This window comes from Streptomyces sp. Root1304 (genome assembly GCF_001426405.1).
Lineage (GTDB): Bacteria > Actinomycetota > Actinomycetes > Streptomycetales > Streptomycetaceae > Streptomyces.
This window is the reverse complement of sequence record NZ_LMEP01000025.1, coordinates 454,344-512,014: the sequence shown is the minus strand read 5'-3', so window position 1 is coordinate 512,014 and position 57,671 is coordinate 454,344. Positions and strand designations below refer to the sequence as shown.

The following is a 57,671-nucleotide window of genomic DNA, read 5'->3' as shown; positions in this document are numbered from 1 at the left end:
GAGCGGGCGTCCAGCGCCGAAACGGCCTCGTCGAGCACCAGGACCCGGGAGCGCGGATGAGGACCCGGGCGATCGCGGGCCGCTGGCGCCCGAGGGCCGGGGGCCGCGCTCCCCCACTACGGTGTCTACGCCGTCCGGCAGCGCGTCGACGAACTCGGCTGCGCTGTCGTCGCGCAGGGCGCGCCGCAGCGTTGCCTCGTCGACGCGCTCCATTCCGTAGGTGACGTTCTCGCGGACACTTCCCTCGAAGAGGACGGACTCCTGGGGGACGACGGAGACGAATCCGCGGAAGCTCCGCAGGTCCAGCTCCGCCATGTCCCGGTCGTCGAGGAGGACCCGGCCGGAGACTGCGCTACACGTCTGTTGGGGCGAAGGACGCGTCACCGCAGCCCGGCCCGCGGTCGGGCTTGCCACGCGTCGCTCCCACAAAGACCTGCCGCCCCTAGCGTGACCTGGCGGTAGGGTCGGGAGTGTCGAGGGTTCAGGATGGAGCTGGGGTGGCAGTGAAGCGGCCGACGATGGCGGACATCGCCCGTCGGGCGGGTGTGTCGAAGGTGGCGGTCTCGTACGCGCTCAACGACCAGCCCGGAGTCTCGGAGGCCACCCGTGCCTCGATCAAGAGCATCGCCGAGGAGCTGGGCTGGCGCCCGAACAGTGCCGCCAGGGCGCTGACCGGGGGGCGGGCGCAAGCGGTCGGCCTGGTGGTCCGGCGGCCGGCGCGGACGCTCGGGGTGGAGCCGTTCTTCATGGAGTTCATCAGCGGCGTGGAGACGGTGCTCGCCGAGCACGCGTACGCGCTGATGCTCCAGATGGTGACCGACCAGGAGCAGGAGATCGAGGTCTGCCGGCGCTGGTGGGGCGAGCGGCGGGTCGACGGCGTCTTCCTCATGGACCTGCAGACCGACGACGAACGGCTCGGCGCCGTGCGGGAGATCGGGCTGCCCGCGGTGGCCATCGGACCGCCGGACGTCGCCGGGGAGCTGCCGGCCATCTGGTCGGACGACGGCGAGAGCGTGTACGAGATCGTGCGGTACCTGACGGCGCTGGGGCACCGGCGGATCGCGCGGGTGGCGGGCCCGGCCGAACTCGCGCACACGGCGGTCCGCGACGCGGCGCTCGCGGAGGTCTGCCGGGAGGCCGGCATTCCGGCGGCGGCGGTGGTGTACACCGACTACACCGGGGACGAAGGCGCGCGGGCCGCGCGGGCCCTGCTGATCGCGCCCGAGCGGCCGACGGCGATCGTCTTCGACAACGACATCATGGCCGTGGCCGCACTGTCGGTGGCGCAGGAGCTGGGCCTGTCGATCCCCGCCGACGTGTCGATCGTGGCCTGGGACGAGTCTCCGCTGACGCAGGTGGTGCGCCCCATGCTGTCGGCGGTCACCCGCGACATCCCTGCGTACGGAGCCCATTCCGCGACCGCGCTGCTCGCCCTGATCGGCGGGGAGGACGTCGGCAGCGTCCGCGACGGCTACGCGCACTTCGTCCCCCGGGGCAGCACCGCTCCCCCACCGCCGGAGCCGGCCCCGCGCTGACGGGCACGGCCCTGAGGAGCCAGTGCGGGGCCGAACCGTCCCCCCGTACGGCCCGGCCTCGAGTCGCGCCGCTCCCCTTACTTCGTGGCTCCCTGGGCGAAGCCGTTGTAGATCCACCGCTGGAGGAGCAGGAAGACGATCAGCGTCGGGGCGATGACGAGGATCGCGCCGGCGGAGATGGCCTCCCAGTGAGCCCCGAAGGGGCCCTTGAAACGGAAGAGGGCGGTGGAGATGGTCCCCAGGTCCTCGGAGTGCATGTAGAGGAAGGGGATGTAGAAGTCGTTGTAGGTGGTGATCCCCTTGATGATGACGACGGTGGCGATGGCAGGCTTGAGCAGCGGGAAGATGATCTTCCGGTAGATGGTGAAGGCGTTGGCGCCGTCGAGCCGGGCGGCCTCGTCGAGCGAGACGGGGATGCCCCGGATGAACTGCAGGAAGATGTAGACCGAGACGATGTCGGTGCCCATGTAGAGGAGGATCGGGGCCCACCGGGTGTCGATCAGGCCGAAGCTGTTGATCACCTGGAAGGTCGCGACCTGGGTGGTGACGCTGGGCACGAGGGTGGCGATCAGGAAGCCGGCCATCACGAGCTTCTTGCCGCGGAAGTCGAAGCGGTCGACGGCGTACGCGGTCATCGACCCGATGACCACCGTGCCGCCGATGGAGAAGACGAGGATGAACGCGGTGTTCCCGAAGGCCGTGAGCATCTTGCCGTCGTTGAACGCCGTGACGTAGTTGTCGAGGTTCAGCCAGTTCCCCGGCAGGGACAGTGCGCTGCCCTCGCCCACCTCCTCCGAGGTCTTCAGCGAGGTCAGGAAGACGACCGCCAGCGGAAGCAGCACGACCACCGAGGCCACGATCAGCGACAGGTAGGTCAGGACGCCGCCGACGTGCAGGCGCCGGCGGGCGGAGCGAGCCGGACGGGCCGGGGCTGCGGCGGTGAGGTCGGGGGAGGTCATACGAGGTCCACCTTGTCGTCGGGCACGAGCCGGCGCTGGATCCAGGTGATCAGCAGGATGATCAGGAGCAGCACCACGGCCGCGGCCGAGGCCAGGCCGGTCTTGTTGAACTGGAAGGCGAGTTTGATCGTCTGGATGACGAAGGTCTGGGTGCCGGTGGCACCGCCGGTCATGATGTAGGGGATCTCGAAGACCGACAGCGAGCCGGAGATCGCCAGGATGGCGCTCAGGCTGATCACGGGCTTGATGCTGGGCGCGATGATGTGCCGGAACTGCTTCCACTTCCCGGCCCCGTCCAGCTCCGCCGCCTCATACAGCTCCCCCGGAATGGACTGGATCGCGCCGAGGAAGAGAACGAAGTTCAGTCCGGTGAAGCGCCAGACCGAGACACCGGCGAGGGAGATGTTGGCCGAGGTCGGGTCGCCGAGCCAGGGATGGTCGGTGGTCACGCCGAGCCAGCCGAGGACCGAGTCGAGGGTGCCGCCGTCCTGGAAGAAGTACAGGAAGACGAAGCCGATGGCGACGCCGTTGATCAGGTAGGGGAAGAAGAGGATCCCCTTGAAGAAGTTCCGGAACCGCAGGTTGAAGCTCAGGATCACCGCGAAGTACAGCGCGACCACGATCTGGACCACGGACGCCGCGAGGTAGTAGCCGCTGACGAAGAAGACCCGGAAGAGCTCGGGCCGGGTGAAGATCTGGACGTAGTTGTCGAACCCCACGTTCTCCCGGTCCGGGCTCACGCCGTCCCAGTCGGTGAAGCTGTACGAGATCATGCTCGCGACAGGGACGTACGTGAACGTGATCAGCAGCGCCAGCGGAGCCGCCAGGAAAAGCCAGGGCGTGATCCGCCGGAGCGGCGAGTCACGCCACGATCTTGTCCGTCCGGCGGCGGGCCCGCGCCGGCGGCCCGCAGGGCGGCGTCGGCCACTCCTTGTGTCGGCTTTGTCCGTGCTGGATCGCCCTGTCATGGCGGCGCTCTCTGGTGCGGTGTCGGTGGTCTGGGTCATGTCGGCCTTTCGTGTCCGCAGCTGCGGGAGGTCCAGGGGCCCCGGCCGGTGTCGTACGGCCGGGGCCCGCTCCGCCGGTGTCAGCTACCGACGGTCTTCGCCGCCTCGTCCCACCTCTTGTTCAGGTCGGCGAAGAAGTCCTCGAGGCTGCCCTTCGCGGCGCCGCGGGCCGTGTCGATCAGCTTCTGGCGGTAGTCCTGCTTGTTGAGGCCGATCTCCGAGGCGTCGTCGATGTCGTTGACGGCCGCGGTCTTCGCCTCGGAGCGCTCGAAGAACCTGACATCGTTGTCAACGAACTCCTTGAGCGTGGCGGGCATGGGAGCGGACTTGACCGCGGAGACCACGCCCTCCTTCTCCGCGAAGCCGGACTTCTCGGTGAACCAGTCGACCCAGGCGCGCGCGGCCGTCTTGTTCTCCGAGTAGACGCTCACGGCCTGCTGGTAGTCGGAGACCAGGGCCGCGCAGTGCTTGCCGTCCTTCTGGACCGGGAAGGGCATGAAGCCGATGTCCTCCGCCGAGCCGCCGGCCTGCCTGGCCGCGTCCTGCATCTGCGTGATCGACCAGGAGCCCAGCATCATCGTGGCGATCTTGCCCTCGCCGAGGAGCGCCTTGGACGTCTCCCAGTTGGTGGTCGTCGGGTCCTTCTCCGACAGCCCCTGCTTCACGATGTCGTACAGGAGGCTGTCGGTGGTGTTCAGTTCGCTTCCGGCCTTCCAGGGTGAGACCGGTCCGGCGAGGGCGTTGCTCGCCTGGGCGTCGCAGCCGGCGACGCCCAGGTTGCTGGTCCACTGGACCAGCGGCCAGCCGTCCTTGAAGTTGGTGTAGTACGGGGTCGCGCCCGTCTTCTCCTTGATCGCCTTCAGGCCGGCCAGGAACTCCTCCGGGGTCTTCGGCCACGCGGTGACGCCCGCCTGCTTCCAGAGCTTCTTGTTGTAGACGAAGCCGTTGGCCGTACCGAACTGCGCGATGCCGTAGACCTTGCCGTCCACCTCGGTCTTGTCGCCGAAGCGGTACTTCGACAGCTCCTGGGCCGTCCCGAGGGGAGCGAAGAACTTCGGGTAGTCGTTCTTGGCCACCGCGGCGGGGATGAAGAGCACGTCACCGTAGGTCTTGGTATTCATGCGGATCTTCACCTCGCCCTCGTAGTCGGTGATGCCGTCGAAGGTGACCTTCACCTTCGGGTAGACCTTGTTGAACTCGGCCGCGTACTGCTTCAGGACCCCGTTCTGCACAAGGTCGGTCCGCTGTGTGAGGACCTTGATCTCGCCGGAGACCTCCTTCGGGTCCGAGGGCGGAGCGGCCACCTCGCCGGTGGCGCCGCCGCCTCCGCCGCCGCATGCAGACAGCGCAAGCATCATGGCGGCCAGCACAGCACCCGAGAGCGCGGTCGTCTTCTTGTTCCCCATGGCCCAACTCCTTCAAAGTCACGGCTCAGGTCATCGGTGGGATGACGGCACTATGTCAGCCAGTCGTGAACCGGTAAAGTGTTGATTTCCAGCGTGATGCCCAATCGTTACCAGGGCCAGCCGATCAGCAAGGGCCGATGAATCCGCGCGCCCGATGCGCTACGCGCGATGCAGGTCGCGCTTCACCGGTTCATGGACAGTTAAGTAAATGAACGGCTAACTTGTCGGCCCGTACACGCATCCCGCCCACTGCCAGGCGATTGGAGCCGCACACCATGAAGGACGTCACCCAGCTGCACGAGGGGTGGAGCCTGCGCCACGAGGACACACTGCTCCCCGCGCAGGTGCCCGGCTGTGTCCACACCGATCTGCTCACCGCCGGGGTGGTACCGGACCCGTTCATCGGCCTGAACGAGACGGAGATCGCCTGGGTGGGGCGCCGGGCGTGGTCGTACGTGACGGAGCTGGCCGCCCACGCCGGGGGGCACGAGCGGAGCGAGTTGGTCTTCGAGGGACTCGACACCGCCGCCGAGGTCCTCCTCGGCGGCGAGTCCCTCGGCTCGACCCGGAACATGCACCGCGTCCACCGCTTCGACGTCACGGGCCGGACCGGAGTCCTGGAGGTACGGTTCGACTCGGCGTACGACGAGGCCGAGCGGGTCCGCGCGCTGACCGGGGACCGGCCCAACGTCTATCCCGAGCCCTTCCAGTACATCCGCAAGATGGCCTGCTCCTTCGGCTGGGACTGGGGACCCACCGTCGTCACCGCCGGCATGTGGCGGCCGGTGCGGATCGAGCACTGGTCGACCGCCCGGCTCGCCGAGGTCCGTCCCCTGGTCACCGTGGACGACACGACCGGCCGAGTCGAGCTGCGGGTCCGGACCGCGCGCACCGAGAGCGGGACGGACCGTCCTCTCACCCTGCGTGCCATGGTGGCGGGCGCGACCGCCGAGACCGTCTTCACGGAGGAAGAGGGCGTCCTGCGTCTGGAGGTGCCCGAGCCGGAGCTGTGGTGGCCGCGCGGCTACGGCTCCCAGCCGCTGTACAAGCTCGACGTGGAGCTCCTGGACGAGGACGGGGCGCCGCTGGACTCCTGGTCGCGCCGGATCGGCTTCCGCACGGTGACCGTCGACCGGTCCGCGGACCTGCACGGCACCGGCTTCACCTTCGTCGTCAACGGCGTGCGGATCTTCGCGCGCGGGGTCAACTGGATCCCCGACGACGTCCTGCCGTCCCGGGTCACGCCCGAGCGGTACCGCACCCGCCTCACGCAGGCCGCCGACGCCAACATCGACCTCGTCCGCATCTGGGGCGGCGGCATCTACGAGGACGACGCCTTCTACGACGTCTGCGACGAGCTCGGGCTCATGGTCTGGCAGGACTTCCTCTTCGCCTGCGCCGCCTACCCCGAGGAGCAGCCTCTGCGCGGGGAGGTGGAGGCCGAGGCGCGTGACAACGTTGTCCGCCTGATGCCTCACGCCAGCCTGGTCCTGTGGAACGGCAACAACGAGAACCTGTGGGGCTTCCGCGACTGGGACTGGGAGGTGCCGCTCGCCGGCGACTCCTGGGGCGAGGGCTACTACCTCGGGATCCTGCCCCGGGTCGTCGCCGAGCTCGACCCCACCCGCCCCTACGCGGCCGGCAGCCCCTGGTCCGGGTCCTGGGACCACCACCCCAACGACCCCCGGCACGGCACCCACCACTCGTGGGAGGTGTGGAACCGGCAGGACTACGCCGAGTACCGGGCCGACGTCCCGCGTTTCTGCGCCGAGTTCGGCTGGCAGGCGCCGCCCGCGATCAGCACCCTGCGCCGGGCCCTGCCCGGCGAGGACCTGGCCCCGGACTCCCCCGGCATGCTGCACCACCAGAAGGCCGAGGACGGCAACGGGAAGCTGAACCGCGGCATCGAGCGCCACTTCGGGCTCCCTGAGGGCGACTTCGACCGCTGGCACTACCTCGCACAGGTCGTGCAGGCCCGTGCGGTCGCCGCCGGCATCGAGCATTGGCGCTCCCACTGGCCGGTCTGCGCGGGCACGGTGGTGTGGCAGCTCAACGACTGCTGGCCGGTGAGCTCCTGGGCCGCGATCGACGGCGACGGGCGCCTCAAGCCGCTCCACCACGAGCTGCGCCGGGTCTACGCCGACCGGCTGCTCAGCCTCGTACCCGCAGAGGGCGGCCCCGTGCTCGCCCTCGACAACCAGTCCGGCACCACCTGGCGCACCGCGGTCACCCTGCGCCGCCTCGACGCGGACGGCACGGTCCTGAAGGAGGCCGTGCTGGAGGTGGAGGCCACGGCGCGGACGGTGGTGCGGCTGGACGTCCCGGGCGCGCTGCTCCCGGACGCGGACTCTGCGAAGGAGCTGCTGGTCGCCGACGCCGACGGCCTGCGGGCCGTCCACCTCCCGGTGTACGAGAAGGAGTTCGCCTACCCCGCGCCCGCGTACGACGTCCTGGTCGAACCGGCCGGCGCCGGCAACTCGGTCGTGACCGTCACCGCCCGCACCCTCGTCCGGGACCTCCTGCTCCAGGCGGACCGCCTCGCTCCGCAGGCGAGCGCCGATCACGGACTGGTCACCCTGCTGCCCGGTGAGGAGGTCCGGATCACGGTGCGCGGATGGGAGGGCGACGACCCGGAGGCCGTACGGGCCGCCCTGTTCAGTGTGGGAGCGGTGTGAGCGCCCCAGCTCCTCGCGCCCCCGGCCCGCGCGTCACGATCAACGACGTCGCCGCGCGGGCCGGGGTGTCCAAAGGCGCGGTCTCGCTCGCCTTCAACAACCGTCCGGGGGTGTCCCCGGCGACCCGGGAGCGCATCTTCACGGCAGCCGAGGAGCTCGGCTGGAGCCCCCACCAGGCCGCGCGCAACCTCTCCGGCCGCCGGGCGGGCATCGTGGGCCTGGCGATCTGCCGGCCCGCCCGGCTCCTCGGCCTCGAACCCTTCTACATGGAGTTCATCTCCGGCATCGAGGACGTCCTCGCCGAGCGCTCCTGCTCCCTCCTCCTCCGGCTCGTCCGCGACCTGGACGAGGAGACCGCCCTCTACCAGGAGTGGTGGCGCAGCCGGACGGTCGGGGGGGCGATCCTCGTCGACTTCCACCAGGACGACCCGCGCATCCCGCCGCTGCGGGCGCTCGGCATGCCCGTGGTGGCCGTCGGGCACCCTGCCCTGACCGGCGGCTTCCCGTCCGTCTGGACGGACGACGCCTCGGCGGCGGCGGAGGCCGTGCGGTACCTGGCGGCCCTCGGCCACCGGCGGATCGCCCGGGTCGGCGGCCCCTCCGGTCTCGGGCACAGCGGCATCCGCGCCGCGGCCTTCGAGGCGACCATGGCCGAACTGGGCCTGGACGGGCGGCGGCAGATGGCCACCGGCTTCGTCGGGGAGGAGGGCGCGCGGGCCACCCGCAGCCTGCTGATGTCCCCGGACCGGCCGACGGCGATCGTGTACGACAACGACATCATGGCCGTCGCCGGGTCGGGGGTGGCCGCGGAGATGGGCCTCTCGGTCCCCGACGACGTGTCGCTGCTGGCGTGGGACGACTCGCAGCTGTGCCGGCTGACCCACCCGCCGCTGTCCGCGATGAGCCACGACGTCCACCACTTCGGCGAGGAAGTCGCCCGGACCCTGTTCGGCGTGATCGAGGGAACCCGCACGGGCTCCTTCCAGGTACCCACCCCGTCCCTGACACCGAGAGGGTCGACAGGCCCACCTCGACGTACGTAGCTGGTCAGGCACGACGTTGAGGGGCTTGCCCGTACGGGCAAGCCCCTCAACGTCGTGCGTCCCCCTCAGGAGGCGACGGAAGCGGACGAGGAGCGGGTTCCGGGCAGGGACGTGCCTCGGAACCCGCTCCTCTCGCACCCGGTGCGGCCGGTGCGGTACGGGGTCAGCCCTTGGCGCAGGGAACGCCGTCGAGGCTGAAGGAGGCGGGCACAGCACCAGGACCGGCGACGTTGACGCCGAAGCTGACGGCCCCGCCGGCCGGGACGGACGCGGTCCAGGACTCGCTGGTGGCGCGGACCCGCCGGCCGGTCTGGGTGACGGAGGCGTTCCAGGCGGAGTTCAGCGTGGTCCCGGCGGGGAGCTCGAAGTCCAGCTTCCAGCCTTTGAGGGGCTGTTCGCCGGTGTTGCGGACGGTGATGTCGGCGTTGAAGCCGGTGCCCCAGTCGTCGAGCCGGTAGGCGATGGAGCAGCCGCGCCGGTAGACGCCGGCCTCCTTCGAGGTCTGGCGGATGCCGTCGGGGCCGTGGAAGAGCCGCTCGCCCCAAGAGGTGAGCCGGTCGGCGTCGAAGCCGGTGGCGAGGTCGAGGTATTCGACGCCGCCACCGTTGCCGCTCCAGGACCAGCCGAGGTATCCGAGGTCGAGCCGGCGGGCGGTGGCCATGATGGCGTCCTCGTCGGGGTCGCCGTCGGAGTGGGCGTGGCCGAACTCGCCCACGACGATCGGCAGTCCGCGGTCGACGAAGCTGCCGAGGTAGTCCTCGACCTCGGCGGCGGTGTCGTAGACGCCGTACATGTGGATCGAGAAGACGGTGTTGCGGTCGGGATCGGAGGCGAAGACGGCGGGGGCGTTCTCGCGCATGGTGCCCGACCAGTCCTGGCCCCAGTTGGGGGCGTCGACCATCAGGGTGTGGTCGAAGCCGGCCGCGCGCAGCCGGCCGATGGCGTCTTTGGTGTCCTGCGTCCAGGCGGTGTAGCCGGCGTTGCCGTAGGGCTCGTTGCCGAGGTTGACGATGACGTACTCCTCCTGTCCCTTGAGGGCGTCCGCCACCTCCAGCCAGTAGTCGACCGCCTCGGAGAGGGAGGCAGCGCCGCCCTGCTCGCCGTAGCCGGTGGTGTCGTGCGCCTCCAGGACGCAGACGAGCCGGTTGGCCTTGCACCGGGAGACGACGGCCGCCACGTCGGCGGCGTCGTTCCTCGTCCAGCGGGTGCCGGTGGAGAGCACCACCCGCACCGAGTTGGCCCCGAGCGCCTTGATGTCGGCGAGGGACTGCCCGGTGCGGTCCGTGTACCAGGTGTGGGCGTGGTTGACGCCGCGCAGGACGAAGTCCCTGCCGGTGGCGTCGACGAGCCTTCCGTCCACGACGCGGAAGCCGTCGGAGCGCTCGGCGGCCTGGGCGGCGACCGGGACCGAGGTGATCGTGGCGGCGAGGGCGAGCAGCGTCGCTGCGGAGAGGGCTCGCGTCCTGTTCATGGGGTGCTCCCAACTCGGTGCCGCGCCCCGGGAGGAGAGCGGGCGCGGCGGTGCCTGACAGAGAGATAGCGGCCGGTCGGGGCCGGTGGTCCCGGGCGGGCCCCACGGGTGGCGGGCGGACCGCCTCCGGGCCCCACTGCCCGGATATTGCTGCGGCTCGATTCCGGGCAGTGGGGATTAACCGCAGGCACGGTTCGGTTCGTCGCCTTCGTCGATCGGCGAGTTCTCCTGCCGGTTCCTGGCGGCCGAGTTGAGGCTAGAGGCCGTGATGGCCGATAACAATAGCCTGAACATAACCGGTTAAGTTTAGTGGCGGTTTCGCTGACCTCCCCCATCGTTCACCCGAGGTGTTCCGCAGTGCCCGTCGTGGCGCGGAAGGCCGTGCCGGTACCTTGCAGGCCGGCCTCGGCGCCCGCGGGCACGTACACGGCCTGTCCGGGGCCGATGTCGAGGCTCCCCCCGGGCGAGGAGACGGTCGCACGCCCGGTGACGCAGAGGAGGATCTGCGGGGCGTCCAGCGCCACGCGCCGCCGCGGTCCGCCGGCGCGGAGGACGTACCGCGACAGGCGGAAGTCGTCCACCGGCGCCGGGTACGCCTCCTCACCCTCCTCCTCCCGGGGAGTCAGGACACGGGCCGGGGGCGCGTCGAAGCGGACGACGCGGGTCAGTTCCTCCGCGTCGACGTGCTTGGAGGTCAGTCCGCACCGCAGGACGTTGTCGGAGCTCGCCATGATCTCCACGCCGAGCCCGGAGAGGTACGCGTGCGGGACCCCGGCACCGAGGAACAGCGCCTCCCCCGGGTCCAGTTCGACGTAGCGGAGCATCAGCGCGGACAGCAGCCCGGAGTCGCCCGGATACGCCCGCGCGATGCGGTCGTAGGCGGCGACGTGAGCCTCGTCCGAGCCCGCCGCCGCCACCGCCAGTGCTCGGGCGGCGGCATCGAGCAGGTCCGCCGGGGGGCGGAGGAAGGCCCGGAAGACCTCGGAGAGGGCCTGGGCCTCGGGGACGATCCGCAGGGTCTCGGCGTAGGGCCGGAGCGCCGGCACCTTCAGGGAGTCGAGCAGGGCGGCGGTGTCCGCGGGGTTCCGGAAGCCGCACAGTCCGCGGAACGGGGTGAGGGCGACGATCATCTCGGGCTTGTGCTGGTCGTCGCGGTAGTTGCGGTGCGCCGCGTCCAGGGGTACGCCGAGCGCGTCCTCCCGGGCGAATCCGGCCTGGGCCTGGGCGAGATCCGGGTGCACCTGCACGGAGAGCGGCGCGTCGGCGGCCAGGAGCTTGACCAGGAAGGGGAGGCGGGGCCCGAACCGGCGCATGGTGACCGCTCCGAGTTCACCCTCCGGATCCTCGGCGACCACCCGGTCCAGGGGCATCAGGGTGCCGTTCCTGGACACCCGGGAGGGCGCCGCCGGATGGGCGCCCATCCACAGTTCGGCCTGGGGAGCTCCGGTGGGCGGCACGCCCATGAGGTCCGGCAGCAGGGTGCGGGAGCCCCAGTCGTAGGGCTGGACGGTGTTGCGGAGGAGATCCATGGTCATTTCCTGGAGTGCGTACGGTGAGGTGAAAGGGCGAGGACGCCACGACGCCCCGAAGGACGCCCGGTGCCGGTGTACGCGGGCGCGAAGAGGGGGCCCGCCCGCATGCGGCGCAGGCCGGACGTCAGGGTGCCGTCCGCCCCCTCGTGCTCCCTCCGGCGCGGGACAGCCCGGAGGCGGCGACGCCGGTGGCGGCCGCGCCGATCAGTCCGGCGTCGAGAGCCAGCCCGGCGGACACGACCCGGAGATCACGGGTGAAGTCGAGGACGGCATACGACTTCAGGTGGTGCCGCAGCGGCGCGAACAGCACCTCGCCCGCCTGGGAGACCCCGCCTCCGACGACGACCAGGTCGAGTTCGACGAGCGCGGCCGTGGCCGCGATGGCGGCGGCCAGGGCGCGGCCGGCCCGGTCGAAGGCGGCGAGCGCCTTCGCATCGCCGGCACGAGCGGAGGCGGCCACCTCGCGGGCCGTGACGGGAAGGCCCGCCGGGGGTGTCCAGCCCGATTCCAGTGCGTGGGCCGCGATCGCCGTGCCGCTGGCGTAGCGCTCGACACATCCCCGGGCGCCGCAGGGGCACACGGGACCGTTCTGGTCGACGGTGATGTGTCCGATGTGGCCGGCGTTCCCGGTCGTCCCCGCATGCACGGAACCTCCCAGGACCAGGCCACCGCCGACGCCGGTCGAGACGACCATGCACAGAACGTTCGCCGCGTCCTTCGCCGCCCCGATCCAGTGTTCCGCCGCCGCCATGGCGACCGCGTCGCCGACGAGCACCGGCTCGATGCCCGCCGGGACGGCGGGATGGCTCCGCACCCGCTCCACCAGGGGGAAGGAGCGCCAGGCCGGAATGTTGACCGGGCTCACCGTGCCCGCGAAGGTGTCCACGGGCCCCGCGCTCCCGATCCCCAGACAGGACAGCGAAGCCCACTCGGGACGGGCGGCCAGCTCGTCCACGACCGAGGTCACCGCGGCCATCATCGCCTCCGCGGACCCACGCGCGGGCGTCGGCCGCTGCGCCCGCGCCACCACGCGCCCCCCGGCGTCGACCAGCGCCCCGGCGATCTTCGTACCACCGATGTCCAGCGCTCCGTACACCATCCGCCCAACCTCTCCAGAACCTTCCGAACTGTGCGGGGCACCACTCTGCCGACGGATGACAACGTTGTCCAGAGAGGAACGGATCCGGTTAAGTCATATGACCGGCCTGAGACCTGAGGCGGACGCACCGGACCCGATTCTCTCCACCGCACAACGCCTGCACCGGCTTCACCAGCGCGGGAGGGCGGGGTCCGGGCGATGGGGCGCCGTCCGCCGGTCGGCCACGGCGGTTCGGGTCGACACCGCCGGGCCGGGCAACCCGGATCCAGGCCCACATCGTCTTCCCGACTTCAGGGCGATGGCAGCCCGCGGCAACCGCGAAGGCGCGGACGATTCCGAGTCCGCGCCGCCGTTCGGCACCGGTACATGCCCCGAACGCCGTCGCAGGCACTGGGGGGAGAGGCGCACGTCCGCACGGCAACGTACACGCGTTCGCCCCGCATCAGGAGCTGCGGGCACAACGCCTCAGCCTTCCCCGCCGCCATCCGGTTGGATCGCTCCGGCCGGGGCGGGGCGGCGCGAGACGGTCTTCGGCCACCCCGCCGAGCCCGCCACGACGAAGCCCTCGCCACCCCCGCGCGCACCGGGAGGCCGTCGCCGCTGCACTGCACCGGGATGAGCAGCTCGGCGCGAGCGATGCCGCGCCGCCGGCCCGATGATGTCAGCGTTGCTGTTCCTCGCGATGGCGGCGAGCATGGACCGCCGTCCACGGGCGTGACTGACGCGTGCCTGCGTCGCGGCGCTGATCAGGCGGTTTCCGTCAAGGAGCCGTGGGCGGCGATCAGGATCTCCTCCGAAAGCGGGGAGCCCTTGGTGGCCCGGGACAGCACCAGCGCACCGAACAGGGTGCAGAGACGGACGATGCCGTCCTGGTCGTCACCGTTGAGGAAGTCGGCGAAGTCGGCCACCCCTTCGGTGTAGACACGGCGGGCCGCATGACCCCCGCCTTCGCGGGCGATGTCCGTGGCCATCGCGGCGACCGGGCAGCCGTCCGCCGGGTCGTCGCGGTGCTCGACGGAGAGGTAGGCGTCGATCAGGGCCCGCTGAGCGGTATCCCGCTGCCCGTCGTACTGCTCAAGCCCGGCCGCATGGCGCCGGGTGAGCTCGTCGAAGGCGTGGGCGATGGCCTCGTCGACGAGCGCCTCCTTGGAGGCGAACTGCTTGTAGAAGGCGCCGTGGGTCAGGCCGGCCGCCTTCATGAGGTCGGCGACGCTGACCTGGGTGCCCTGCTCCCGGAACAGCCGGGAGGCGGTGTCCACCACCCGCCTGCGGTTCTCCTGCGCCTGCGCCTGCGATACGCGGCCCATGATCACCCTCCCGTTTGGATGTCGTCTGGCATCTATCGTATCCCCATGTTTAGATTGGATTCGTAATCTAAGCGTGGGGCGTGCGACTCGACGGCGCCCGCCGAAGACCAGGAGCAGGCATGGAACTGAAGAACGCGGTCGCGGTCGTCACCGGCGCCAACCGGGGCCTCGGGCGGCACCTGGCCGCCCAGCTCGTGGAACGCGGCGCGAAGGTGTACGCGGCGGCCCGCCGCCCCGAGACGGTCGACGTGCCAGGCGCCGTCCCGCTGCGCCTCGACGTGACGGACGAGGCGTCGATACGGGAGGCCGCCCGCATCGCGTCGGACGCGACCCTGCTGATCAACAACGCGGGCATCTCCACCGGCGCGACGCTGATCGGAGGCGACACCGATGAGGTGCGCCGGGAGATGGAGACCAACTTCTTCGGCCCGCTCGCCGCGACCCGGGCATTCGCCCCCGTCATCGAGGGCAACGGCGGCGGCGCCGTACTCAACGTCCTGTCCGTCCTGTCCTGGCTGCACCCGGCGGGACTCGGCTCCTACGCCGCCTCCAAGGCCGCCGCCTGGGCGCTGACCGGCGCGACCCGAGAGGAGCTGGCGCCCCGGGGCATCGCCGTCTCGGCGCTGCACGTCGGCTACATGGACACCGACATGGCCGCCGGTGTCCCCACCGACCAGAAGGTCGCCGCCGCCGACGTCGCGGCCCAGGCCCTGCACGGCATCGAGGCCGGCCTGCCCGAGATCCTCGCCGACGAGACCAGCCGGTACATCAAGCAGGCCCTGGCCACCGCGCCCCAGCCGAACGCAGGCTGACACTCACCCCGCCTTCCCGCCTTCAAGTAAGGACCTCTCATGCGTTACACGACCTTCGGACACCGGACCGGACTGCGCGTGTCCGAGTACGCGCTGGGCACCGCGAACTTCGGCACCGGCTGGGGCGCGGGCGCCGAGCCGGACGAGGCACGCCGGATCTTCAACCGGTTCGCCGAGGCGGGCGGCACCTTCCTCGACAGCGCGGACGGTTACCAGTTCGGCGAGTCGGAGGAGCTGACCGGAAAGCTGATCGCCGCCGACCGCGACCATTTCGTCCTGGCCACCAAGTTCGCCCTCGGCGCCGCTCCGCAGCCGGACATCTCCAGGACGGGCAACAGCCGCAAGAACATGGTCGCCTCGGTGGAGGCCAGCCTGAAGCGCCTGGGCACCGACTACATCGACCTGCTGTGGGTGCACTTCCCCGACGAGCTCACTCCGATGGAGGAAATCCTGCGCGGGCTCGACGACCTGGTGAGCGCCGGCAAGATCCACCACGCCGCGCTGTCCAACTTCCCCGCCTGGCGCGTCTCACGCGCAGTGACCCTCGCGGACCTGAAGAGCTGGGCGCCGATCGTGGGCATCCAGCACGAGTACAGCCTCGTCGAGCGCACCGCCGACCGCGAACTGCTGCCCATGGCCGAGAGCCTCGGACTCGGCGCCGCCCTGTGGTCCCCGCTCGGCGGCGGACTTCTCACCGGCAAATACCGCACCTCCGCCGAGGGGCGCCTGAGCGACCTGGGCATGGTCATCCACACCGAGAGCACCGACCAGAAGACCGCCGTCGTCGACACGGTCCTGGCCATCGCCCAGGAGACCGGCGTGACGCCCGCCCAGGTGGCGATGGCCTGGGTGCGCGAGCGCGCCGCCCGGTCCGTGGCCACGCTCGTCCCGATCATCGGCCCGCGCACCCTTGCCCAGCTCGACAACTACCTCGGCGCCCTCGACGTCCAGCTGACCGACGCGCAGTACACCCGCCTGGCCGAAGTCAGCGCGGTGCCGCTCGGCGCGCCCCACGAGGGAATCGCCGCCTCCTTGAACCACCTCCAGGGAGGCGCCGCCGACCGGATCACTGCCCCGGTCGTTCCGGTGGCCTGATCGCCGGACGCGGCCGAGGACACGATGCGCCCGCGCCGCACTCGGAAAGACGACACAAACTAGTTCGTACTGGGAGAAGTCCGGGACGAACGGAAACCCCGCCCTCCCATGGAGGGAGGGGGAGAAGTCCGGGACGAACGGAAACCCCGCCCTCCCATGGAGGGAGACGGAACGGAGACGACGATGAAGGCATTCCTGATCGACAAGTACGGGGGCCCGGCCGAAGTGCACGCAGCCGAAATGCCCGACCCGCAGGTGGGCGCCGACGACGTCCTGGTCAAGATCCACGCGGCGGGCGTCAACCCGCTGGACCTCAGGATCCGCAACGGGGACTTCAAGGCGTTCCTACCTTACCGTCTCCCCCTCGTCCTGGGCAACGACCTCGCCGGAGAGGTCCTGCAGGTCGGGTCCTCCGTCACCCGCTTCGCGGTGGGCGACGAGGTCTACGCCCGGCCCGACAAGGACCGCATCGGCACCTTCGCCGAACGCCTCGCTGTCCACCAGGACGACCTGGCCCCCAAACCGGCCGCCCTCACGATGACCGAGGCCGCCTCACTCCCTCTGGTCGCCCTGACCGCATGGCAGGCGCTGGCCGAGCGGGCACGCGTGCGACCGGGCCAGAAGGTCCTCATTCACGCGGGCGCAGGCGGCCTCGGCTCCATCGCCGTCCAGCTCGCCAAGGCTCTCGGCGCGTACGTGGCCACCACCGCGAGCGCCGCCACGGCCGACCTGGTCAAGGAGTTCGGCGCGGACGAGGTCATCGACTACCGCACCCAGGACTTCGAGACCCTCCTCGACGGATACGACCTCGTCCTGGACAGCCTCGGCGGCGAGAACCTCGCCAAATCCCTGCGGGTCCTCAAGCCCGGCGGAATGGCCATCAGTGTCGCGGGCCCGCCCGACGCCGCCTTCGCCCGCGACCTCGATCTGAATCCGTTCCTCCGCCTGGCCATGACCGCGCTCAGCTTCAAGACCCGGCGCCAGGCCGAGCGCCTGGGCGTGACCTACTCGTTCCTGTTCATGAAGGCCAGCGGCGACCAGCTGCGCGAACTCACCCCTCTCGTCGACACCGGGAAGATCCGCCCCGTCGTCGACACCGTCTTCCCGTTCGACGACACCCTCCACGCCATGGAGTACGTCGAGAAGGGACGCGCCAAGGCCGGCAAAGTCGTCGTCGCGATGGCATGACGGCGGAACCGAGCCGACGCACCGGTCACCCCCGGCGACGAGAGGTCCCGTTCACCCCACTCCCCCACGAACACCATCCGAGGACCCGGTCATGAGCGCAGCGCGCAGTTCCCCCGCCCCGGCCCCGACGTCGTACGCGAACACACCGACCCGTTCCGTCTCCGTGCGCGGCGTGGAATTCGTCTACCGGCAGCTCGGCCCGGACGACGGCGTGCCGCTGATCCTCCTCAACCACCTGGCCGCGGTCCTGGACAACTGGGACCCCCGCGTCGTCGACGGGCTCGCCGCCCGGCGCCGCGTGATCACCTACGACAACCGCGGCGTCGGCGCGTCCGGCGGCTCCACGCCCGACACCATCGAGGCGATGGCCCGCGACACCGTGCTGTTCATCAAGGCCCTCGGGTACGACCAGGTCGACCTGCTCGGTCTGTCCATGGGCGGCTTCGTCGCCCAGGTCATCGCGGTGCAGGAACCCCGGCTCGTACGCAAGGTCGTCCTCGCGGGCACAGGTCCCGCCGGAGGCCCCGGCATCGACAAGGTCACCCGGCTCACCATCAAGGACACCCTCAGAGCCGTCCTGACCCGCAAGGACCCGAAGCAGTACCTCTTCTTCCCCGACACCGCCGTCGGTCGCCGTGCGGCCCACGCCTTCCTCGACCGGCTGAAGGAACGTACGGACGGCCGCGACAAAGCCATCTCGATCTCCTCGTTCCGCGCCCAGCTGAAGGCCATCCACCGCTGGGGCCTCCAGGCGCCGGCCGATCTGTCGCGCATCCGCCAACCGGTCCTGGTGGTCAACGGCGAGAGCGACCGGATGGTCCCGAGCGAGAACACACTCGACCTCGCGGCCCGGCTGCCCCGGAGCGAACTCGAACCCCTCTACCCCGGCGCCGGACACGGCGGGATCTTCCAGTACCACGACACGTTCGTCCCGCGGGCGCTCGCATTCCTGGCAGCCTAGCCAGGCGTCAGGCAGGTCCAGGGCCAGAGTGCTCGCCGTACTCGGCCACTAGGTCGGCGGCATGGTTGCCGACCTGATAACCGAACCAGCGGCACTGGTCCCGGAGCCGGGCGCCGGGCGAGTCGTCCGCCGTCACGTGTGCCGGGGCGGCGCGTCGCCTCACAGCGGGGCGAATGGCGCTCGCCGCGGCACTAGCGGGTCGCGGAGGCCGCGATGGCCGCCTTGTACCAGTGATAGGACGCCTTGGGGGTGCGCGTACCGGTCGGGAAATCGACGTGCACCAGGCCGAAGCGCCTGCTGTGACCGAACGCCCACTCGAAGTTGTCCAGGAGTGACCACGCGGTGTAGCCGCGCAGGTCGACGCCGTCCGCGATGGCTGCGGAGACCGCTCGGAGGTGGCTCTCCAGGTAGGCGATCCGGTCGGCGTCGTACACGGTGCCGTCCGCGGCGGCGGCGTCGTGCTCGGCGGAGCCGTTCTCCGTGATGTGGATCGGCGGAAGGAGGGCGCCGTAGCGATCGCGGAGGGACACGAGGAGGTCCCTCAGGGCGTCGGGGACGACGGCCCAGCCCATGGCGGTGTGGCGGACGCCAGGATGGGCCACCCCTTCGAAACGATTGTCCATCGCGGTGCGCAGGGCCGGATCGGGTTCGCGCCAGGGCGCCGCGCGGACGGTGGACGGCGTGTAGTAGTTGAGGCCGAGGAAGTCCATCGGAGCGGAGACGAGCGCGAGGTCGCCCTCGCGGCGGAAGTCCTGGCGCTCGATCAGTTCTCCGAAGGTGTCCGTCTCACCGGGTGCGTAACGTCCCGTCAGCAGCGGGTCGGTCCACATCAGGTTGCGCTGGGTCTCGGCACGCAGGGAGGCCGCGGCGTCGGCGGGGTCCGGCGTGGCCGGGCGGACCCGGTCGAGGTTGAGGGAGATGCCCGCTTCCCGGACCCCGGCGGCGCGCAGGGCTCCCATGGCCAGGCCGTGGCCGACCAGGAGGTGGTGGGCCGCGGCGAGCGCGGACGTCCCCTCGCACGCCCCCGGAGCGTGCTCGCCGTTCGCGTATCCCAGGAAGGCACTGCACCAGGGCTCGTTCAGGGTGATCCACCGGGGTACGCGGTCCCCGAGCTTCCCCGCGACCAGGGCCGTGTACTCCGCGAAGCGCTCGGCCGTGTCCCGGGACCGCCAGCCTCCCCTGTCCTCCAGGGGCTGAGGGAGGTCCCAGTGGTAGAGGGTGACGACCGGCTTGATGCCGGCCTCCAGCAGGTCGTCGACCAGGCGGGCGTAGAAGTCGAGCCCCCGGGCGTTCACCGGTCCCGAGCCCGACGGCTGGACGCGCGGCCAGGCAACGGAGAAGCGGTAGGCGGACACCCCGAGGTCCGCGAGGAGGGCCACGTCCTCCCGGTACCGGTGGTAGTGATCGCAGGCCGTCTCGCCGCTGCTGCCGTCCGACACGGCCCCGGCGCGCCGGGAGAAGGTGTCCCAGATCGACGGCTCCCGCCCGTCCTCCTGCGTGGCGCCCTCGATCTGGTAGGCCGACGTGGCGGCGCCGAACTCGAAGCCGGACGGGAAGACCGGGAAGTCGCTCACGGAAACGGAGACCTCTCGTGCGGGGTGGGGACAACAGGCCCGAGCATGAAGGAATCCAGTTGCTCGATCCAGGGGTTGCAGGTTCAGGAGGATCGGTTTTACTAAACCCCGGCTTAACCGGGAAGGCTTTGCTGGACAACGTTGTCAAGCGCTGGGCAGAGTGACCTCCGCAGCCACTGTCGGGCTGTAACGGAAGGACGGAACGTGAGGGTGTACGGAGCACTGAGCACTCGACACCGTTCCGCCCCTCCCGTTGCACGACGCCGACCGCGCCCCGCTCCCGGCGCGGTCACCCCGTTCCGAGGAGAACCCCTTCCCATGCCGTACACCGACCTGCCCCTCGACCACCCGGCCGCCCGGGACGAACCCCCGGTCGAGCCGGACGGCTTCGACGTCTTCTGGTCCGAGACCCTGCGGACGGCCCGCGAGGCCGGCCGCGCTCCGGAGGTCCGTCCCGTGCGGGACTCCCCCCTGACCACCCTCGACACCTACGACGTACGGTTCTCCGGCTGGGGCGGCCACCCGGTCGCCGCCTGGCTCGTCCTCCCCTCGCAGGCCGAGGAACCGCTGCCGACGGTGATCACCTACCTCGGATACAGCGAGGGACGGGGCCTGATGACCGACCACCTCCTGTACGCCTCCGCCGGCTACGCCCAACTCGTCGTCGACAGCCGCGGCCAGGGCCACGACACCCCGGATCCCCACCCGGACGCGGGCCCCCACTGGGTGTACGGCTACATGACCCGCGGGATCGAGGACCCACACGCCCACTACTACCGCCGCCTCGTCACCGACTGCGTCCTCGCCGTCGACGCCGCGCGCTCCATCCCGCACGTGGACCCGGACCGGATCGTCGTCCAGGGGGCCAGCCAGGGCGGTGGCCTCGCCCTCGCCGTGGCCGGTCTGGCCGGCGATGGCATCGCCGGCGCCCTCCCCGACGTGCCGTTCCTGTGCCACATCCGACGGGGCGCCGAGACCGCGACCGAGGGGCCTTACACGGAAATCGTCGACTACCTGCGCCGCCACGCCCCGCATACGGCCGAGCAGGCGTTCGGAACCCTCGCCCACTTCGACGGCGTGCACTTCGCGCGGCGGGCGGCGGCCCCCGCCCTGTTCAGCGCCGGACTGATGGATCCCATCTGCCCGCCGTCCACCGTGCTGGCCGCCTACCGGAGCTACACGGGTGAGAAGGACATCAGGGAATGGCCCTTCGCCGACCACGCGGGCGGAAGGAGCGCGACGGCCGTCGAGCACCTGCGCTGGCTGCGCCTGCGGGGACTCGCCCCCACGGAGCGCTGAGGAACCGAGCCGCCACCGACTCCCCCGAAGGCCCGGCGACATCGGGCCGCGCACTCGTCTCCTGTGACGCGCAGTCGAGCATCGGAATGATGTCGGTGCCGTAGGCGTCGACGGTGGCCCTGCGGTGTCGTGCATGGCGTAGACGGCGGACCGGCCGACGGCGAGGTCCTTGAGCGGGGGCAGCTTCTCGATGGGGCCTCGGCCGACACGGTCGCCGGCCTGCCGAGGAAGGAAGGCTTCGGTCCGCAGGCCAACGCCAAGGCCGTCGAAGGTGCTCAGCGCCCCGACAGGGACGCCCGGTTCCGCTACCCCGACGAGCAGGCACGAGACCGCAGGAACTCCGGTGACCCGGTGATCAGCATGGACGGCAAGGAGAAGGAACTGATCGGCGACTACAAAAACGCCGCGCCCGAATGGCAGCCCGCAGGACAGCCTGTGAGGGGCAGGACACACGACTTCCCCGGCCGGGCCGAGAAGCCGATTCCGTACGGAATCCATGACACGACAGCGAACACCGGATGGGTCAGCATCGGCATCGATCACGACACCGCGGCGTTCGCCGTCGCCTTGATCCGGCGCTGGTGGCAGGCCAGCCGCACGGGTCTCACCGTTCGGGCCGGACTCGACAGCGGTGAGTACCCCACCGACATCCGCATCAGCGACGACGAGATCGCCGCCCTGCCCATCACCCGCCATCGCTTCCACGGCGACTGGAACCGGCACTCTCCACCCCCAGCGCCCGACGGACGCGGCGACCACCGAGAGCACACCGGACGAGGCCCTGACGGACCGACCGACTCGCCTCACGCGGCGTTCGTGCCAGGACCCGGAACCGACCGGGACGCCCCTCGGCAGCTCAACGAACTCATCGACGTGTCGACTCCGGCGACGGAAGTTCGACGCGAGCAAGTGCTCCGCTTACGGGAAGACGTCGCCAGGTTCCTCGACCCTGACAAAACCAAGATCAAACCGCCGTGTTGATTCTCCACAAGCCCTGAGCCCGACAACCTTTCCGTCCCCAGCGGCAACGACACCTCGCCCCCCTCCACGGAATGGCCAGTACATATGACTTCGAACCACCGCACGGCCCGTCATCGCCGGCCCCGGAAGGCCCTGGCCATCGGCCTGCCGGTGGCGCTGGCCGCCGCCGGAGTCCTGGCCTACGGGTCCGTGTTCGGTCTGGGACCGGGCGAGAAGGGCAAGGCCGCCGCGGCCGAGGTGCCCGCCTGGGCGACCGCCGCCGCCGACGGGTTCGCCTCGGTGAACGCCCTCGGGCAGAACGGTACGTACGGCGGCCGGAACGGCAGGACCGTCACCGTCACGTCGCTCGCCGACCTCGAGAAGTACGCGACCGCCGCCGAGCCGTACGTCATCGTCGTCGCCGACACGATCGACGTGGTCCCCGCCGGCAAGGAGATCAAGGTCTCCTCGGACAAGACGATCATCGGCTCCGGGACACGGGGGCACATCGTCGGCGGCGGGTTCTTCCTGGGCCAGGGCGTGCACAACGTGATCATCCGAAACCTGACGATCCGTGACTCGTACCAGGGCGTGTGGAACGACAAGGAACACGACTTCGACGCCATCCAGATGGACGGCGCCCACCACGTGTGGATCGATCACAACGACCTGCGGCACACCGCCGACGGCCTGATCGACGTCCGCAAGGACAGCACGTACGTGACGGTGTCCTGGAACAGGCTGAGCAACTCCAACAAGGCCTTCGGCATCGGGTGGACCCCGAACCTGGCCACCGACATCACCGTCCACCACAACTGGATCCGCGAGACCGAGCAGCGCAACCCGTCCACGGACAACGCCGCCCACGCGCACCTCTACAACAACCTCATGGAGGACGTCCCGGGTACGTCCATCACTTCCTCCTACGGCAACTACGCGCGCGGCAGGACACGGATGCTGCTGGAGAACTCCGTGTTCCAGGGCATGAACAACCCCGTGATCAAAGACGCCACCGCGATCCTCGTACAGCGCGGCAACGTCTTCTCGGGCACGAGCGGCCGCAACGAGCGCGGCGGCGGTACGGCCTTCGACCCGAGGACGTACTACGGCTACACGCTGGACGCGGTCGGCGACGTGCCGGCACGGGTGAAGGCGGAAGCCGGTCCGAGGACTTCCCTGGGCAGGGCCATCACCGCTGCCGCAGTCGCCAGGACCCTGACCGTCGCCAAGGACGGCACCGGCCAGTACCGGACGGTCCAGGCCGCCTTGAACGCCGTGCCCGTCGGCAACACCAGCCGTGTGGTCATCTCCGTGAAGCCGGGTACGTACCGCGAGACGGTGGACATACCGGCGAACAAGCCGCACGTCACCGTCCAGGGATCGGGCACGAGCCGCAAGGGCACGGTCATCGTGTACGGGAACGCGGCCGGCATGCGCAAGCCGGACGGTTCAGGCACGTACGGCACTCCCGGGAGCGCCACGGTCGCCGTCCGCTCGGACGACTCCCGCCTCCGCAACCTCACCGTCGCCAACGACTTCGACGAGGCCGCGAACCAGCATCTCAAGGACCACCAGGCGGTCGCCCTGCTCACCACGGGCGACAAGATCGTGCTCGACAGCCTCATCGTCACCGGCGACCAGGACACCCTGGAGCTGGAGACGGCGGCGAAGGACAAGCCCGGCCGCGTCTACGTGACGAACTCCTACATCGCCGGCAACGTCGACTTCGTCTTCGGCCGGGCCACCGCCGTGATCGACCGGTCGGTCATCACCCTCAAGAAGCGCTGGAACGGCACGTCGGCCGGCTACGTCACCGCCCCGAGCACCCCATCGGGCCGCAAGGGCATCCTCATCAACCACTCCACGATCAACGGTGACGTGGCGGTGGGCTCCTTCCACCTCGGCCGCAACTGGCACCCCGGCGGCGACAGCACCGCGGACCCCCAGGTCACCGTCCGCAATTCCGAGCTCAGCGCGGCGATCAAGCGCGCGCCCTGGACCGACATGGGCGGTTTCTCCTGGAAGGAGGACCGCTTCGCCGAGTACATGAACACCGGCCCGGGGGCCGGGCCGGAGAGCACCGAACGTCCCCACCTGATCGCCGCCCGGGCAGCGTCGCAGGAGGTCTCGGACTGGCTGGGCGACTGGACCCCGTGAGGGGGTGACAACTCCCGGAAGGAATGGGCGCATTGACCCGCGGGGTCGTCGACGCGGGTGAGGGGTGTCGCCCCGGTCGCCGTGGGCGCCGGCCGTACGACGTGCTCGGCGCCCGGCCCGACAGGTCGCCTCGCGGCGGCGAGGTCTTGCGATGGCCGGGAGCGGGGTCCGCGAGCGCGGAATCCACGGCCGGGCGATCCGTGCCCGAGGACCGACGGGCCAGCGGGGATGTCGCCGCGTCATCGTGAGCCCTCGCCTACAGCAGCGTGCCCGCTTCGTTTCGGGTTTCACCGCTTCCGATCGGGCGCGCCAAGGGTCACAGCCCGTCCGGCCTGCACGTCGCATGTGGGCGGCGGCCCGTCGGGGACGATCAGTCGTCGAGGGCGTCCATGACCTTGCCGAGGTCGACGAACTTGAAGTCGGTCGAGTCCCGGTCGCCGTCGCCGGGGGCGTCGTGCCCGTCCTGGACGACGAGGAGGCCGTTGGGGTACTTGGAGCCGAGCGGGGCGTTGAGGACGGCGGCGCCGTCGCACTCCTCGGAGCCGTCGAGGGTGTCGTTCGCGGCGGCGACCCGGAAGCCGCCCTCGTACTCGTTGGCGTCCTCCAGCTCACGGTCGTAGGCGGCGAAGGTGTTGTCGCCCTGGCTGGAGGCGAGGATGTAGCCGTCGCCGTCGGACTCGGTGAGCAGCGTCAGGCCCTCGACGTCGGCGGAGATCTTCGTGCCGCCGAAGCCGGGGTCGGCGCCCGGCGTGCACTCCTCGGTCTCCTCGTCGTAGACGCCGGGGACGCCGTACTCGCGGACCTTGTCGATCAGCTTCGGGGTGCCGGTGAGGTCGGCGCGCAGCCGCCAGACGCCGATGTCCTCCTGGCCGGCGTAGAGCATGCCGTTGGCCGGGTCGACGACCATGCCCTCGACCTGCGGCAGTTCGCCGGGCTCGGCGCACGGGGACCACGAGGTGCCGTCGGGCAGCCGGAAGGAGGAGGGCAGGTCGAGGCTGCGGACCTTGCGGTAGGTGACCTTGCCGTCCGCGGCCGGCAGTAGTTCCAGGAGGGCGATGCTGGTGCGCTCGCGGCGGCTGACCAGGGCGTAGGACTTCCCCGTCGTACGGTCCGTCCAGGTCGCCAGGCCGTAGGCGGTCCGCTGGTCGTTGATCTCGGCCTGGTCCTGCGAGAAGACGGGCGGTGCGGCGGGATCGGTGACATCGGTCAGCGGACCGCCGGTGCGGTCGCGGTCGATGCGGTAGAAACGCAGCCGGTCGTTGCCCCGGTCGCTGGTGACGGCCAGATCGGCCTTCCCCGAGGAGAGCCGCAGCCCGTGGACGAGGTCCACGTTGTTGAACCGGCCCGGGGCGTCGTCCTCGCCCGCGGCGGGAGGCGCGGCTATCGACTGCACCGGTCGCGCGTCCAGGTCGTAGACCCGCAGACCGCCCTCCTTGGCGGTGGCGACGACGAGGCTGCGGCCGGGGGCCGCGGCGTTGCGCCAGATGGCCGGGTCGTCCGCGTCGGCGTTGCCGCCCTCGTCGTCGTCGTGCAGCACCGGCGTCTCCGCACGGGGCGTCACGACCGGCAGGGTGTCGGCGTACGCGCGATGCCGGGCCTCGGCGGGCACGGCCAGTGCCGCCGCCGCGAAAGCCGTGGTCACGGTCAGGACGGCCGATCGGACGATGGTGGAGCGATTCACACAAGTCTCCTCTGCAGGGGGGTGGTGGGACTCGCGAGAGCCTGGTTCCGGAGAGTGTCGCCAGGGCAGCCGCCGCACGACGGGTAACTCCGGACTCCGGTGTACTTCCGATGAACGGGCATCCGCCGCGCCGTCGCACGCGCCCGTGGCCCGGAAGATGTGCGCGCGGATCGCGTGGCCTGTGCCGGGCAGGCTCCTGGCGGCCGTGCCCACCGCCCTTCCCGTGGACACCGCCGCCGCGGTCCGCCTCGATCAGCAGGGCTTCATCACGGAGCTTCTTCCAACCTCGCGTTGCTGCGAGGCGAAGGACGAGGACGGCCCTCACGACGTCGGTGATTCGGTTGGTGCTACAGCGGAGCTTCCGGGGGCGCCACCCCTTGGGGGTGACCATGGCCTGCTCGCCGAGACAGCCAATCTCGGCGTGGATGGTGGTGTGGCGGCGCTTGCACCGCTTGAGGCACAGGCCCCGAAACGGTACGCGGACGGGTCCGCCGGCGCCTTGATACGCCTTGTCCGCCCCACATCTGAGTCCGGTTTCGATGAGGGCTTCGACGATCCCGTGCTGCCCGGCGGCGGTCAGGTCGTGAGTCGAGCCGGGCAGAGCCGACGAGGCCCGGAGCAGCCGTCCGCACGGATCGGTGAGGACCTGCACGTTCATGCCGTGGCGCTTGCGCTTCCCGGAGTAATAGGGGTGTCGGCGGCGATGCGGTCGATCGGCGGCAGGGTGCCGTCGAGGATGACGAACGCCTTCTCCCAGATCGTCCGCATCGCCTCGGTCAGGGACGGGGCGATGGAGGACAGGGCCTCGACGGCTTCACGTATGCAGCGGAATAGGGTCTCCCCTGCTCGAACGGAGTTGAGAGCTTGGGGAAGGTCGCGATCCCGACGCCGAACCCGGCGGCGAGCTGGGCGTAGGTGTCACCGCACCGCAGGTGGGCCAGGGCGAGGAGGGCCTGTCGCGAGGAGGGAAGGCGCCGCCAACGCGTCCCGATCTCCCGACGCCTGGCCTTCAGCCGTCCGCTCAGGAACCGCAGGGTGCGATCGGACAGATCGACCGAGGACGGGTAGACAAGCACGCAAAGCTCCTGGTGGGGCACGGTGGATCTTGGTCGTGACACCCGTCTGCCAGGAGCTTCGTCGTTGGGCAGGCCCGTCCAACCCACGGTCATCACCGCCGGCTTGGAAAGAGCTCATCGTTCGATCAAGGTCACGGTGGACCGGTACGGCCACCTCACGCAGGACGGCCAGGAGCGCTGCCGTCAGGTCGTCGAGACGGCCGTCGGGCCGCACATGCTCACACCAGGCCGAGCGCCTGCAGTGCGCGGTGCTGACTTGGTGCTGACCTGACCGGCCAGAAGATGTAGCAGACACCGCCCGTCCCGCTTCTGACCTTGCCGTTCGCGTCGTAACGCTTGGTCCGCAGCCAGATGTTCTCCCACTCGCGGCGGCGGTAGACGTGGCGGACCGCCTCGTTGTTCGGGGAGGCCGGGTCGTTGGCGACGATGTCGCCTTCCGGGGTGAAGCCGATGACGGTCATCAGGTGGCCCGAGGTGCCGTAGCCCGCTCCCGTCAGTTCGCCCTTCAGGAACGACTGGGACGTTATGGCCGGGATTCCGGCCGCGATCAGGGTCTCCAGTTCGGTCAGCGAGCGCAGTCGGGTGACCACGGCGTTCATGCCGGGGTACGTGGCCGCGTAGGCGGCGTTGAAGGGCCAGTTGCCGCAGCCCTGGTACTGGTGGTCGTAGGTGAAGCGGGCCGCGTGGCAGACCTGGGGGTCGGCGAAGTCCGGGTTGACCCAGGACAGCGCCTCGGCCGAGGGCCGGCGCCCCCAGTACTCGACGATCATCTGCGAGGAGGTCGGGCTGCACCAGGCCTCGCCGCCGTTGTCGTACTCCGGGTACTGCCCGACGTGGGTGTTCTGGGAGTAGCGCGGGACGGTCAGTTCGCGGGCGACGCCCGGCGCGGAGGCCGGGACCGTGAAGCGGTCCGGGACGTCCGAGGCCATCGCGCCCAGCCGCCACACCGTGGGCGTGAGACCGCTCCCCGGCGTGCGGTACAGCGTGAGGCGCAGCCGGTACGAGGTCAGCCGCAGCCCGCTCGCCGCGTCGTCGATCGCGAAGGTGTCCGTCCACACCGTGCTCCGGCCGTCGGTCTGGTCGTCGACCGACGTGCGCCGGATGTCGGCGTCACCGGCGGCCCAACGGCCCAGGACGTACCAGGGGGTCGCGGTGCCGTCGCCGTAGCCGCCGGACATCTCGACCTGGAGCCAGGTGCCGGGCGGGGTGTGGGCGTTCCAGGAGGCGATCACCTCGGTCGCGGGCACCGCCGGGGTGTGCGTCGGCGAGGTCCAGCTCGCGTACTCCCAGGTGCCGGTGCGGCCGGTGTGCGGGTCCGTGTAGTCGGTGCGGCCGGCGGCGGTGGCGATGACCAGGCCGGGGCGGCGGCCGGCGACCGCCTTCGTGCCGGCCGCGCTGCCGCACCGCCAGTCCGTGTACGAGGACCAGAACCGGTTGTCGACGAGTCCCGGGGCGGCGGGCCCCCGCCCCTCCCCCTCGTCCGCCGAGCGGTCCGGGGCGGGAGCGGGGGGACAGTCGGAGGCGCACGGGGCGGCAGGGGCCGCTGTCGCCGGTGCGGCGGTCGCGGCCGTTCCCGCGGCGGCCGCGAGGGCGGCGGTGAGGACGGTTCTGCGCGGGGTGGAGCTGGTCATGGGCGTGACCCCCAGTCGAGAACGGTGGGCGTGCGGGCGTGCGTCGGGCCCGCGGACGGACCCTGGCGTGCTGCGGTACGGAGGTGCGGACTCCGGCGTACGACCGGGCCCGCGACGTACGACGGGCCCGCGCACACACGCGCCCCCGCACCGTCCAGGCCCGCGCGCGCCCCACTATCGCCGTTCCCTCCGGCCCTCCGCCAGCACTTCGCCCCGCGTCGCCGCACCAATATTGGTCTCGACCACTGGCGCCGGCACCTCGTTGACCTGCGGCGGTCCCCCGCTCCCCTACCCTGGGCCCATGAACGACCTCGACCGCGCCGCGCACGCGCTGCTCCGGCTCCCGCCCTCCTGCGGCCCGGTCCGGCTCGTCGCGGTCGACGGCCACGCCGGCTCCGGCAAGTCCACCCTCGCCGCCCGGCTCGCGGCCGCCCTCGGCGGCGCCCCCGTGCTCCACCTCGACGACCTCGCCACGCACGAGGAGCTGTTCGCGTGGACCGGCAGGCTGCGCGAGCAGGTCCTGGAACCGCTCGCGAGCGGCGCGACCGCCGCCTACCGCCCGTACGACTGGCGGCTCCGGCGCTTCGGGGAGCCGAGGGCACTGCCGCCGGCCCCCGTGGTGCTCGTCGAGGGCGTCGGCGCCGGGCGGCGGGAGGTACGGCCGTTCCTGTCGTGGCTGCTGTGGATGGAGCGAGGACCGGAGGAGTCCTGGGCGCGGGGGCGGCACCGGGACGGTCCGGAGCAGGCCGCGTTCTGGGACGGATGGACGGTGGCGGAGACTCGCCATTTCGCCGAGGACCCCTCGCGGCCCTTCGCGCAGACCCTGGTACGCGAGTGTCAGAAGGGTTACGACTGGCTACCCGGGCCCGCTGTGACAGCGGTCGCGGACCAGATCATCACCCACCGTGACGGCTTCATGTCCGTGAACTGAGGGGCCCCTCGTCCGCTTGCGCAAGTGCCCCAACTTCGCTTGACCCAGGGGTCGTACTGGTCTTACGTTCTGAATGTGCGGCTTTTCGGAGTCGCCGCAGACGCGAAGCCCCCGGTTGTTCCCCCGTGATCGGGGGCTTCGTTCTGCCCCCGAAGACCTTCACCGGGGCCTTTCACGACCCCTTCGCGCCCCCTTCCGAGCCTTCACGCTTACCCAGGGTCACCGCTTCCGGATCATGCGCTTCTCCTTAAGCGCGCGCCCCCTGCGCAGGTACGATGCCCCCAGGTGCGGTCAAATCCCGTCCATGCGAAGACGGTTGTGGGGGACCCGATGGACATCGGCACGCAGGGCGCGCAGGCCCCCGCCGAACTCGCCTGGCTGCGCGGAGTCGACGCCTACACGATGGGCGCCTATCCGCAGGCGGAGGACGAGTTCCGGACGGCGGTACGGATCGACCCCGGAATGGCGGACGCCTGGCTCGGGCTGCACGCGCTCAGGGTCGACACCACGACCGCGCTGCTGCGCATGTACCGCAACCGCGACCGCTTCGGCGAACAGCGCTCCCGGTACCGGCGCACCCTCAACTCCTGGTACTGGCTGGGCTGGTGGGTCCAGCCCGTGCTGGAGAGCCCGCGCGACCTGCTCCTCGCGCACGCCTCCCACTGGCTCGACGGCCGCCACGTACCGGAGCTCGACCGGGCCCTCGCGGGGCTCCCGCCGGTCGACACCGACCCCCAGGTGCGCTTCCTGCACGCCTGCCGCGCCTATCTCGTCAAGGACTGGGACCAGCTCGTCCGGCACACCGAGACCCTCGTCGACGATCCGCTGCTCGGCATCGAGGCCGGGCTCTTCGGCGGCATGGCCCGGGTCCGCCTGGAGATGTACGGGCAGGCCGAGCCGCTGCTCTCGGCCTCGCTGATGCGGTGCCGCAGCGAGCAGCCCCAGCGCAAGGAGCTGCGCTACTGGCTGGCCCGCGCCCACGAGGGCACCGGGCGCAGCGCCGCGGCCCTGCCCCTCTACCGGGCCGTGCACCGGATCGACCCGACGTTCATGGACACGGCCGCTCGGCTCGCGGCCATCGCCGAGTACGACGGGTTCGAGGGCTACGACGGCATGGACGACCCGACCGGACTCGCGACGGTCGCCCTCGGCACCCTCGGCGGGGGGCTCGGCCAGGACGCGGTGGACACCGCGCCGGGCACCGAGGCCGACACCGGCGGCCCGCTCGGCGACGGCCTGCGGCTCGCACCCGAACCCGTACCGCCGGTGGTCGCCCCGCCGCCGGAGACCGTACGGCAGAAGGCCCCGCTGCCGTCCCAGCCGGCGCCCCCGCGCTTCCCCGCGGGGCCCACCGATCCGGTGCTGCTCGCGGAGGCGCTCGCCGAGCTGGAGGGCATGGTCGGCCTGGAGCCGGTGAAGCGCCAGGTCAAAGCGCTGTCGGCGCAGCTGGAGATGGCCCGGCTGCGGGCCGGGCAGGGTCTTCCGGTCCAGCCGCCCAAACGCCACTTCGTCTTCTCCGGCCCCTCGGGCACCGGGAAGACCACCGTCGCCCGCATCCTCGGCCGGGTGTTCTACGCCCTTGGCCTGCTCGGCGGCGATCACCTCGTGGAGGCCCAACGGGCCGACATGGTCGGCGAGTTCCTCGGGCAGACCGCGGTCAAGGCCAATGAGCTGATCGACTCGGCGGTCGGCGGGGTGCTCTTCGTGGACGAGGCGTACGCGCTCTCCAACACCGGTTACAGCAAGGGCGACGCCTATGGCGACGAGGCCCTCCAAGTACTCCTCAAGCGGGCCGAGGACAACCGCGACCACCTCGTGGTCATCCTCGCCGGGTACCCCGAGGGCATGGACCGGCTGCTCAGCACCAACCCCGGGCTGTCCTCCCGCTTCACCACCCGGGTCGACTTCCCCTCGTACCGGCCGCTGGAACTGACCGCCATCGGCGAGGTGCTCGCCGCGGCCGACGGCGACTGCTGGGACGAGGAGGCGCGCGAGGAGCTGCGCTCGATCAGCGTTCACGTCGTCGAGCAGGGCTGGATCGACGAGCTGGGCAACGGCCGCTTCCTGCGCACCCTGTACGAGAAGTCCTGCGCCTACCGCGATCTGCGGCTCTCCGGCTACCCGGACACCCCGACCAGGGAGGACCTCGCGACCCTCCGGCTCGCCGACCTCATGCAGGCGTACGGCGAGGTCCTGTCGGGCCGCGGCCCGGTCGACCGCGGCCCGCAGCAGGAGCCTCCTGGGTACTAGGGCCTGCGCCCTCGTAGCGGAGCTACTTGGGCGTTTCGGCCGTGCGCCGAGCGTGCGTGCCGGGCGGGCCGGACCCGACGGGAATTGTCAGACAGGCCCTAGGGGGTGTCCTGCTGACCGCCTTCGTCCCCTGGGGTGCACGCCGGGCCGACTGGTCCGGCAACGTCGGGAACCTGGCTGACTCGCTCGCGCCATGGCCCGCCCTCATCAGCCAGATGAAGCAGGTACTCGACATGCCGCAGCACGAACTCGACCACAACCTTGCGGGCCACTGCCCGCCTGGGGCAGGGCCCGGAAGCCCAGGACGTGGCAGTAGAAGTCCGTGCTGCGTGCCGGGTCGGACACGAACAGGACGGCGTGGTTCTGGCGGTGGATCGGCATGGTCGGTACCAGTTCCGTTCAGAAGCGGGGTGCCTCGGGAAGCAGTATCCAGCGCTGCTCGCGCGGGCCCGCATCGGGTGCCCACCCACCGGGACGACCCGGCCGGCGCCGCCCGGTTGTCCGCGATCATTCCCGGAATTGTCCGCGATCCGTAACGGGCGGATCCTCCGGGCCCGAAGTCTCGTCCTGCTTATCGGTCGCGAGGTGACCGAGGAACTGCGCAACTGCGCGGAAATGGGGCGGACATGGCACGGCACAGCGGTGGGCGGGGCTGGTACGGCAAGGTCGTCGGGGCGGCGCTCGGGGTGACGCTGCTGACCACGGGTGCGTCGATCTGGACGGCGCAGGCCGGAGTGCTGGGCGGTTCCGCGCCCGAGAAGGCCGCACCCGCGGCTCCGAAGGCGGTCTCCGCGACCATCGCGCACGCGTCGGAGGCGGGGGAACGCGGCATCAACCTCACCATCGACGACGGCCCCGACCCCGTGTGGACCCCGCAAGTCCTCGACCTGCTGCGCGAGTACGAGGTGAAGGCCACGTTCTGCATGGTGGGCACGCAGGCGCAGGCACATCCGGAGCTCGTGAAGCAGGTCGTCGCGGCCGGGCACCGGCTGTGTGACCACTCGGTGTCGCACAACACCGCGATGGACAAGGCGTCCCAGGAGTACCAGAAGAAGCAGATCCTCGACGCCGAGCGCATGATCACCGAGGCGTCCGGCGGCGTACACCCCATGTACTACCGGGCCCCCGGCGGCGCGTTCACGCCGTACAGCCGCAAGCTCGCCGCGTCGCGGGGCATGCGCCCGCTCGGCTGGAACGTGGACACCAAGGACTTCGAGCGTCCGGGCACGGAGGCGATCGTCGCCACGGTCGAGCGGGAACTGCCCAGCGGTCCCACCGTCCTGTTCCACGACGCGGGCGGCGACCGCGCCCAGACCGTCGAGGCCCTGCGCCGCCTCCTCCCCCGACTGAAGGAGCAGGGCTACACGTTCGGCTTCCCCGTCCGCTGAACCCGCTGAACCCGCTGAATCCTGCGCAGCACCTCCGCCGGACAGCGGGTTTCCCGGCTCTCCCGGCGGAGCTCGCGCAGGAAGTCCCCCCTCACGTCGGCGACCGGCGCGTGCCGGAGAAGGGCTGCCGCGAGGGCCTGTCGTCACAGTCCCGTCTGCCCCACGACGCCTGGCACGCGCTCTCGCCGCACCGGGCGAAAGCCCGAGTACGGTCCAGCACGAGGGCTTCCACCCGGCACACCGAGAGCACGCACCAGACGCCGTGAGGCCGCCCTCCGGATACGACCTAGGACGCCAGTTGCCCCGCCGTCGGCCGGGTGAGGCCCACCGGTGTCGTCGGCATCCGGTGGGCGGGGTCGCGGACCTCGCCCACCAGCGTCTCCAGCACGTCCTCCAGGGCGACCAGGCCGAGCACCCGGCCCGAGCCGTCCGCGACCTGCGCCAGATGGGTGGCGGCCCGGCGCATCACGGTGAGGGCGTCGTCGAGCGGCAGTTCGGCGTGGACCGTCGCCATCGGCCGCCACAGCCGCGGGGGCACCGCCCGCTCCCGCTCCTCCAGGTCGAGGACGTCCTTCACGTGCACGAAGCCCATGAAGGTGGTGCCCGCGTCGGCGCGGACCGGGAAGCGCGAGTAGCCGGTGCGCACGGTCAGCTCCTCGATCTCGCGCGGGGTGACCGTCGGCGGGACCGTGACCAGGGAGGCGGGGGCGATGAGGACGTCCGTGACCGGGCGGGTGCCCAGTTCGAGGGCGTCCTCGAGCCGCTCCTGCTCGGCCGGGTCGAGCAGTCCGGCCTGGCCCGCGTCCTCGACGAGCCGGCCGAGCTGGGCGCTGGTGAAGACCGCCTCCACCTCGTCCTTCGGCTCGACCTTGAAGGCCCTCAGGACCAGCCGGGCGCAGGCGCCGAGCGCGGTCGTCACCGGGCGGCAGAGCCGGGCGAAGCCGACCAGGCCCGGGGCGAGCCAGAGCGCGGTCCGCTCGGGCGCGGCCATCGCCAGGTTCTTCGGGACCATCTCGCCGATGACGAGGTGGAGGAAGACGACCGCGGCGAGGGCGATGACGTAGCCGAGCGGGTGGATCAGGCCCTCCGGGACCCCGACCGCGTGGAAGACGGGTTCGAGGAGGCGGGCGACGGTCGGCTCGGCGACCGCGCCGAGCGTCAGCGAGCAGACGGTGATGCCGAACTGCGCGGCCGCCATCATCTGCGGCAGGTTCTCCAGGCCGTACAGGACCTGCTTGGCGCGGGCGCCGCCGAGCGGCTCGATCTGGCTGCGCCGGACGGAGACGAGCGCGAACTCGGCCCCGACGAAGAAGCCGTTGGCCAGCACCAGGAGGACGGCGAAGAGAAGGGGCAGCGTGCTCATCGGGCCGCCTCCGCCGCCACGGGTACGGGTACGGGGGTGACGGACCGGCCGGAGGCCTCGTCCGGGGCCCGGAACGCGCCCTCGTCGACCGCCGGGTCCGTCGCCGGGTCCGTCCGTACGATCCGGACGCGCTCGGCGCGGTAGCGGTCCACCTGGCGCACCGAGAGCCGCCAGCCGGGCAGCTCGGCCCGGTCGCCGGGGGCGGGGATGCGCCCGAGGAGGTCGGCGACCAGCCCGGCCACGGTCTCGTACGGCCCGTCGGGCACGTCGAGGCCTATCCGGCGCAGGGTGTGGACCCGGCAGGAGCCGTCGGCCTCCCAGGCGGGGCGGCCGTCCTCGGCGGGGGCGGCGGCCAGCTCGGGGCGGCCGTCTGCGACGGTGTCGTGCTCGTCGCGGACCTCGCCGACGAGTTCCTCGACGATGTCCTCCAGGGTGACGACCCCGGCCGTGCCGCCGTACTCGTCGACGACCACGGCGATCGGCTGTTCCCGGCGCAGCCGCTCCAGGAGGGTCTGGGCGGGCAGCGTCTCCGGCACGAGGAGCGGAGGGACCGCGATCCGGCCGACGGGGGTGCGCAGCCGGGCGTGCGGGGCGACGGCCAGGGCGTCCTTGAGGTGGACCATGCCGACGATCTCGTCGATGCGGTCGCGGTAGACCGGGAAGCGCGAGAGGCCGGTGGCCCGGGTGAGGTTGAGGACGTCGGCCGCGGTGGCGTCCCACTGGAGGGCGCTGACCTTCACGCGCGGGGTCATGACCTGCTCGGCGGTGAGGCCGCCGAGGGACAGGGTCCGTACGAAGAGGTCGGCGGTGTCCTGTTCGAGGGCGCCGGCCAGTGCGGAGTGCCGGGCCAGGGAGACCAGCTCGCCGGGGGTGCGGACCGAGTCGAGCTCCTCGGTGGGCTCGACGCCCAGGAGCCGGACGAGCCGGTTGGCGACCCGGTTGAGCACGGCGATCACCGGCCGGAAGACGGCGGAGAAGCGGCGCTGCGGGGTGGCCACGAAGCGGGCGACCTGGAGCGGCCGGGAGACCGCCCAGTTCTTCGGCACCAGCTCGCCGACCACCATCTGGACGGCGGAGGCGAGCAGCATCCCGATCACGACGGCGATCCCGGAGACGGCCCCTTCGGGCAGTCCGGTCGCGGTGAGCGGCCCGTGCAGCAGTCCGGCGAGCGCGGGCTCGGCGAGCATGCCGACGACCAGCGAGGTGATCGTGATGCCGAGCTGGGTGCCGGAGAGCTGGAAGGACAGCTCGCGCAGGGCGGTGACGACGGTACGGGCGCGCCGGTCACCGGCGGCCGCGGCCCGCTCGGCCTCGGCGCGCTCGACGGTCACGAGACCGAACTCGGCGGCCACGAAGAAGCCGTTGGCGAGGATGAGGACGAAAGCCGCGAAGAGCAGCAGAAGGGAGACGATCATGCCGCCGCCTCCTGGGAGGGGGCGGCGCAGGTACTACCGGACGATCCGTCCATTGCTGGAGGGAGTCACTCCTCGGGTCGAAGGGTGGCCTCGCGGGCCGCGGCTGCGGCCCTGCACACGCGAGGCGGTGGTGCGCTCGGCACCACCGCCTCCAGAGTAGTCACGCGAAGGCCCGGAAGGGCAGGGGGTCGGCCCCGGATGGGGGACGGACCGGGGTTCTCCCGGCCGGGTCCCGTACTCCCGGGTTCCGGGTCAGGCCTCGGTGCCCGTCCCGTGGCTGTCGGCCAGGGCCCGCAGGGCGCGGGCGTCCTTGATGGCCGATTCCTTGGCGATGCCGGGCTGGATGCCGAGTACCGGCAGGCTGGTGCCGTCGCTCAGGTCCAGGAAGACCCACGGGTCGCCGGGGCGCAGGTTGACCTTGAGGATCTCCGCCCAGGCCAGCCGCCGTGTGCGGGTGATGTTGACGACCGTGACGCCCTCGTCGTCGGCGACGACCTTGGGGCGGCTCAGCAGGACCAGGACCCCGGAGAGCAGCGCGGCGGTGAAGACGAAGCTGACGCGCTCCCCCGGTCCGAGCCGCTCCAGCATCAAGGCCACGGCCGTGATGACGACGAACATCGCGGCGCCCATGGTCAGCAGGATCGCCCGGGTGCGCCCGGGACGGAAGGTGACCGGGAGGGCGGGGGGCTGTGCGGTGGACATCAGGGGTTCCTCGGGGCCTCGGGGCGTGCGGGCCGTGCCGTCAGAGGCGGCAGGCGTGGATGGCGGTGGTGAGGATGGCGCGGGCGCCGATCTCGTACAGGTCGTCCATGATCCGCTGCGCCTCCTTGGCGGGGACCATCGCGCGGACGGCGACCCAGCCCTCGTTGTGCAGCGGGGAGACGGTCGGCGACTCCAGGCCCGGAGTGAGGGCGACGGCCTGCTCCAGGTGCTCGGCGCGGCAGTCGTAGTCCATCATCACGTACGAGCGGGCCACGAGGACGCCCTGCAGGCGGCGCATGAACTGCTGGACCTGCGCGTTGTCGTCGGGGGCGCCGTGGCGGCGGATCACGACGGCCTCGGAGGTCAGGATCGGCTCGCCGATGACTTCGAGACCGGCGTTGCGCAGGCTGGTGCCGGTCTCGACGACGTCCGCGATGACCTGGGCGACGCCCAGCTGGATCGCGGTCTCGACGGCGCCGTCCAGGTGGACGACGGAGGCGTCGATGCCCTGGTCGGCGAGGTGCTTGGCGACGATGCCCTCGTAGGAGGTGGCGATCGTCATGCCGCCGAAGTCCTCGGGGCCGGCGGCGGTGCCCGGACGCGTGGCGTAGCGGAAGGTGGAGCGGCCGAAGTTCAGCGCGAGGATCTCCTCGGCGCTGGCTCCGGAGTCCAGGAGCAGGTCACGGCCGGTGATGCCGATGTCCAGCTTCCCGGAGGCGACGTAGATCGCGATGTCCTTCGGCCGCAGGTAGAAGAACTCGACCTCGTTGTCGGGGTCGATGACCACCAGTTCCTTGGACTCCTTGCGCTGGCGGTAGCCGGCCTCATGGAGCATTGCCGACGCAGGTCCGGAGAGGGAACCCTTGTTGGGAACGGCGATGCGCAGCATGGGGTGAGCTTCCTTTGCCTGGGAGTGGTGGGGAGACCGAAAGAGTCGTGCTCAGAGGTGGGCGTAGACGTCGTCGAGCGAGATCCCGCGGGCGACCATCATCACCTGGACGTGGTACAGCAGCTGCGAGATCTCCTCGGCGGCCGCTTCCTTGCCCTCGTACTCGGCGGCCATCCAGACCTCGGCGGCCTCCTCGACGACCTTCTTGCCGATGGCATGGACGCCCTTGTCCACCAGTTCCGCGGTGCGGGAGGTGGCCGGGTCGCCGGTCTCGGCCTTGAGCTTGAGCTCGGCGAAGAGCTCTTCGAAACTCTTTGAGGGTTTGTTCGCCATGATGGTCCTAAGAGTACGGGGTAAGGGTCGCGTACTTAGCGCCAGGGTTCGCTGACCGTGCGCAGCGTGGTGGCGGTGGCGACGGCGGCGGTGACGGCCTCGTGGCCCTTGTCCTCGGAGGAGCCTTCGAGGCCGGCCCGGTCGAGGGCCTGTTCCTCGTTGTCGACGGTGAGGACGCCGAATCCGACGGGTACGCCGGTGTCGATCGAGACCTGGGTGAGGCCGTGGGTGACGCCCTGGCACACGTACTCGAAGTGCGGGGTTCCGCCGCGGATGACGACGCCGAGGGCCACGATGGCATCGTAGCCGCGCCCGGCGAGGACCTTCGCCACGACCGGGAGCTCGAAGCTGCCGGGGACGCGGAGCAGGGTCGGCTCGTCGATGCCCAGCTCGCTCAGGGCGCGCAGGGCGCCGTCGACGAGACCGTCCATGATCTTCTCGTGCCACTGCGCCGCGATGACCGCGACCCGGAGGTCGCCGCAGTTCTTCACGCTGAGGACGGGTGCGCCCTTGCCGCTCATGTCTCTCCTAGACGATTCGTACGTACGGGATTACTGGTTGCCGCAGGTGGAGGCCGGGGAGCCGTCGAGCCACGGCAGGTCGTGGCCCATCCGGTCCCGCTTGGTGCGCAGGTAGCGGAGGTTGTGTTCGCCGGCCGTGACCGGCATGGGCTCGCGGCCCTCGACCGTCAGGCCGTGCCGGGTGAGGGCGTCGATCTTGTCGGGGTTGTTGGTCATCAGGCGCAGGCTGCGGACGCCGAGGTCGGCGAGGATCTGCGCGCCGGCCGCGTAGTCGCGGGCGTCGGCGGGGAGCCCGAGTTCCAGGTTGGCGTCGAGGGTGTCGCGGCCCTGCTCCTGGAGTTCGTACGCGCGGAGCTTGGACAGCAGGCCGATGCCGCGGCCCTCGTGGCCGCGGAGGTAGACGACGACGCCTCGGCCGGCCTCGGTGATGCGGTCCATGGAGGCCTGGAGCTGGGGGCCGCAGTCGCAGCGCAGCGAGTGGAAGATGTCGCCGGTGAGGCACTCGGAGTGGACCCGGACCAGGACGTCGTCGCCGTCGCCGACCTCGCCGTGGACGAGGGCGACGTGCTCGACGCCGTCGACGGTGGAGCGGTAGCCGTACGCGGTGAAGTCACCGTGCGCGGTGGGCAGCTGGACCTCGGCCTCGCGGCGGACGGTCGGTTCGGCGGAGCGGCGGTAGGCGATCAGGTCCTCGATGGAGATGATCGTGAGGCCGTGCTTGCGGGCGAAGGGGACGAGTTCGGGGAGGCGCAGCATGACGCCGTCCTCGCCGGCGATCTCGACGATCGCGCCGGCCGGGCGGAGGCCCGCGAGGCGGGCGAGGTCGACGGCGGCCTCGGTGTGTCCGTTGCGGGCGAGGACGCCGCCGGGCTTGGCGCGGAGCGGGAAGATGTGGCCGGGGCGGACGAAGTCGGTGGGCTCGTGGCGGCCGCTCGCCAGCATCCGCAGGGTGGTGGCGCGGTCGGCGGCGGAGATACCGGTGGTGACGCCGTGGGCGGGGGCGGCGTCGACGGAGACGGTGAAGGCCGTGCGCATCGACTCGGTGTTGTGCTCGACCATCTGCGGGAGCTGGAGGCGCTCCAGCTCCTCGCCCTCCATGGGGGCGCAGATCAGGCCGCGGCACTCGCTCATCATGAAGGCGACGACCTCGGGGGTGGCCTTCTCGGCGGCGATGACGAGGTCGCCCTCGTTCTCGCGGTCCTCGTCGTCGACGACGACGACGGGGCGGCCGGCGGCGATGTCCCTGATGGCCTGTTCGACGGGGTCGAGGGCGAGGTCGGTGGCGTCCCAGAGGGGATGGGCGCTCATGCGTGGGCTCCTTCCAGGACGGTGGTGGTGCGGGAGCGCAGCCACCAGTCGCGCATGCCCCACAGGACGAGCGCGCCGTAGATGACGTACACGAAGCCGGAGAAGGCGTAGCCGTTGGCGAAGTTCAGCGGGACGCCGACCAGGTCGACGAGCAGCCAGGCGAACCAGAACTCGACCATGCCGCGCGACTGGGCGTACATGGCGACGACGGTGCCGACGAAGATGTACGCGTCGGGCCACGGGTCCCAGGACAGTTCCGGGAAGGCGGTGAAGAGCATCGCCACGGCGACGGTGCCGAGGGCGGCGGCGGCGACCAGGAGGCCGCGCTCGCGCCAGGTGGCGAAGCGGACCGCGATGGAGCCGTCCTGGGCGTTCTGTCGGCCGCGGTTCCACTGCCACCAGCCCCAGGCGGCGACGAGCATGACGACGACCTGCTTGCCGGCGCTGCCCGTGAGGTGTCCGGCGGCGAAGGCGACGAAGAGGATGACGCCCGAGAGGAACTGGGCGGGCCAGGTCCATATGGACCGGCGCCAGCCGAGCGCGAGGGCGAGCAGCCCGATCGTGTTGCCGATCATGTCGGACCACTTGATGTGCTGGTCGAAGACGGTGAACGCCTCGGAGTTGAGCCAGTTCACTTCTCGTTCTCCTTGGCGTCGGTGCCGAGCAGCCGCTCGACGTACTTGGCGATGACGTCGACTTCGAGGTTGACCGGGTCTCCGGAGCGCTTGATGCCGAGCGTGGTCAGGTCGAGCGTGGTGGGGATGAGGCTGATGGTGAACCAGTCGTCGGCGACCTCGACGACGGTGAGGCTGACGCCGTCGACCGTGATCGAGCCCTTCTCGACGACGTACCGGGAGAGGTGGGCGGGCAGGCCGACCTTGACGAGCTCCCAGTGCTCGGAGGGGGTGCGCTCCAGGATGGTGCCGGTGCCGTCGACGTGGCCCTGGACGATGTGTCCGCCGAGGCGGCCGCCGACGGCCATGGGCCGCTCCAGGTTGACGCGGGTGCCGACGTCGAGGGCGCCGAGGCTGGACCGCTTGAGGGTCTCGGCCATGACGTCGGCGGTGAACTCGCCGTCGCCGAACTCGACGACCGTGAGACAGACACCGTTGACGGCGATGGAGTCGCCGTGCTGGGCGCCTTCCGTGACCAGGGGGCCGCGCAGCCGGAAGCGGGAGGCGTCCTCCAGCTGCTCGACGGCGACGACCTCGCCCAGTTCTTCGACGATTCCGGTGAACACGGTCAGGCTCCCTTGAGGGTGGCGGTGATGCGGAGGTCGGTTCCGACGCGGGTGGTCTCGGTGATGTCGAGCCGCAACGCGTGGGTGATGGTGCTGATTCCCGCGTCGGCGAGGGCGGCGGGGCCCGCGCCGAGGAGGACGGGGGCGAGGTAGCCGACGACCTGGTCGACGGCGCCCGCGGCGACGAAGGCGCCCGCGAGGGTGGGGCCGCCTTCGAGGAGGACGGAGCGGACGCCGCGCGCGTGGAGGGCGTCCAGGAGGGCGGGTACGGAGAGGCCGCGCTCGGCCCTGGGGAGGCGTACGACGTCGGTGAGCGTGGTCCCGGCGTCCTCGGCGACCGCGATCAGGGTGGGCGCGGCGTCGTCCAGGACCCGGGCGCCGGGCTTCACGGCGGTGGCCTCGGTGTCGACGACGACCCGGAGCGGCTGGACGGCCCCCTCGATGCCGCGTACGGCCAGGTGGGGGTCGTCGGTGCGGGCGGTGCCGGAGCCGACCACGACGGCGTCGGCCTCGGCGCGCAGCCGGTGGACGTCGGCGCGGGACTCGGCGGAGGTGATCCAGCGGGAGGTGCCGTCGGCGGCGGCGATCCGGCCGTCGAGGGTGGCGGCGTACTTCCAGCGGACGAAGGGGCGGCCCTGGCGTACGGAGGTGAGCCAGGCGATGTTGACCGCTTCGGCCTCGTCCGCGAGGAGGCCCTGCTCGACCGTGACGCCGGCCGCGCGCAGAGTGTCGGCGCCGCCGGTGGCCTGCGGGTTCGGGTCGCCGACGGCGTACACGACCCGGCTGATCCCGGCCTCGGTCAGGGCCTGGGCGCAGGGGCCGGTGCGGCCGGTGTGGTTGCAGGGTTCGAGGGTGACGTAGGCGGTGCCGCCGCGGGCGAGGACGCCTGCCTCGCGCAGGGCGTGGACCTCGGCGTGCGGGCCGCCGGCGCGCTGGTGGAAGCCTTCGCCGACCTGGTGGCCCGAGGCGTCGGTGACGACGCATCCGACGACCGGGTTGGGGCTGGTGGCGCCGAGACCGCGTGCGGCGAGTGCGACGGCGCGTCGCATGGCGGTGATGTCGGCCTGCTGGGCCACCGGGTCCTCCTGCCTCTTCGGGCACGGACTCCGGGGCCTGTCGATGACGACAGAGAGCGGGAAGACGCCTCGCGCAGGGTGCGCCGGGGCCGCGTCCTCCGGGTACGCCGAAATCGATGTCGATGCGGCGGACCAGCGGACGTACGGCCGGCACACCCCTGTCGGGGTTCGCCCGCCGCGCACTGCCTCCCATCCGGACTTTCACCGTCGGTCCAGGAATCTCACCTGGTCAACCGGCCGCTGGCTTGCGGACGGGTCGCGGACTATACCGCCGGTTCGGAATTACACCGACCCCGGAGTGCGCTGCTGCTGATACAGGGCCAGTGTGCCACGGCCCGCGGGGGGCGACGTGACCGAGATCCTGTGGTCTGGCTCACAGGCTCGCACAGAACTCTTCTCTGGTCCAGACCTATTGACGCACTGGTCTAGTCCTCTTAATCTCCGTGTCACCTCCGAGGAACGGTCCGGCGGGGTGCGCACTCCTCGGGCCCAACACGACCCACCCCCTTGTTCGTTGTGTATTACGACCTCCCCAGGAGGACCCGATCGTGTTGTCCCCCACCACGAAAAGAGCCTCGCTGCTCGCGTCCGGCGCGGCCGTCGCCGGACTGCTCCTCAGCTCGCTCGCCGGCGGCGTCTCGTACGCGGCCGACAACGAGTCCTGTCGCCCCGACGGGCTCTACAAGACGCCCGGCGTCGACGTCCCCTACTGCTCGGTCTACGACACCGAGGGCCGCGAGAAGATGGGCGCGGACCACCAGCGCCGGGTCATCGGCTACTTCACCGGCTGGCGCGACGGCAAGAACGGCCAGCCCGCGTACCTGGCCAAGGACATCCCGTGGGAGAAGATCACCCACATCAACTACGCCTTCGGTCACATCGGCTCCGACAACAAGCTCTCCGTCGGCACGGACGGCCCGAACAACGCCGCCACCGGGATGACCTGGCCCGGTGTCGCGGGCGCCGAGATGGACCCGGCGTACGCCTACAAGGGCCACTTCAACCTGCTCAACAAGTTCAAGAAGCAGCACCCGAACGTGAAGACGCTGATCTCCGTCGGCGGCTGGGCCGAGACCGGCGGCTACTTCGCGGACAACGGTGACCGGGTGAACTCCGGCGGCTTCTACTCGATGGCCACCAACGCCGACGGTTCGGTCAACCAGGCCGGGATCGACACCTTCGCCGCGTCGTCCGTCGACTTCATCCGCAAGTACGGCTTCAACGGCGTCGACATCGACTACGAGTACCCGACGACCATGAAGGACGCCGGGAACCCGCTCGACTGGCAGCTCGCCAACGCGCGCCGCGCCGGACTCGTCCAGGGCTACGCCGCCCTCATGAAGTCCCTGCGCGAGAAGCTGGACGTGGCGGGCGCCGCCGACGGCAAGCACTACCTGCTGACCGTCGCCGCCCCCTCCTCCGGCTACCTGCTGCGGGGCATGGAGACCTTCCAGATGCAGAAGTATCTGGACTACGTCAACATCATGTCCTACGACCTGCACGGCGCCTGGAACGAGTACGTCGGTCCCAACGCCTCCCTCTTCGACGACGGCAAGGACGGCGAGCTCGCCGCGGCCAACGTCTACGGCTCCTCGCAGTACGGCTCCCTCGGATACCTCAACACCGACTGGGCGTACCACTACTTCCGCGGCTCGATGCCGGCCGGCCGCATCAACATCGGCCTGCCGTACTACACCCGCGGCCACAAGAACGTGCAGGGCGGCACCGACGGTCTGTGGGGCAAGGCCTCCGCGACCACCTGCCCGGCCGGGGCCGGTCTGACCAAGTGCGGTGACGGCGCCACCGGCATCGACAACCTCTGGCACGACAAGGACACCAACGGTGTCGAGTCGCCCGCCGGGTCCAACCCGATGTGGCACGCCAAGAACCTCGAGAAGGGGATCGTCGGCGACTACGTCACGCAGTACGGCTTCCCGGCGAACACCACGCTGACCGGCACCTACGCCCGCAAGTACGACTCGACCCTGGTCGCGCCGTGGCTGTGGAACGCCCAGACGAAGGTCTTCCTCTCCACCGAGGACGAGCAGTCGGTGGCCGCCAAGGCCGACTACGTGGTGAACAAGGGCATCGGCGGCACGATGGTCTGGGAGATGGCCGGCGACTACGCCTGGAACGCCACCAAGGGCCAGTACGAGATGGGCTCGACGCTCACCTCGCTGATGTACGACAAGTTCAAGGCGGCCACCCCGTACGGCGCGAAGAAGTCGAACAAGGCGCTGCCGACCCAGGCCGTGAAGATCGACACCCAGTTCACCGAGTTCAAGCTGGGCGACTCGAACTACCCGATCACCCCGAAGATCAAGATCACCAACAACACGGCGACGGCGCTGCCGGGCGGCACGGAGTTCCAGTTCGACTACGGGACCTCGGCCCCGGCGAACGCCTCCGACCAGTCGGGCTTCGGCACGAAGGTGATCAGCAGCGACCACACGGGCTCCAACGTGGGCGGCCTGAAGGGCGACTTCCACCGCGTCTCCCTGAAGCTCCCGGCCTGGCAGTCGCTGGCCCCGGGCGCGACGGTCGACCTGGCGTTCAACTACTACCTGCCGGTGTCCACCCCCTCCAACTGGACGGTGAACATCAACGGCACGACGTACGCCCTCGCCGGTGACCTGGCGCGCGGTACGACGGTGGTGGAGCCGGGCTCCACGACGCCGCCGACGACCCCGCCGACCACGCCCCCGACCACCCCGCCCACGACCCCGCCGACGACTCCCCCGACCACGCCTCCGACGACGCCGCCCACGGGCTGCACCGCCCCGGCGTACGTGGCCGGCTCGGTCTACAACGCGGGCAACGAGGTCTCCCACAAGGGCCACAAGTGGAAGGCCCAGTGGTGGACGCAGAACGAGGAGCCGGGCACGACCGGCGACTGGGGCGTCTGGAAGGACCTCGGCACCTGCTGAGCGACCGCGGGGACACGCTGACGCGCCCCCGATGAGACCCCCGGCGGCGGACACTCACGGCCCTTGCCGCCGCCGGGCCCCCACCGCGCCGCGCTTCCCTGTCCGGGGCGCGGCGCGGTCGCGTTCCCGCCGCCGGGCGGTCAGGCTGGAGACATGGGCACGATCCTGGTGGCCGGCGGCACCGGCACCCTCGGTCGGCCCGTCTGCGAGCTGCTCCGCGCGGACGGCCACGAGGTGCGGGTCCTCAGCCGGCACTCACCGCCGTACGCGGTCGACCTGCGACAGGGCGGACCGCTGCTGGACCGGGCGGTCGACGGGGCGGACGCGGTCGTCCACTGCAGCAACATCCTGCGCGGCGACAAGGAGGCCGCCCGCAAGCTGATCGAGGCCGCGCGGCGGGCCGGAGTGCCGCACCTGCTCTACATCTCGATCGTCGGCGTCGACCGGGTGCCGCTCGGCTATTACCGGACGAAATACGCGGTGGAGCGCATGATCCAGGGCTCGGGCCTCGGCTGGACGCTGCTGCGCGCCACCCAGTTCCACGACCTGATCCTGCGGCTGCTCCAGGGTCTCGCCAAGCCGCCCGTCATGCTGCTGCCCAAGGACGTCCGGGACCAGCCGCTGGAGGTGACGGAGGCGGCCGCGCGCCTCGCCGAGCTGGCGGCGGGGCCTCCGGCCGGCCGGGTGGAGGACATGGGCGGCCCGGAGATCCTCACCTTCCCCGAGCTGGCGGCCGCCTACCTGCGGGCGACCGGCCGCCGGCGCCGCCTGGTGGAACTCCCGCTGCCGGGCAGGACCTACCGGGGCCTGCGGCAGGGCGGGCACCTGGCACCGGAGCGGGCGGTGGGCCGGGTGACGTTCGAGGAGTTCCTCGAGGGGCGGTTCGGTTCCTAGACGCGCGAGTTCCTCGCGGGGCGGTTCGGTGCCTGGACGCGCCCGGGGTCCCGCCCCGGCAGGAACGGCCCCGGTCCTACGGGAACAGCGCGTCCTGCGCCGCGTCCCTGGCCCGCAGCAGCGCGCCGCGCAGCACCGCCGCGTCTCCCAGTCCCGTCGCGCGGACCCGCGTACGGAGCGGCGACAGGCGCGCGAGGGCCGACTCGACGCGGGCCGCGAGTTCGGCGCCGCCCCGGTGGCCGGTCTCGCCGCCGAGGACCACGCAGCCGGGGTCCAGGACCGAGACGACCGCGGCCGTGCCGACGGCGAGGCGGTGGGCGAGGGCGTCGAGGAAGGGGCCGTGGCCCGAGGCGAGCGCCCCGGCCGGGTCGAGGCCGTGCGCGGCGGCGAGCGCGTGGACGGCGGCCGCGCAGGCCAGCTCGTGGAAGCCGCCGTCGCAGCCGGTGGCCGAGGGCAGCCCGGAGGTGCCGGGGACCGGCAGGAAGCCGATCTCGCCCGCGCCGCCCGAGGCGCCCCGGCGGAGCCGCCCGTCGAGGACGACGGCGGCGCCGACGCCCTGGCCGAGCCAGAGCAGGACGAAGTCCTCGCGGTCGCGGGCCGCGCCCTCGCGCAGTTCGGCGACGGCGGCGAGGTTGGTCTCGTTCTCGACGAGCACGTGGGCGGGGAGCCGCTCCTGGAGGACCCCGACGAGGCGCCGGTGCCAGGCGGGCAGCCCCGAGGAGTCGCGCAGTTCGCCGGTGGCCGGGTCGATGAGGCCGGGGGCACCGACGGCGACGCTGTGGAGCCGGTCGGCGCCGGCCTCCTTGACGGTCCGCTCCAGGAGGGTGACCGCCTTCTCGACGGCGGCGCCGGTGCCGCTGCCGTCCCCGACGGGGACGGAGGCCTCGGCGAGGGTGGTGCCGAGCAGGTCGGCGACGACGACGGAGACCGAGCGGGTACGGACGTCGAGGGCGGCGAGGTGCGCGCGGTCGGCGACGAGCCCGTACAGCTTGGCGTTGGGGCCGCGCCGCTCGGCTCCGGACTCCCCGACGACGTGGACGAGCCCGGAGCCCTGGAGCCGTTCGACGAGATCGGCGACGGTGGGACGGGAGAGTCCGGTGAGGGTCTTGAGCTGAGTGGCCGTCAACGGGCCCTCGTCCTGGAGCAGTCGCAGGGCGAACCGGTCGTTGATGGCTCGTGCGGTGCTCGGGGATGCGGCCATGCGGCGATCCTCTCAGAAGCGTCCCGGCAGGGGCTCCGATCCTAGAGGCTATTTATCAGGCAGGGTTCCTGATAGTTTACGCGCCACACCACGACCACGACCCGGGGAGGGCCCATGGCGGCGGAGACCGTCACCAGCACCGAACGCCTGCGGCGGGCGCGCTTCGCCGTCGCCGCCGTCTTCTGCGTCCACGGCGCGGTCACCGGCAGCTTCGCCACCCGCATCCCCTGGATCCAGGAGCACGCGGGCGTGAGCGCCGGACAGCTCGGGCTGGCGCTCGCCTTCCCCGCGCTAGGCGCCTCCGTGGCGATGCCGCTCGCCGGGGCCGTCTCCCACCGCTTCGGCGCCCGCACGGCGCTGCGCGGACTGCTCACCCTGTGGACGCTCGCGCTGACCCTGCCCTCGCTCGCCCCGAACGTCTGGGGCCTGTGCGGCGCGCTCTTCGTGTACGGCGCCACCGCCGGCATGTCCGACGTCGCCATGAACGCGCTCGGGGTCGAGACCGAGAACCGGCTCGGCCGGTCCATCATGTCCAGCCTGCACGGCATGTGGAGCGCGGGCGCCCTCATCGGGTCCGCGGCCGGCACGGTCGCCGCCCACCTCGGCGGGGACGCCCGGCTCCACCATCTGATCGCCGCCCTGGTCCTCACCGCGCTGGGACTGTTCTTCTGCCGGGGCGTGCTCGACATCCACAGCACCCCGGACGAGGAGCCGCCGCCGCGCTTCTCGCTGCCGCCGAAGTCCGCGCTGATCATCGGCGCGGTCGGCTTCTGCGCGGTCTTCGCCGAGGGCGCCAGCCTCGACTGGTCGGCCGTCTACCTCCGGGACGAGCTGGGCGGCTCGGCCGGTGTGGCGGCCGCCTCCACGACCGCCTTCGCGCTCACGATGGCCGTGGCGCGGCTGGCCGGCGACCGGGTGGTGGACCGCTTCGGCGCGGTCCGTACCGTCCGGGTCGGGGGCGCCGTCGCCACCCTCGGCGGGGTCATGGTCGTGCTCGCCCCGCACGCGGCCGTCGCGATGGCCGGATTCGGCCTGATCGGGCTCGGGGTGGCGGTCGTCGTCCCGCTCGCCTTCGCCGCGGCCGGACGCAGCGGCCCGAACCCCAGCCAGGCCATCGCGGGCGTCGCCACCATCACGTACACCTCGGGGCTCATCGCCCCCTCGGCGATCGGCGGCATCGCCGACGCGACCTCCCTGGTCCTCTCGTTCGGCCTGGTCACGCTGCTCACCCTGGGGCTGGTGCTCTTCGCGGGGGTACTCAGGTCCGGCGGGCGGGAGAGCGCGCCGACGACGCCCGCCCCCGAGAAGGCCTCGGGCCCGGTCGCGTAGACCGACGGGGAGGCGGCCGTGGACCGGCCGCGTCTCCCCGGCCTCCGGCGGCACATACCATGTGGCTGATCTTTTGCGGTCGCGACACGGCCGCCGGAACCGGAGAACGGGAGCGACCTCATGAACCTCGGCGTGCGCTGGACCTTGCACGGCGACGGGAAGACACCCGCTCCCGGAGCCGTCGTCCGCCCGGACGAACGGCTCTCCTGGCCCCGTACGGTCGGCCTCGGCGCCCAGCACGTGGTCGCGATGTTCGGGGCGTCCTTCGTCGCGCCGGTCCTCATGGGCCTGGACCCGAACCTGGCGATCATGATGTCGGGCGTCGCGACCGCCATCTTCCTCCTCGCGACCCGCGGCACCGTCCCCTCCTACCTGGGCTGCTCGCTCTCCTTCGTCGGCGTCGCCGCCGCGATCCGCGCCTCCGGCGGCACCAGCGCCACCGTGACCGGCGCGGTCCTCGTCGTCGGCGCGGTGCTCTTCCTCGCCGGTCTCGCGGTACGGAAGTTCGGCGCGCGGATCATCCACGCGGCGATGCCGCCGGTGGTGACCGGCGCCGTGGTCATGCTGATCGGCTTCAACCTGGCCCCGGTCACCGCGTCGACGTACTGGCCGCAGGACCAGTGGACGGCCCTTCTCGTGATGCTGTTCACCGGCCTCGCCGTCGTCTGTCTGCGCGGCTTCTGGTCGCGGATCGCGATCTTCCTCGGCCTGGTCTTCGGCTACGGCATCTCCTGGGTCTTCGACCTCGTCTTCGGCCGGATCCACTCGATGTCCCCCGGCGGCCAGGTCACCGACCACTGGCGGCTCGACCTCTCCGGTGTGGCCAAGGCCGACTGGATCGGTCTGCCGTCCTTCCACGGCCCCAGCTTCGAGTGGTCCGCGATCCTGGTCGCGCTGCCCGTCGTCATCGCCCTGATCGCCGAGAACGCCGGACACGTGAAGGCCGTCGGCGAGATGACCGGCGACAACCTGGACGACCAGCTCGGCACCGCCATCGCCGCCGACGGCGCCGCCTCGATGCTGTCCACGGCCGTCGGTGGCCCGCCGAACACCACGTACTCCGAGAACATCGGCGTCATGGCCGCCACCCGGGTCTACTCGACGGCCGCCTACTGGGCCGCCGCCGGCTTCGCCCTGCTCTTCGGTCTCTGCCCGAAGTTCGGCGCGATCGTCGCCGCCATCCCCGGCGGGGTCCTCGGCGGCATCACCGTGATCCTCTACGGCATGATCGGCCTGCTCGGCGCCCAGATCTGGATCAACGCCAAGGTCGACCTGCGCAACCCGCTCAACCTCGTCCCGGCCGCCGCGGGCATCATCATCGGCGTCGGCGGCGTGAAGCTGACCTTCACCGACAGCTTCGAACTGGGCGGCATCGCGCTCGGCACGATCGTCGTCATCACCGGCTACCACGTGCTGCGGGCCTTCGCCCCGGCCCACCTCAAGCAGCAGGAGCCGCTGCTCGACTCCGGCACCAGCTCGTACGAGAGCACGTCCGGCGAGGAGCCGTCGCCGAAGAACTGAGTGATTCGCCCGTTCTGGGGAAGCCCGGCCCGGATCGTTCCCCCGGCGGCCCGGCTGCTGGGAGCCTGCCCCCATGGCGCAGACCCAGCAGATCGGACAGCGGCTCGCGGGGAACGAGCGGATCGGGCAGCAGCTCGGGCCGTTCCTGGCGGTCGACCCCGTCGTGGACCGGCTGCGGGCGCTGCGCTCCGCCTGGCATCCGGCCGACGGGGTCGCCGTCTTCAACCGGGTCTATCTGACCGTGACCGAGGAGATCGGCCACGCCATCGAGGCGGGCGGCTTCGCCGACCGGCGGGCCGCCACCACCCTCGACGTACGGTTCGCCCAGCGCTACCTCTCGGCGGTCGACGCCGTCACGGGCGGCGGCCCCGCCCCCGCCTGCTGGCGGCCCCTCTTCCACTACCGGCGCCACCCCGGCGTACGCCCGCTGCAGTTCGCGCTCGCCGGGATCAACGCCCACATCGGCCACGATCTGGCGCTCGCCGTCGTCGACGCCTGCCACGACCTGGAATGCGCGCCCGCCGACCTGGAGGACGAGTTCGACCGGGTCGGCGACATCCTGGTCCTCCTGGAGGAGCGCATCCGGGAGGAACTGATGCCGGGCCCGGACCTCCTGGAGATCGCGGACCCGCTCACCCATCTGCTCGGCTGCTGGAGCCTGGACCGGGCCAGGGACGGGGCCTGGCTCGCGGCGCGCTCGCTGTGGCAGCTGCGCGGGCTCCCCGAACTGGCCGGGGAGTTCACGGAGCGCCTCGACCGGTCGGTGGGCCTGGTGGGGCGGATGCTGCTCACACCCCTGACCAGGCCCTGACCTGTCGGTCCGTCCCGGGAATCAGTCCTCGGGCAGCTCGACCGGGGCGATCTCGTCGTACACGTCGCCCGGACCCGGGTTGGTGGCGTCGGTGCCGCCGCCGAAGTGGTGCATCACGCCCCAGACCGCGTTGAGCGCCGTCTGCACCGCGCCCTCGGCCCAGCCGGCCGTCCAGGAGATGTCGTCGCCCGCGAGGAAGATGCCCCGCTTGTCCTCGGGCAGCCGGTCCTGCATGAAGTGGGTGAACAGGCGGCGCTGGTAGCGGTAGTGACCCGGCAGGTTCGCCTTGAAGGCGCCCATGAAGTAGGGCTCGTTCTCCCAGGAGACCGTCACCGGGTTGCCGATGATGTGCTTCCGGATGTCGACCTTGGGGTAGATCTCGCCGAGCGACTTCAGCATGACCTCCATCCGCTCGTTCGCGGACAGCGGCAGCCACTTCAGGCTGTCGTCGCACCAGGTGTACGAGAGGCAGATCGTGGCGGGCTTGTCCGGGCCGTCGTCCAGCAGGTAGGTGCCGCGGGTCATGCGGTCGGTCAGTGTCATCGACATGACGTCGCGGCCGGTCGGGTTCCCCTTGTCGTCGACGGCCTTGTCCAGCCAGAACGGCCGGTCCACGGGCACGAAGAGCTTCGACGACTCCATGTAGTGGGTCCGCTCGATCGCCGTCCAGTGGTCGATCGGGAAGAGCGAGTCGTCACAGGCGATCTTGGAGAGCAGCATCCAGGACTGCGCGGTGAAGATCGCCGCCGGGAAGGTGCGGATGTCGCCGGAGGCGTCCGTGACGGTGATCCGGTTGCCCGCGGTCCGGTTGAGCCGGGTCACGGCCGGCCTCGGGGCGCCCTCGTGGAGGGAGCTGAGCGAGGTGCCCTGCGCCCAGTGGACGATCTTCTCCGGCTCGCGCTCCCACAGGCGCAGCGGCAGCTGCTGCGAGCCGCCGACGATGCCGCGGTGGTGGTCGTCGGCCTCGGTGTAGACGACGCGGAGGATCTCCAGGATGGAGTTGGGGAAGTCGGTGTCCCAGCCGCCGGTGCCGAAGCCGACCTGGCCGAAGATCTCGCGGTGCCGGAAGGACTTGAAGGACTCGGACTCGCAGAGGAAGCCGTAGAAGGTCTGGTTGTCGAGCTTCTCGACGAGCTTCGCCCAGATCTCGCGGATGCGCGGGACGTCGCGCTCGCGCATGGCCTGGTTCATGTCGGAGAAGTCGGCACCCTCGTCCAGACAGGCGTTCCACGCGTTCATCACGTCGCGGTAGACCTGCGGGAGGTCGTCGACGGTGGTGGCGTAGTGCGACTCGCCCTTGAGGTCGACGACGGTCGACGGGGTCGACTCGGCCAGCGGGTTCGGGAACGGCGTGGTCTCCAGGCCGACCAGGTCGATGTAGTGCTGGAGCGCGGTCGACGAGGGCGGGAAGCGCATGGCGCCCATCTCGGCGGTGAGGCCCTCGGTGCCGGTGCCCTCGAAGCCGACGGTGCGCAGCCGGCCGCCGATCTGGTCGGCCTCGTAGACGACGGGCTTGAGGCCCATCTTCATCAGCTCGTACGCGGCGATGATGCCGGAGAGCCCGCCGCCGATGACGGCGACCTCGGTGCCGTGCTCGGTGGCCGGTATCTGGCCGAGTCCGGCCGGGTGGGCCAGGAAGTCGTCGTAGGCGTACGGGAAGTCCGGCCCGAACATGGTGATCGGCGGCTGGCCGTCGCTGTGGGGGACGGCGGTCGTGGGCACCGTGGACGTCATGGGGTACGGACTCCTTGCACGCAAAAAAGAGAGAGGCAGGTCGGGAAGGCGCGGGGGCGGCTCAGACGAGGGGGCCGTAGAGGCCGGGCCGCCGGTCGCGGAGGTAGGGGTTCTCCGCGCGGGAGGCCGCGAGGAGAGCCGGGTCGACGTCGCCGACGACGAGTTCCTCGCCGCGTCCGGCGCGGGCGCGGGCGGTTCCGTCGGGTCCGGCCAGGGCGGAGAGGCCGACGAACTCGAAGCCGCCCTCGGGGCCGGTGCGGTTGGCGTACGCGATGTAGAGCTGGTTCTCGAAGGCGCGGACCGGCACCACGGACAGCGGCACGATCTCGGCGGGGTGCATGAGCGCGGTCGGCACGAGGAGGAGTTCCGTGCCGGCCAGCGCGTGGGCCCGGACGTTCTCGGGGAACTCGACGTCGTAGCAGACCATTACGCCGACGGTGAGTCCCCCGATCTCCGCCTGGACGACCGCCTGGTCACCGGGGGTGAACCACTTCGCCTCGAAGTCTCCGAAGAGATGGGTCTTGCGGTAGTTCGCCAGCGGGACGCCGTCGGCGCCGATGAGCCGGGCGGAGTTGTGGATGACCCCGTGCCGCTCGGTGTTCCGCTCCGGGTAGCCGTAGCCGATCGCGAGCCCGTGGCGTACGGCGATGGCGGCGGCGGCGCGGGCGGAGGGGCCGTCGGCCGGCTCGGCCAGGCGCGCCATGTCGTCGCCGATCGCGTACCCGGTGAGGAAGAGCTCGGGGGCGAGCAGCAGGCCCGCTCCGGCGGCGGCGGCGCGGGCGGCGGCCTCGTCGAGGACCTTGAGGTTGGCGGCCACGTCACCGAGCTCACCGGAGCTCTGGAGCAGGGCGGTGCGCAGCGCGGGCATGGGCGGTCCTCGGAGGTCGGAGCGGAGGGGGAAGACGTCAAAAACGGTACGGTTTCGCACTCCTTCGGGACAAGGAGGCAGCGTTGCGGACCGACAGTCGAACCGTTGCGCGATCGGCGGGGGTGGCGGCGATTCGTTGCGCGGGGCTCCGCCCGGGGGCGTAGAGCTCCCCCGCCGCGCGGCGGAGGCGGAACCGTTCTGAGGCTCGACGACTGCGCGGGAACCGCGCGGAAGAGTGGTCCTCGTCCGGAAGACCTGCCGGACGACCTGCCGAAAGGGACCACGATGAACCGCCGCACGAAGACCGTCGCCGTCGCCGCCGCCGTCCTGCTGCCCCTGGGGGCCGGGGGGATCGCCGCCGCCGCGGCGGACGGCGCTCCCGCCCCCGCCGCGGCCCCGGCGGCGGTCTCGGAGGCCGCCGCCCTGACCGGCACCGCCAAGCTGTACCGGCCAGCCGGGGACGACATCACGTTCAGCTTCGACGCGCATCTGGCGGCGAAGGACACCAAGGATCCGCAGGCCGCGACCGGCACCTTCCGGTTCAGCCACTACAAGGACGGGAAGGGCGGCTACGCGGTGGCGAAGGTCGACTGCCTCACCACCGGGGGCAAGGTGGCGGTGGTGACGGGCGTCGTCACCGAGACCGACGTGGACGCCTTCCGGAACAAGCGGGTCGGGATCTCGGTGCACGACGACGGCAAGCGGGACCGCCTGGGCTACAGCTGGATCGGGCGGGACACGAACCTGGAGGTTCCGCCGTGCCTCAGCTCCGCGCCCTTCGAGAAGGTGCGGGCCGGCACGGGTGACTTCCACGTGCTGCCGTGGAAGCCGGAGTACCCGACCGAGTAGGCCGCCCCACGGGGGTGGGCGGGCGAAGGGCGGTGCGGGAACCACGGCCCGCACCGCCCCGGCCGGCCGCATCCGCGGGTGTTACGCGGGCGAGCCCGAGGAGAAGCGCCGCAGCAGCGGCGAGAGCACCAGGACGGACTTGGTGCGCTCCACGAACGGCTCGCCCGCGATCCGCTCCAGCACGCGTTCGAAGTGGCGCATGTCCGAGGCGAAGACCTGGACGACGGCGTCCGCGTCACCGGTGACGGTCGACGCGGACACCACCTCGGGGTACCGCTCAAGACCCCGCCGGATGTCGTCCGGCGAGGTGTTGTGGCGGCAGTAGATCTCGACGAAGCCCTCGGTCTCCCAGCCGAGCGCCGCCGGGTCCACCCGTACGGTGAATCCGGTGATGGCGCCCTCGGCCCGGAGCCGGTCCACGCGCCGTTTCACGGCGGGCGCGGAGAGTCCGACGAGCGAGCCGATGTCGGCGTAGCTGCGGCGGGCGTCCTCCGCGAGGGCGTGGACGATGCGTTCGTCGAGGTCGTTGAGTCGCACTACGGGTGGATCACTTCTCTGTCGATGCCGCTGGTTCCGCGGTCGCCGCGGTCGCCAGTCGGGAGCGGCGCATTCCGTACAGGAAGTAGAACACGAGCCCGGCGGCCATCCAGCAACCGAAGACCACCCAGGTGACGGCGTCGAGGCTGAACATGTTGTAGGCGCAGAAGAGGAAGCCGAGGACCGGGAAGACCGGTCCGAGCGCCACCTTGAAGGTGCGCGGGAGGTCCGGGCGGGTGTAGCGGAGCACGACCACGGCGATGTTCACCAGGCCGAAGGCGAAGAGGGTGCCGATGCTGGTGGCGTCGACGAGCTTGCCCAGCGGGATGAGCGAGGCGAGCAGGCCGCAGAAGAGCGACACGATGACGGTGTTCACGCGCGGGGTGCCCGTCTTGCGGCTGACCCTGCCGAAGACCTTGGGCACGAGGCCGTCGCGGGACATCGCGAAGAGCACCCGGGTCTGGCCGTAGAGGACGGTGAGGACGACGCTGGCGATGGAGATGACCGCGCCGGCGGCGAGCATCGTGCCCCAGAAGGTCTGTCCGGTGACGTCGTTCATGATCGCCGCGAGGGTGGCCTCGGAGCCCTCGAACGCCTTCCAGTCCCACGCCCCGACCGCGACGGCGGCGACCAGGACGTAGAGGACGGTGACGATGAGCAGCGAGAGCATGATCGCGCGGGGCAGGTCGCGCTTGGGGTTCTTCGCCTCCTCGCCGGCCGTGGAGGCGGCGTCGAAACCGATGTAGGAGAAGAACAGGGTGGCGCTCGCGGCGCCGACGCCGGTCATGCCGAGCGGCATGAAGTCCTTGTAGTTGCCGGACTTGAAGCCCATGAAGCCGATCGCGCAGAAGATCACCAGGGTGACGATCTTCACCGCGACCATGATCGTGTTGACGACGGCGGACTCGCGGGCGCCGCCGAGCAGGAACACCATGGCGAGCATCACGACGATCAGGCCGGGCAGGTTGATGACCCCGCCCTCGCCGGGCGCCGACGACAGCACGTCGGGGATGGTGACGCCGATGGTCCCGTCGAGCAGTTCGTTGAGGTACTCGCCCCAGCCGACGGCCACGGCGGCGACGGAGACGCCGTACTCCAGGACCAGACACCAGCCGCAGACCCAGGCGACGAGTTCGCCCATCGTTGCGTACGCATACGAGTAGGAGGAGCCCGCGACCGGTATGGAGCCGGCCAGTTCGGCGTACGAGAGGGCGGAGAAGAGAGCCGTGAGGCCCGCGATGACGAAGGCGATGGTGACCGCGGGGCCGGCCTTGGGGACGGCGTCGCCGAGGACCACGAAGATCCCGGTGCCGAGCGTGGCACCGATGCTGATCATGGTCAGCTGCCACATGGAGAGAGAGCGACGGAGGTTGCCGCCTTCGCCCTGCCCACCCTCGGTGACCAGCCGTTCCACCGGCTTGCGCCGGGTGAGTGCGCTGAGGGGGGAGGTCGTGCGGACGGCCGTGTCGTCGACCGGTGGGGCTGCGCCGTGATCCAGCACTGCGGAGGCTCCTTATCGCTGCCTGAAGGCGGAGCGGGGACCGCGGCGGTACGCGGGCATGACAAGTCAGCCCACGTGGGAAGGGGGAACCGCCGAGCAGGCGGTCACCGCCACTCCTGGTACGGGGCACGAGCCTAAGGGGCAGGGGTTCGCACTCGTAATGCAGGGTTGTTGCGCAGTACCGAATGATCATTGCGCGCTTGCCGCACAGACGGGGAAACATTGCGCTCCCCCGCATGAATCCACACATTGGGGGTGTGAACCGGTCCACGCGCGCGCATTGACTCCTCGTGTCCCATGACCCAGGCTGCGAGCCCCCGACGCCCGAGGGGACGACCCCACGATCGGAGGCCCGGGTGGGCTGGATCGACCCCGCACCCTTCCTGCGCGGCACGGCCTGGCTGCACGGGGACCGCCCCGTGCGCGCCGACCCCGCCGATCTGGAGCGGCTCCCCCGGGACATCGCCGCGCGCGCCGCGCTGCCCATCGGCGTGCGGATCGAGTTCACGGCGGCCCCCGGCACGCGCGCGGTGCTGCTGCGCTACCGGGCGGACCTTCCCGGCCCCGGCGACCCGCTGGCCGGGTTGCGCCACTGCTTCGCCCTCTGGAGCGGTACGCGGCTCGTCGGCGAGACCTGCGCCGCCCCCGCCGCCGAGGCCACCGTCACGCTTCCGCTGCCCCCGGGCGGCGGTGTCTTCGCCGTCCACCTCCCGGAGGGCCAGGCGCCCGTCCCGCTCGCGCTGCGGGCCCTCGGCGGCGCGCTCTCCCCCGCCCCGGCCCGGCCCCGCTGGCTCGTCCACGGCGACTCGATCACCGAGGGCTGGTGGTCGACCCGGCCCGCCCACTCCTGGCCGGCGACGGCGGGGCGGCTGCTGGGCCTCGACCCGGTCAACCTCGGGTACGCGGGCGGGGCGCGCGGCGAACTCCCGCTCGCCGAGCAGCTGGCGCGGCTCCCCGGCGAGGTCATCACGCTCGCCTTCGGCACCAACTGCTGGTCCGCGGTGCCCGCGACGGCGGACTGGCTCTACGCCACCGTCCGGGCCTTCGTCGGTCTGGTCCGCCGGGGCCACCCGGACACGCCCCTGCTGATCGTCTCGCCCGTCCTGCGCCCGGAGGCGGAGCACACCCGCAACGCCCTCGGCGCGACCCTGACGGACCTGCGCGGGGCGATGGAGCGTGCGGGCCGGGACCTGGCCGCCGGGGGCGACGGGCGCCTCCACGTCCTCCCCGGACGGCCGCTGCTGGGCCCCGAGCACCTCGCGGACGGGCTGCACCCGGACGACCAGGGGCACGCCCGGATCGCGTCGGCGGTGGCGGAGGCGCTGCGGCCGTACGTGCCCGTCAGCCGGCCGGCAGCAGGGACCTGACGAGGAAGGTGCACGGGTCGGCGTACGCGAACGTGCGGCCCTCCGCGTCCGTCCGGCTCCACCGGTCGGTGTACGTCACGACGGGCTCGTAGCCGAGCCGCGCGTACAGGGCCGCCGCCCGCGGGTTGTCGTGCCCCACTCCCAGCCCCAGCGCCGCCCTGCCGCGCTCCCGCGCCAGCGCCTCGGCGGCGCGCACCAGGGCCGTACCGATGCCCCGCCCGCGCAGCTCCTCGGCGACGTCCAGGCCG

General features: G+C 71.4%; 45 protein-coding genes, 4 pseudogenes and 1 riboswitch (2 of these 50 cut by a window edge). Of the genes and pseudogenes, 20 read left to right on the top strand and 29 right to left on the bottom strand.

What is annotated here, in order from left to right; all coding sequences use genetic code 11:
- Window positions 1-345, bottom strand: a pseudogene (locus ASD33_RS34625) (ATP-binding cassette domain-containing protein); its annotated part reaches 202 nt to the left of the window's first position; the annotation flags it as partial.
- 158 nt (window positions 346-503) lie between these two features.
- On the opposite strand from ASD33_RS34625, the gene ASD33_RS28960 reads away from it, so the two are divergent.
- Complete coding sequence (locus ASD33_RS28960) at window positions 504-1,535, top strand: LacI family DNA-binding transcriptional regulator (RefSeq protein ID WP_056566952.1); 1,032 nt, start codon at window positions 504-506, stop codon at window positions 1,533-1,535.
- A 77-nt stretch (window positions 1,536-1,612) separates the two neighbouring features.
- Here the strand turns inward: ASD33_RS28960 and ASD33_RS28955 are convergent, their stop codons facing one another.
- The 3 genes from ASD33_RS28955 to ASD33_RS28945 form a co-directional block, all read right to left on the bottom strand.
- Window positions 1,613-2,494 carry a carbohydrate ABC transporter permease gene (locus ASD33_RS28955; RefSeq protein WP_242427182.1) on the bottom strand — a complete coding sequence of 294 codons (882 nt, stop codon included), beginning with the start codon at window positions 2,492-2,494 and terminating at the stop codon, window positions 1,613-1,615.
- Window positions 2,491-3,462, bottom strand: coding sequence for a sugar ABC transporter permease (locus ASD33_RS28950; protein WP_056567180.1), 972 nt, complete (start codon window positions 3,460-3,462; stop codon window positions 2,491-2,493). Before ASD33_RS28950 ends, ASD33_RS28955 begins: the two co-directional genes overlap by 4 nt.
- 119 nt (window positions 3,463-3,581) lie before the next feature.
- A complete protein-coding gene (locus ASD33_RS28945) occupies window positions 3,582-4,907 on the bottom strand; it encodes an ABC transporter substrate-binding protein (protein ID WP_056566949.1) in 1,326 nt (441 codons plus the stop codon).
- Window positions 4,908-5,182: 275 nt separating this feature from the next.
- On the opposite strand from ASD33_RS28945, the gene ASD33_RS28940 reads away from it, so the two are divergent.
- Entirely contained in the window at window positions 5,183-7,582 is a 2,400-nt protein-coding gene (locus tag ASD33_RS28940) for a glycoside hydrolase family 2 protein (RefSeq protein ID WP_056566946.1), read from the top strand.
- Window positions 7,579-8,625, top strand: coding sequence for a LacI family DNA-binding transcriptional regulator (locus tag ASD33_RS28935; protein ID WP_056566943.1), 1,047 nt, complete (start codon window positions 7,579-7,581; stop codon window positions 8,623-8,625). The genes ASD33_RS28940 and ASD33_RS28935 overlap by 4 nt, the downstream gene beginning before the upstream one ends.
- A 163-nt stretch (window positions 8,626-8,788) precedes the next feature.
- Here the strand turns inward: ASD33_RS28935 and ASD33_RS28930 are convergent, their stop codons facing one another.
- The 4 genes from ASD33_RS28930 to ASD33_RS28915 all read right to left on the bottom strand — a co-directional run bounded on the left by ASD33_RS28930 (window position 8,789) and on the right by ASD33_RS28915 (window position 14,034).
- A complete protein-coding gene (locus ASD33_RS28930) occupies window positions 8,789-10,096 on the bottom strand; it encodes a cellulase family glycosylhydrolase (RefSeq protein WP_056566939.1) in 1,308 nt (435 codons plus the stop codon).
- 338 nt (window positions 10,097-10,434) lie between these two features.
- Entirely contained in the window at window positions 10,435-11,625 is a 1,191-nt protein-coding gene (manA, locus tag ASD33_RS28925) for a mannose-6-phosphate isomerase, class I (protein ID WP_056567178.1), read from the bottom strand.
- Window positions 11,626-11,752: 127 nt separating this feature from the next.
- A complete protein-coding gene (locus ASD33_RS28920) occupies window positions 11,753-12,727 on the bottom strand; it encodes an ROK family protein (protein WP_056566935.1) in 975 nt (324 codons plus the stop codon).
- Window positions 12,728-13,473: 746 nt separating this feature from the next.
- Window positions 13,474-14,034 (bottom strand): TetR family transcriptional regulator, encoded by a 561-nt coding sequence (locus tag ASD33_RS28915; protein WP_056566932.1) that lies wholly within the window; start codon window positions 14,032-14,034, stop codon window positions 13,474-13,476.
- A gap of 119 nt (window positions 14,035-14,153) precedes the next feature.
- On the opposite strand from ASD33_RS28915, the gene ASD33_RS28910 reads away from it, so the two are divergent.
- The 4 genes from ASD33_RS28910 to ASD33_RS28895 all read left to right on the top strand — a co-directional run bounded on the left by ASD33_RS28910 (window position 14,154) and on the right by ASD33_RS28895 (window position 18,090).
- Window positions 14,154-14,846: an SDR family oxidoreductase gene (locus tag ASD33_RS28910; RefSeq protein ID WP_056566929.1), complete on the top strand. Its 693-nt coding sequence runs from the start codon at window positions 14,154-14,156 to the stop codon at window positions 14,844-14,846.
- A 39-nt stretch (window positions 14,847-14,885) separates the two neighbouring features.
- Window positions 14,886-15,941 carry an aldo/keto reductase gene (locus tag ASD33_RS28905; protein WP_056566925.1) on the top strand — a complete coding sequence of 352 codons (1,056 nt, stop codon included), beginning with the start codon at window positions 14,886-14,888 and terminating at the stop codon, window positions 15,939-15,941.
- 183 nt (window positions 15,942-16,124) lie between these two features.
- Entirely contained in the window at window positions 16,125-17,129 is a 1,005-nt protein-coding gene (locus ASD33_RS28900; RefSeq protein ID WP_056567174.1) for an NADP-dependent oxidoreductase, read from the top strand.
- Between the two features lie 91 nt (window positions 17,130-17,220).
- Window positions 17,221-18,090, top strand: coding sequence for an alpha/beta hydrolase (locus tag ASD33_RS28895; protein WP_056566922.1), 870 nt, complete (start codon window positions 17,221-17,223; stop codon window positions 18,088-18,090).
- 22 nt (window positions 18,091-18,112) lie between these two features.
- On the opposite strand, the pseudogene ASD33_RS36600 reads toward ASD33_RS28895, so the two are convergent.
- Window positions 18,113-18,241, bottom strand: a pseudogene (locus ASD33_RS36600) (TIGR03842 family LLM class F420-dependent oxidoreductase); the annotation flags it as partial.
- Between the two features lie 40 nt (window positions 18,242-18,281).
- Entirely contained in the window at window positions 18,282-19,664 is a 1,383-nt protein-coding gene (locus ASD33_RS28890) for a GH1 family beta-glucosidase (protein ID WP_056566919.1), read from the bottom strand.
- A gap of 318 nt (window positions 19,665-19,982) precedes the next feature.
- On the opposite strand from ASD33_RS28890, the gene ASD33_RS28885 reads away from it, so the two are divergent.
- From ASD33_RS28885 to ASD33_RS28875, 3 genes and pseudogenes are all read left to right on the top strand, one after another.
- Window positions 19,983-20,963 (top strand): acetylxylan esterase, encoded by a 981-nt coding sequence (locus tag ASD33_RS28885; protein WP_056566916.1) that lies wholly within the window; start codon window positions 19,983-19,985, stop codon window positions 20,961-20,963.
- A 198-nt stretch (window positions 20,964-21,161) separates the two neighbouring features.
- Window positions 21,162-21,680 (top strand): annotated as a pseudogene (locus ASD33_RS36595) (hypothetical protein); the annotation flags it as partial.
- Window positions 21,681-22,028: 348 nt separating this feature from the next.
- Window positions 22,029-24,080: a pectinesterase family protein gene (locus ASD33_RS28875; RefSeq protein ID WP_056566910.1), complete on the top strand. Its 2,052-nt coding sequence runs from the start codon at window positions 22,029-22,031 to the stop codon at window positions 24,078-24,080.
- A 370-nt stretch (window positions 24,081-24,450) separates the two neighbouring features.
- Here ASD33_RS28875 and ASD33_RS28870 read toward each other — a convergent pair whose 3' ends face one another.
- The 3 genes and pseudogenes from ASD33_RS28870 to ASD33_RS28860 form a co-directional block, all read right to left on the bottom strand.
- Window positions 24,451-25,761, bottom strand: a complete 1,311-nt coding sequence (locus ASD33_RS28870) for a phytase (protein ID WP_056566907.1) — start codon at window positions 25,759-25,761, stop codon at window positions 24,451-24,453.
- Between the two features lie 295 nt (window positions 25,762-26,056).
- Window positions 26,057-26,837, bottom strand: a pseudogene (locus ASD33_RS34620) (transposase family protein); the annotation flags it as partial.
- A 218-nt stretch (window positions 26,838-27,055) separates the two neighbouring features.
- Window positions 27,056-28,468 (bottom strand): peptidase C39 family protein, encoded by a 1,413-nt coding sequence (locus ASD33_RS28860; protein WP_056566904.1) that lies wholly within the window; start codon window positions 28,466-28,468, stop codon window positions 27,056-27,058.
- Window positions 28,469-28,769: 301 nt separating this feature from the next.
- Here ASD33_RS28860 and ASD33_RS28855 point away from each other — a divergent pair, with 301 nt between their 5' ends.
- The 3 genes from ASD33_RS28855 to ASD33_RS28845 all read left to right on the top strand — a co-directional run bounded on the left by ASD33_RS28855 (window position 28,770) and on the right by ASD33_RS28845 (window position 33,037).
- Window positions 28,770-29,399: a hypothetical protein gene (locus ASD33_RS28855; RefSeq protein ID WP_056566902.1), complete on the top strand. Its 630-nt coding sequence runs from the start codon at window positions 28,770-28,772 to the stop codon at window positions 29,397-29,399.
- Between the two features lie 330 nt (window positions 29,400-29,729).
- Window positions 29,730-31,649 (top strand): AAA family ATPase, encoded by a 1,920-nt coding sequence (locus tag ASD33_RS28850; protein WP_056566899.1) that lies wholly within the window; start codon window positions 29,730-29,732, stop codon window positions 31,647-31,649.
- Between the two features lie 626 nt (window positions 31,650-32,275).
- Window positions 32,276-33,037 carry a polysaccharide deacetylase family protein gene (locus ASD33_RS28845; RefSeq protein ID WP_056566896.1) on the top strand — a complete coding sequence of 254 codons (762 nt, stop codon included), beginning with the start codon at window positions 32,276-32,278 and terminating at the stop codon, window positions 33,035-33,037.
- 286 nt (window positions 33,038-33,323) lie between these two features.
- On the opposite strand, the gene ASD33_RS28840 is transcribed toward ASD33_RS28845, so the two are convergent.
- The 10 genes from ASD33_RS28840 to ribD form a co-directional block, all read right to left on the bottom strand.
- Complete coding sequence (locus ASD33_RS28840; protein ID WP_056566893.1) at window positions 33,324-34,400, bottom strand: hemolysin family protein; 1,077 nt, start codon at window positions 34,398-34,400, stop codon at window positions 33,324-33,326.
- Window positions 34,397-35,815: a hemolysin family protein gene (locus ASD33_RS28835; RefSeq protein ID WP_056566890.1), complete on the bottom strand. Its 1,419-nt coding sequence runs from the start codon at window positions 35,813-35,815 to the stop codon at window positions 34,397-34,399. The genes ASD33_RS28840 and ASD33_RS28835 overlap by 4 nt, the downstream gene beginning before the upstream one ends.
- A gap of 252 nt (window positions 35,816-36,067) precedes the next feature.
- Window positions 36,068-36,517, bottom strand: a complete 450-nt coding sequence (locus ASD33_RS28830) for a PH domain-containing protein (RefSeq protein WP_056566887.1) — start codon at window positions 36,515-36,517, stop codon at window positions 36,068-36,070.
- A gap of 40 nt (window positions 36,518-36,557) precedes the next feature.
- Entirely contained in the window at window positions 36,558-37,406 is an 849-nt protein-coding gene (gene hisG, locus ASD33_RS28825; protein ID WP_056566884.1) for an ATP phosphoribosyltransferase, read from the bottom strand.
- Between the two features lie 51 nt (window positions 37,407-37,457).
- Window positions 37,458-37,739, bottom strand: coding sequence for a phosphoribosyl-ATP diphosphatase (locus tag ASD33_RS28820; protein WP_056566882.1), 282 nt, complete (start codon window positions 37,737-37,739; stop codon window positions 37,458-37,460).
- Between the two features lie 35 nt (window positions 37,740-37,774).
- Window positions 37,775-38,260 carry a 6,7-dimethyl-8-ribityllumazine synthase gene (ribH, locus tag ASD33_RS28815; protein WP_024760819.1) on the bottom strand — a complete coding sequence of 162 codons (486 nt, stop codon included), beginning with the start codon at window positions 38,258-38,260 and terminating at the stop codon, window positions 37,775-37,777.
- 30 nt (window positions 38,261-38,290) lie between these two features.
- Complete coding sequence (locus ASD33_RS28810) at window positions 38,291-39,568, bottom strand: bifunctional 3,4-dihydroxy-2-butanone-4-phosphate synthase/GTP cyclohydrolase II (RefSeq protein WP_056566879.1); 1,278 nt, start codon at window positions 39,566-39,568, stop codon at window positions 38,291-38,293.
- Complete coding sequence (locus tag ASD33_RS28805) at window positions 39,565-40,203, bottom strand: nicotinamide mononucleotide transporter family protein (protein ID WP_056566876.1); 639 nt, start codon at window positions 40,201-40,203, stop codon at window positions 39,565-39,567. Before ASD33_RS28805 ends, ASD33_RS28810 begins: the two co-directional genes overlap by 4 nt.
- The gene (locus ASD33_RS28800) at window positions 40,200-40,808 is read right to left on the bottom strand and encodes a riboflavin synthase (RefSeq protein ID WP_056566873.1); all 609 of its coding nucleotides are present in this window, start codon (window positions 40,806-40,808) and stop codon (window positions 40,200-40,202) included. The genes ASD33_RS28805 and ASD33_RS28800 overlap by 4 nt, the downstream gene beginning before the upstream one ends.
- A 2-nt stretch (window positions 40,809-40,810) precedes the next feature.
- Complete coding sequence (ribD, locus tag ASD33_RS28795) at window positions 40,811-41,884, bottom strand: bifunctional diaminohydroxyphosphoribosylaminopyrimidine deaminase/5-amino-6-(5-phosphoribosylamino)uracil reductase RibD (protein WP_056566870.1); 1,074 nt, start codon at window positions 41,882-41,884, stop codon at window positions 40,811-40,813.
- A 175-nt stretch (window positions 41,885-42,059) separates the two neighbouring features.
- Window positions 42,060-42,190, bottom strand: a riboswitch (FMN riboswitch).
- Between the two features lie 242 nt (window positions 42,191-42,432).
- On the opposite strand from ribD, the gene ASD33_RS28790 reads away from it, so the two are divergent.
- Complete coding sequence (locus ASD33_RS28790) at window positions 42,433-44,811, top strand: chitinase C-terminal domain-containing protein (RefSeq protein WP_056566865.1); 2,379 nt, start codon at window positions 42,433-42,435, stop codon at window positions 44,809-44,811.
- Window positions 44,812-44,964: 153 nt separating this feature from the next.
- Window positions 44,965-45,705 carry an SDR family oxidoreductase gene (locus tag ASD33_RS28785; RefSeq protein WP_056566862.1) on the top strand — a complete coding sequence of 247 codons (741 nt, stop codon included), beginning with the start codon at window positions 44,965-44,967 and terminating at the stop codon, window positions 45,703-45,705.
- Between the two features lie 76 nt (window positions 45,706-45,781).
- On the opposite strand, the gene ASD33_RS28780 is transcribed toward ASD33_RS28785, so the two are convergent.
- Entirely contained in the window at window positions 45,782-46,906 is a 1,125-nt protein-coding gene (locus tag ASD33_RS28780; RefSeq protein WP_056566858.1) for an ROK family transcriptional regulator, read from the bottom strand.
- 114 nt (window positions 46,907-47,020) lie between these two features.
- Here ASD33_RS28780 and ASD33_RS28775 point away from each other — a divergent pair, with 114 nt between their 5' ends.
- The 3 genes from ASD33_RS28775 (at window position 47,021) to ASD33_RS28765 (ending at window position 50,567) form a co-directional block, all read left to right on the top strand.
- Window positions 47,021-48,235, top strand: coding sequence for an MFS transporter (locus ASD33_RS28775; protein WP_056566855.1), 1,215 nt, complete (start codon window positions 47,021-47,023; stop codon window positions 48,233-48,235).
- 120 nt (window positions 48,236-48,355) lie between these two features.
- Window positions 48,356-49,756: a solute carrier family 23 protein gene (locus ASD33_RS28770; protein WP_056566852.1), complete on the top strand. Its 1,401-nt coding sequence runs from the start codon at window positions 48,356-48,358 to the stop codon at window positions 49,754-49,756.
- A 73-nt stretch (window positions 49,757-49,829) separates the two neighbouring features.
- Window positions 49,830-50,567, top strand: a complete 738-nt coding sequence (locus tag ASD33_RS28765) for a DUF5995 family protein (protein ID WP_242427180.1) — start codon at window positions 49,830-49,832, stop codon at window positions 50,565-50,567.
- A gap of 21 nt (window positions 50,568-50,588) precedes the next feature.
- On the opposite strand, the gene ASD33_RS28760 is transcribed toward ASD33_RS28765, so the two are convergent.
- Entirely contained in the window at window positions 50,589-52,301 is a 1,713-nt protein-coding gene (locus tag ASD33_RS28760; protein WP_056566848.1) for an NAD(P)/FAD-dependent oxidoreductase, read from the bottom strand.
- Between the two features lie 61 nt (window positions 52,302-52,362).
- Window positions 52,363-53,169 carry a carbon-nitrogen hydrolase family protein gene (locus ASD33_RS28755; protein WP_056566845.1) on the bottom strand — a complete coding sequence of 269 codons (807 nt, stop codon included), beginning with the start codon at window positions 53,167-53,169 and terminating at the stop codon, window positions 52,363-52,365.
- 285 nt (window positions 53,170-53,454) lie between these two features.
- Between ASD33_RS28755 and ASD33_RS28750 the strand changes: the two genes are divergently transcribed.
- On the top strand, window positions 53,455-54,018 hold the full coding sequence (locus ASD33_RS28750) for a hypothetical protein (RefSeq protein WP_056566841.1): 564 nt from the start codon (window positions 53,455-53,457) through the stop codon (window positions 54,016-54,018).
- An 81-nt stretch (window positions 54,019-54,099) separates the two neighbouring features.
- On the opposite strand, the gene ASD33_RS28745 is transcribed toward ASD33_RS28750, so the two are convergent.
- Together ASD33_RS28745 and ASD33_RS28740 are read right to left on the bottom strand one after the other, a co-directional pair.
- Window positions 54,100-54,555, bottom strand: a complete 456-nt coding sequence (locus ASD33_RS28745) for an Lrp/AsnC family transcriptional regulator (protein ID WP_015032260.1) — start codon at window positions 54,553-54,555, stop codon at window positions 54,100-54,102.
- Between the two features lie 10 nt (window positions 54,556-54,565).
- Window positions 54,566-56,056, bottom strand: coding sequence for an amino acid permease (locus ASD33_RS28740; protein WP_056566838.1), 1,491 nt, complete (start codon window positions 56,054-56,056; stop codon window positions 54,566-54,568).
- A 356-nt stretch (window positions 56,057-56,412) separates the two neighbouring features.
- On the opposite strand from ASD33_RS28740, the gene ASD33_RS28735 reads away from it, so the two are divergent.
- On the top strand, window positions 56,413-57,423 hold the full coding sequence (locus ASD33_RS28735) for a GDSL-type esterase/lipase family protein (protein ID WP_056566836.1): 1,011 nt from the start codon (window positions 56,413-56,415) through the stop codon (window positions 57,421-57,423).
- Here the strand turns inward: ASD33_RS28735 and ASD33_RS28730 are convergent.
- Window positions 57,398-57,671: the 3' portion of a GNAT family N-acetyltransferase gene (locus tag ASD33_RS28730; protein WP_079045074.1), read on the bottom strand. The gene runs 239 nt beyond the window's last position; the window shows 274 of its 513 coding nt (coding positions 240-513); the start codon falls outside the window, past its right edge — the gene reads right to left on this strand; it ends in the stop codon at window positions 57,398-57,400. The genes ASD33_RS28735 and ASD33_RS28730 overlap by 26 nt on opposite strands.

Coding starts and splice junctions, on each gene's coding strand:
- ASD33_RS28835 (WP_056566890.1), bottom strand. CDS start 35,815: ATGATCGTCTCCCTTCTGCTGCTCTTCGCGGCTTTCGTCCTCATCCTC.
- ASD33_RS28765 (WP_242427180.1), top strand. CDS start 49,830: ATGGCGCAGACCCAGCAGATCGGACAGCGGCTCGCGGGGAACGAGCGG.
- ASD33_RS28905 (WP_056566925.1), top strand. CDS start 14,886: ATGCGTTACACGACCTTCGGACACCGGACCGGACTGCGCGTGTCCGAG.
- ASD33_RS28875 (WP_056566910.1), top strand. CDS start 22,029: ATGACTTCGAACCACCGCACGGCCCGTCATCGCCGGCCCCGGAAGGCC.
- ASD33_RS28780 (WP_056566858.1), bottom strand. CDS start 46,906: ATGGCCGCATCCCCGAGCACCGCACGAGCCATCAACGACCGGTTCGCC.
- ASD33_RS28775 (WP_056566855.1), top strand. CDS start 47,021: ATGGCGGCGGAGACCGTCACCAGCACCGAACGCCTGCGGCGGGCGCGC.
- ASD33_RS28820 (WP_056566882.1), bottom strand. CDS start 37,739: ATGGCGAACAAACCCTCAAAGAGTTTCGAAGAGCTCTTCGCCGAGCTC.
- ASD33_RS28855 (WP_056566902.1), top strand. CDS start 28,770: ATGAACGACCTCGACCGCGCCGCGCACGCGCTGCTCCGGCTCCCGCCC.
- ASD33_RS28840 (WP_056566893.1), bottom strand. CDS start 34,400: ATGAGCACGCTGCCCCTTCTCTTCGCCGTCCTCCTGGTGCTGGCCAAC.
- ASD33_RS28900 (WP_056567174.1), top strand. CDS start 16,125: ATGAAGGCATTCCTGATCGACAAGTACGGGGGCCCGGCCGAAGTGCAC.
- ASD33_RS28830 (WP_056566887.1), bottom strand. CDS start 36,517: ATGTCCACCGCACAGCCCCCCGCCCTCCCGGTCACCTTCCGTCCCGGG.
- ASD33_RS28760 (WP_056566848.1), bottom strand. CDS start 52,301: ATGACGTCCACGGTGCCCACGACCGCCGTCCCCCACAGCGACGGCCAG.
- ASD33_RS28845 (WP_056566896.1), top strand. CDS start 32,276: ATGGCACGGCACAGCGGTGGGCGGGGCTGGTACGGCAAGGTCGTCGGG.
- ASD33_RS28755 (WP_056566845.1), bottom strand. CDS start 53,169: ATGCCCGCGCTGCGCACCGCCCTGCTCCAGAGCTCCGGTGAGCTCGGT.
- ASD33_RS28955 (WP_242427182.1), bottom strand. CDS start 2,494: ATGACCTCCCCCGACCTCACCGCCGCAGCCCCGGCCCGTCCGGCTCGC.
- ASD33_RS28750 (WP_056566841.1), top strand. CDS start 53,455: ATGAACCGCCGCACGAAGACCGTCGCCGTCGCCGCCGCCGTCCTGCTG.
- ASD33_RS28885 (WP_056566916.1), top strand. CDS start 19,983: ATGCCGTACACCGACCTGCCCCTCGACCACCCGGCCGCCCGGGACGAA.
- ASD33_RS28920 (WP_056566935.1), bottom strand. CDS start 12,727: ATGGTGTACGGAGCGCTGGACATCGGTGGTACGAAGATCGCCGGGGCG.
- ASD33_RS28850 (WP_056566899.1), top strand. CDS start 29,730: ATGGACATCGGCACGCAGGGCGCGCAGGCCCCCGCCGAACTCGCCTGG.
- ribH (WP_024760819.1), bottom strand. CDS start 38,260: ATGAGCGGCAAGGGCGCACCCGTCCTCAGCGTGAAGAACTGCGGCGAC.
- ASD33_RS28930 (WP_056566939.1), bottom strand. CDS start 10,096: ATGAACAGGACGCGAGCCCTCTCCGCAGCGACGCTGCTCGCCCTCGCC.
- ASD33_RS28895 (WP_056566922.1), top strand. CDS start 17,221: ATGAGCGCAGCGCGCAGTTCCCCCGCCCCGGCCCCGACGTCGTACGCG.
- ASD33_RS28785 (WP_056566862.1), top strand. CDS start 44,965: ATGGGCACGATCCTGGTGGCCGGCGGCACCGGCACCCTCGGTCGGCCC.
- ASD33_RS28910 (WP_056566929.1), top strand. CDS start 14,154: ATGGAACTGAAGAACGCGGTCGCGGTCGTCACCGGCGCCAACCGGGGC.
- manA (WP_056567178.1), bottom strand. CDS start 11,625: ATGGATCTCCTCCGCAACACCGTCCAGCCCTACGACTGGGGCTCCCGC.
- ASD33_RS28950 (WP_056567180.1), bottom strand. CDS start 3,462: ATGACAGGGCGATCCAGCACGGACAAAGCCGACACAAGGAGTGGCCGA.
- ASD33_RS28945 (WP_056566949.1), bottom strand. CDS start 4,907: ATGGGGAACAAGAAGACGACCGCGCTCTCGGGTGCTGTGCTGGCCGCC.
- ASD33_RS28860 (WP_056566904.1), bottom strand. CDS start 28,468: ATGACCAGCTCCACCCCGCGCAGAACCGTCCTCACCGCCGCCCTCGCG.
- ASD33_RS28770 (WP_056566852.1), top strand. CDS start 48,356: ATGAACCTCGGCGTGCGCTGGACCTTGCACGGCGACGGGAAGACACCC.
- hisG (WP_056566884.1), bottom strand. CDS start 37,406: ATGCTGCGCATCGCCGTTCCCAACAAGGGTTCCCTCTCCGGACCTGCG.
- ASD33_RS28810 (WP_056566879.1), bottom strand. CDS start 39,568: ATGAGCGCCCATCCCCTCTGGGACGCCACCGACCTCGCCCTCGACCCC.
- ASD33_RS28940 (WP_056566946.1), top strand. CDS start 5,183: ATGAAGGACGTCACCCAGCTGCACGAGGGGTGGAGCCTGCGCCACGAG.
- ASD33_RS28915 (WP_056566932.1), bottom strand. CDS start 14,034: ATGGGCCGCGTATCGCAGGCGCAGGCGCAGGAGAACCGCAGGCGGGTG.